We start from the raw sequence: 57671 nt of genomic DNA, 5'->3' as shown, positions 1-57671 counted from the left end.
CGGCGAAGGCCCTGCCCGATCACATCGTCCTGCGGGCGACGGCGGCGGTGGTGCGGGAGTTCAACCGGCAGGCATGGCTGCGCCAGTTCGGCCGGGCCGGGGGAGCGCCCGGGACCCGGGCGACGACGCCGCGCCCGCCGGCGGCCGCGGCGCTCAGCGTGTCCGGCCGCATCCGGCGCCCGGTAGACTCGGCAGCCGTCACGCAGACGACGGCACAGCCGAAGAAGCAGACGATGTAGGAGCGCACGTGTCGGAGGAGTCCCTGGCTGCCGAGCCGGCCGTCCGCGACCTGTACACCCGGCTGCTGGACGCGTGGAACCGGCGCAGCGCCGACGACTTCGCCGCGCTGTTCGCGGGCGACGGCACCGTCATCGGGTTCGACGGCAGCGTCATGACCGGCGACGAGGTCCGCGAGCAGCTCACCGCGATCTTCGCCGACCACCCCACGGCCGGCTACCTCGCGAAGGTCCGCGAGGTCCGGCCCGTCGGCGCAACCGCCGTGCTGCTGCGCGCGATCGTCGGCATGGTGCCACCCGGCGGCACGGACCTGAATCCGGCCGTGAACGCGCACCAGACCATGGTGGCCGACCGGCACGACGGCACCTGGCGCATCGTGCTGTTCCAGAACACCCCGGCGCAGTACCACGGCCGCCCCCACCTGGTCGAGCAGCACACCGCCGAGCTCCGGCGGCTGCTGACCGGCCGGCCGGCGACGGGCTGACGACCCGCCCGTCCGGTCCGGGTCCGGCGGGCAGCGGACCGGTTGGCGCCGCCCGACGCGGGTAACTGTCCATTATGCGCATCGTCATCGTGGGAGCCAGCGGTAACGCCGGCACGGCGCTGCTGCGCCGATTACGGCATGAAACCGACCTCGACCTCGTCGGGGTGGCCCGGCGTCCACCGGAACCGGACGCCGGGCCACCGTACGACGCCGTGGACTGGCACGCCCAGGACATCGGCGCCCCGGACGCACCCACCCGGCTGGCCGGGATCTTCGCCGGCGCGGCGGCCGTCGTCCACCTGGCCTGGCAGATCCAGCCCAGCCACGACCGGCGGGTACTGCGCCGCACGAACGTCGACGGCAGTCACGCCGTGATCGACGGTGTCGTCCGGGCCGGCGTACCCGCGCTGGTGTACGCGTCGTCGGTGGGTGCCTACGCTCCGGGGCCCAAGGACCGCTTCGTCGACGAGAACTGGCCCACGACCGGCGTGCCGGAGTCGTCCTACAGCCGGGACAAGGCCGAGGTGGAGCGGATGCTGGACCGGGCCGAGGCCGACCACCCCGGCCTGCGGGTGGTGCGGCTGCGCCCGGGCCTGAACTTCCAACGCGAGGCCGGCACCGAGATCTCCCGGTACTTCCTCGGCCCGCTGGCCCCGGTCGGGCTGCTGCGCTTCGGTCGGATCCCGGTGGTACCGGGCAACGGCCGGCTGCGCCTGCAGGCGGTGCACACCGACGACGTCGCGGACGCGTACGCCCGGGCGCTGCTCGGCGACGCGCGCGGGGCGTTCAACGTGGCGGCCGACCCGGTGCTCACCCCGGAGCTGGTGGCGTCGCGGTTCCACGGCCGTACCGTGCCGGTACCGGCGGCGGTCCTGCGGAGCGCGGCCGACCTGACCTGGCGCGCGAGATTGCAGCCGGTCGACCGGGGCTGGGTCGAGCTGGCGCTGGCCGCCCCGCTGATGGCCTGCGACCGGGCCCGCGAGGAGCTGGGCTGGCAGCCGTCGGTGGACGCGCTGACCGCGCTACGCGAACTGTTCGGCGGGATGGCGGTGCGGGCGCGCACCGGCAGCCCGCCGCTGTCGGCCGCCGACTCCATGCCCGGCCGGCTCGGCGGTCTGCTACGCGGCCGGCTGCCCGGCCACGGCAACCCGTACTAGACGGCGCAGCGACCCGGGGCCGCCGGTTCGCCCGGCCCCGGCGGCCCGGCTACCGCGCCCCTACCGCGCCCGGGCGAACCGGTCGTGCTGCGACTCGACGGTGAACTGCAACTGCCCCTCCTTGGCGTCCACCTTGACGAGCTGGCCGGGGCTCAGCCGCCCGTCGAGCAGCATCTCCGACAGGACGTTGTCGACCTCGCGCTGGATCGTCCGCCGCAGCGGGCGGGCGCCGAACTGCGGCTCGTACCCGTGCTCGGCCAGCCAGTTCAACGCCTCCTGCGTGATCTCGACGATGATGCCCTGGGCGTGCAGGCGCCGCCGGGTGTGCTCCAGCAGCAGATCCGAGATCTGCCGGACCTGCTCGAGTTCGAGCCGCTGGAACACGACGATCTCGTCGATCCGGTTGACGAACTCCGGCCGCATGTGTTCGGTGAGGATCCGCATCAGCCGCTCCCGCAGCGGCTTGTCCACGTCCTCCTGGGTGAAGCCGAGCGCCCCGCGCTGCTGGAGGATCAGGTCCGAGCCGAGGTTGCTGGTCATGATGATGATGGTGTTCTTGAAGCTGACCGCGCGGCCCTGGCTGTCGGTCAGGCGGCCGTCGTCGAGGATCTGCAGGAGCAGGTTGTAGACGTCCGGATGGGCCTTCTCGATCTCGTCGAGCAGGATGACCGAGTAGGGCCGGCGGCGCACCGTCTCGGTGAGCTGGCCGGCCTCCTCGTACCCGACGTACCCGGGCGGCGCGCCGACCAGCCGGCTCACGGTGTGGCGCTCCTGGTACTCGCTCATGTCCAGGCGCACCATGCGGGTCTCGTCGCCGAACATCGCCTCCGCCAGTGCCCGGGCCAGCTCGGTCTTGCCGACGCCGGTCGGGCCGAGGAACAGGAAGCTGCCGATGGGACGGTTCGGGTCGCCCAGTCCGGCGCGGGCCCGCCGCACCGCCTGGGCGACGACGCGGACCGCCTCGTCCTGGCCCACGATGCGGCGGTGCAGCCGCTGCTCCAACTCCATGAGCCGCTGCCGCTCCTCCTCGGTGAGCTGGCGCGCGGGGATCCCGGTGATCCGGGCGACGATCTCGGCGATCTCGTCGGGGGTCACGTCGGGGACGCCGCCGCCGTTCCCCTCGGCGCCCTCGATGCGCTGGCGCAGCTGCATCATCTCGTCGCGCAGGGCGCTCGCCCGCTCGTACTGCTCGTCGGCGACGGCCTGGTCCTTGTCCCGGGTGAGCTGCTCCAGCCGGCGCTCCGCCTCCCGTACGTCCAGCGCCGGGACGTGCGCGCGCAGCTGCACTCGCGCGCCGGCCTGGTCGATGAGGTCGATCGCCTTGTCCGGCAGGAACCGGTCGGCGACGTACCGGTCGGACAGCTCGGCGGCCGCGACCAGCGCCTCGTCGGCGTACCGGACACCGTGGTGCGCCTCGTACCGGTCGCGCAGCCCGCGCAGGATCTCGATGGTGTCGTCGACGCTGGGCTCCGGGACCAGGATCGGCTGGAAGCGCCGCTCCAGGGCGGCGTCCTTCTCGATGTGCTTGCGGTACTCGTCGATCGTGGTCGCGCCGATCACGTGCAGCTCGCCGCGGGCCAGCGGCGGCTTCAGGATGTTGGACGCGTCGGTCGAGCCCTCGCCGCCCCCGGCGCCCACCACCGTGTGAATCTCGTCGATGAAGATGATCAGGTGTTCGATGTGCTCCCGGATCTCGGTGATGACGTTCTTGAGCCGCTCCTCGAAGTCGCCGCGGTAACGGGTGCCGGCCACCAGGCTGGTCAGGTCGAGCTGGACCAGCCGTTTGCCGGTCAGGGTACGCGGCACCTCGCCGTCGATGATGCGCTGCGCCAGCCCCTCCACGATCGCGGTCTTGCCGACCCCCGCCTCGCCGATGAGTACCGGGTTGTTCTTGGTGCGGCGGGCCAGAATCTCGATCATCTGCTCGAGTTCCTGCTCCCGGCCCACCACCGGGTCGACCTTCTCCTCGCTGGCCAGGGCAGTGAGGTCGCGGCCGTACCGGTCGAGCGTGGGCGTTTCGTGGTTGGCCGGCTGCGCGGCCGCGGCGGGTGCCGCCCGCTCGCCGGCCGCGCGCTGCAGCGACTCGGGGTTGACGTGCCGCTCGTTGAGCAGGCGGCCGCCCTCGGACTCGGGGTTGAGCGACAGCGCCAGCAGGATGTGCGCCGGGCCCAGGTAGGACGCGCCGAGCGCGCGGGAGATCTGGTGCGACTGCAACAGGGCGCGCTTGGCCGCCGGCGTCAACGCCGGTACGACGTTGCGCGGCGCGTCCCGGCGACCGCGCCGTTCGATCTCCTGGGCGATCTCGTCGGGGTCGGCGCCCGCGCGCTGGAGCATCTGGCGCAGCGGCTCGCGGTGCGCCGCCGCCCACAGCAGGTGCTCGGTGTCGAGGTCGGAGCTGCCCAGGTCGGCCGCCTTGGCCGCGGCGGTGGCGAGCAGCTCACGCGCCTCCTGGCTCATCATCCGGGTGATGTCCACCCGCTGCATCGGCTGGGGTACCTGGCCGCCGCCGCTGAGGAAGCGCGCGAGGAAGTCGTCGAACTGGCCGGACCCGACGTCTCCCGGTCCCCACATTCCTCCGGTCACGATCGTCCTCTCCGACGCGCACGGTGCTGCGCCTGTTAATCGGTTGGGATCGGCGTCGGCGTCGGTGCGGGAGCCCACCCGCGGGCCGGTACCCTGCTGGCCGGCCCGGCGACCGCCTGTCGTACCGGTGTGGGTACGACGAACACGGCGGTCCCGTACGCACAGATCTCCGACCAGTGGGTGCTCAGGTCGCGATGGTCGAAGCGCATGCACACGATCGCGTTGGCGCCCCGGACGAAAGCGCGCTGGGTCATCTGGGCGACCGCCTCGTCGCGCCACCGGCTCAGCGCGGTGCTCATCCGTGGGTTCGACCCGCCCGAGAGCAGCTTGATGCCCTCGTTGTAGACGTTGCGCGATCGGGCGGTGATGCCGTGCACCTCGCCCAGCACGTCACGGATGTCGTACCCGGGCACCCAGTCCGTGGTCACAACCAACATCGAGGCCATCCTGCCTGCGGCGACATGGAAGTCGGACGTGAAGGTCGGGGCGTCCTCCGCCCCCGAACCGGCGCGACCCCCATCAGATGCGCCTACTTCCCGGTCGGGCAGTGGTCAAACCAACCGCCGTGGTGACCGCGTCGGCGGCACGGGACGATCCGACCGGCGATGGTGGCAGCGCCGGTGCTGGCGTTCGAGCCCGGTCAGGCGGCCACCGTGGCGGCCCGGTCCACGGCCTCCACCAGCTCCGGCAGCGAGTACCCGCCGTCGTGGCGCAGTCCGTTGATGAAGAACGTGGGTGTGCCGTTCACCCCGCTGCGGGCGCCGCTGACGAAGTCGCGGCGGATGCGGTCCAGGTAGATGTGGTCGTTGACCTCCTGGACCACCTCGTCGACGGGGAGGCCGACCTCCTCGACGCCGACGGCGAGGTGCACCGGGTCGAACTGGTCCTGGTGTTCGTACAGCCAGTCGTGCATCTGCCAGAACCGCTGGCGCGCGCCGGCCGCCTCGGCGGTCTCGGCGGCCACCTCGGCGAACGGGTGCACGTTCGTCAGCGGGAAGTGCCGGAACACGAAGCGGGCCAGGTTCGGCCGCTCCCGCAGCAACTCGCTCGTGATTGGATGGGCCATGCCGCAGTACGGGCACTGGTAGTCGCCGTACTCGACGAGCGTGACCGGCGCCGAGGCCGGGCCGCGGATGTGGTCGTCGTCGGTGACCGGCGCGGCGAGCCGGCCGGTCGTCACGCGGAACGGGGTCGTCATGTGACCACCTCCCGTTGGTAGGTGAGGGCCTCGAGCGCGTCGAGGATGCCGTCCGCGCCCGGGTTGACGTCAGGTGATGACACCTGGCTCCAGGCCACGTAGCCGTGGCGGTCCAGCACGTACAGCGCGCGCTCGGCGACCCCTTCGGATAGCCGGTAGGCGTGGTACCTGCGGGCGACTTCACCCTTGGGTTCGAAGTCCGACAGCAGCGGGAAGCCGATGCCGCGGTCGGCCGCGAACGCCCGGTGGCACCACACCCCGTCGACGGAGATGCCCAGCAGGGTCGCGCCGTAGCGGCTGAGCTCGGGCAGGACCGCCTGGTACAGCGCCAGTTGGTCGCCGCACACCGGGCTCCAGTCGGCGGGGTAGAACGCGAGGACGACCGGCGCGCCGCGCAGCTGCGACAGGCTCAGCTCGCGACCGGGGCCCGACGGAAGGCGGAACTCGGGGGCGCGCTGGCCCAGCAGCGGGCGGGCGACGTCGGCCATAGGACGATCATCGAAGTGTGCGGGGTGAGTCAACGTCACCTCGATCGGATGGTTGCCCGGCGCCGCGGGGAGTGGCGGGTGACCGGTACTCCCCGCGGCGGGTGGGATCAGGCGCCCGCGGGTGCCATCCGGCCGCGCGCGCCGGTCTGCAGCCGGTACAGTCGCCAGGCCTCGATCAGCATGAGCACCCCGGCCGCGATGGCGAACCAGCCGATGGTGAGCGCGACGGCGACGACGCCGACGGCCGGCCGGGCGAGGATCAGGACTCCGGCGATCATCGACAACACGCCGACCAGCAGGGGCAGCCACTGGCCGTGCGCGCGGGTCGCGGCACCGATGGCCACGGCACCGCTGACCAGCGCCCACGCGCCCAGGAGCAGGACCAGCAGCAGCAGCGTGATGCCTGGCCACAGCAGCGCGACGAGGCCGGCGCCGATCGCCAGCAGCCCTTCGACGACGTGTGCGGTCCGCTGGGCGGCGTCCTCGTGGTGACTGAACGCGCTGATGATCGTCACCACGCCGATGAACAGGGCGAACCCGGCGAACAGGAGGTCGAGCGCGAGCACCGTGATGCCCGGGAAGAGCACGACCCAGATACCGAAGACGAGCGCGATCACGCCCCGCAGGGCCAGGAGTCCCGTGTGGTTCCTGTTGACCGTCGCTGCGTTCATCACTTCACCTCCAGAGGAGTCAGGCACCTGCCTTGACGGCTTCTGCGGGCTGCCTCCAGGTGACGGCCAGCTCGCCGGCCTCCAGGTCGACGACGATCGTGCTACCGGCCTGGACGTCACCGGAGAGCAGTGCCCGCCCGATCCGGGTTTCCAGTTCGCGCTGCAGGAACCGGCGCAGCGGCCGGGCACCGTACACCGGGTCGAACCCGGTGCTCGCGATGTGCCGGCGCGCCGGCTCGGTGACCTCGAGCTTCAGGCCGCGGTCGGCCAGCCGGCGGCGCAGGTCACCGAGCATCAGGTCGACGATCCGTTCCAGCTCGGGCAGGGACAGCGGCTTGAACAGCACCGTCTCGTCGACCCGGTTGAGGAACTCGGGCCGGAAGAACCGCCGCAGTTCGAGCATCACCGACTCGTGCGCCGCGTCGGTGATCTGGCCGTCCGGCGTGACGCCGTCCAGCAGGAACTGTGAGCCGAGGTTGCTGGTCATGATGATGACCGCGTTGCGGAAGTCCACCGTGCGGCCCTGCGCGTCGGTGAGCCGGCCGTCGTCGAGGACCTGCAGCAGGATGTTGAACACGTCGGTGTGCGCCTTCTCGACCTCGTCGAGCAGGATCACCGAGTACGGCTTGCGCCGCACCGCCTCGGTGAGCTGGCCGCCCTCCTCGAAACCGACATACCCGGGCGGCGCGCCGACCAGGCGGCTGACCGTGTGCCGCTCCTGGTACTCGCTCATGTCGAGCCGGATCATGTTCTCCTCGGTGTCGAACAGCGCCTCGGCGAGCGCGCGGGCCAGTTCGGTCTTGCCGACGCCGGTCGGACCGAGGAAGAGGAACGACCCGATCGGCCGGCGGGGATCCTTGATGCCGGACCGGGCGCGGATGATGGCGTCGGCCACCACCTGCACGGCCTCGTCCTGGCCGACCACCCGCTGGTGCAGGACCTCGTCGAGGTGCAGCAGCTTCTCGCGTTCGCTCTCGGTCAGCCGGCTGACCGGGATGCCGGTCCAGCGCGAGACGATCTCGGCGATCTCCTCGGCGGTGACCACCTCGACCAGCATCCGGTGCCCGCCCTGCTTGGACTCCAGCCGCTCCTCCTCGGCGCGCAGCTTCCGCTCCAGCTCGGGGATCCGGCCGTGGCGCAGCTCGGCGGCCCGGTTGAGGTCGTAGGAGCGCTCGGCCGCCTCGGTCTCCCGGCGTACCCGTTCCAGTTCCTCGCGCAGCGCCTGGATCTTGTGGATGGCGTTGCGTTCGGCCTCCCACTGTGCGCGCATGGCGTCCGCCTCGGCGCGCAGGTCGGCCAGCTCCTTGCCGATCTGGTCCTGCCGGGCCTTGCTGGCCGGGTCCTCCTCTTTGGACAGCGCGGCCTCCTCGATCTCCAGCCGGCGCACCCGCCGGGTGATCTCGTCCAGCTCGGCGGGCTGGGAGTCGATCTCGGTGCGCAGCTTGGCGCACGCCTCGTCGACGAGGTCGATCGCCTTGTCCGGCAGGAAGCGGTCGGTGATGTAGCGGTGCGACAGCGTCGCGGCCGCGACGAGCGCGCCGTCGGAGATGCGCACGCCGTGGTAGACCTCGAAGCGTTCGCGCAGTCCCCGCAGGATCGAGATGGTGTCGTCGACGGTCGGCTCGTCGACCATGATCGGTTGCATCCGGCGCTCGAACGCGGGGTCGGACTCGATGTGCTTGCGGTACTCGTCGAGCGTGGTGGCGCCGATCATGTGCAGCTCGCCGCGGGCCAGCGGTGGTTTGAGCATGTTGCCGGCGTCCATGGCGCCCTCGGCGCCGCCGCCGGCGCCGATCACGGTGTGCAGTTCGTCGATGAACAGCAGGATGCGGCCCTGGGCCGCGAGGACCTCGCTGATGACCGCCTTGAGCCGTTCTTCGAACTCGCCGCGGTACTTCGCGCCGGCCACCAGGGAGCCCATGTCCAGCGCGAACACGATCTTGTCGCGCAGGCCCTCGGGTACGTCGTCGTTGACGATCCGCTGGGCCAACCCCTCCACGATGGCGGTCTTGCCGACGCCGGGGTCGCCGATGAGGACCGGGTTGTTCTTGGTCTTGCGGGACAGGATCTGCACCACCCGCCGGATCTCGGCGTCCCGACCGATGACCGGGTCCATCTTGCCGATCCGGGCCTCGGCGACCAGGTCGCGGCCGTACTTCTCCAGCGCCTCGTACGTCACCTCGGGCATCGCCGAGGTGACCCGCTGGTGTCCGCGCACGCTGGTCAGCTCGGACAGGAACCGTTCCCGGGTGAGTCCGTGGCCGTGCAGGATCCGCCCGGCCGGGCTCGCGGAGCCCTCGTCGATCAGGGCGAGCAGGAGGTGCTCGACCGAGACGTACTCGTCCTTGAGCCGGTTCGCCTCGCGCTCGGCGGTGTCCAGCAGGCGGGCCAGCCGCTGGGTGATGAACACCTGGCCGGGCTGCGCGCCCGGCCCGGTGACACTCGGCCGGCGACTCAGGTCCCGTTCGACGTCGGCGCGGACCTGGGCGACGTCCACCCCGGCCGCGACGAGCAGCCGTGGTACGAGGCCTTCGGGCTGGTCGATCAGGGCGAGCAGCAGGTGCTCGCCGTCGACCTCGGTGTGCCCGAAGCGCAGCGCCTTGGTCTGCGCGTCGTGCATCGCCTCCTGGGACTTCTGGGTCAGCTTGTTCACGTCCATGAGGGGCTCCTCGGGGCGGGCCGGCGGCCGGACCGCAGCGCCGCCTCCAGCTCGTCGATGCGAGCCAGCAGGTCGAGTACCACGCCGAGCGCGGCGTAGTTGAGGCCCAGGCCGTCGTGCAGCCGGCGGGCCCGGGCCAGCGTGGAGAGCTGGGTGGGGGAGAACCAGAACTGGCCCGCGGCGTCCACGTACGGTTCGATCAGGCCCAGGCTCACCAGCCGGCGCAGCAGTTCGGGATGGATGTCGGCGTCGGCGGCGAAGGCGTCCAGGGTCAGCCGAGCCTGCCGCGTCGATCGGGTCAGCGTGTACGCCATCAGGTTTCCCCTCGCGGGTTGAACGTAGACGTCTTGGCCAGCCGCTCGAACAGCTCGCGCTCCTCCGGCGACAGGCTCGGGGGCACCATGATCCGTACCTCGGCGTAGAAGTCGCCGGGCCGTCCGCGCGGGTGGGGCAGCCCGCGGCCGCGCAGCCGAAGCCGGCGCCCGCAGGAGCTGCCGGCCGGGACCGTCACGTGTACGGTGCCGCCGGGTGTGGTGACCGGGACCTTGGCCCCGAGCGTGGCCTCCCACGGCGCGACCGGCAGCGGGGCGGTGATGTCGCGGCCGTCGACCCGGTACCGCGGGTGCGGCGCGATCCGGACCACCAGGTAGAGGTCACCCGGCGGGCCGCCGCCCGCGCCGCCGCCGCCCTGCCCGGCCAGCCGGATGCGCTGCCCGTCCACCACCCCGGGCGGGATGTTGACGTCGAGCGTGCGCTGGCCTTCGGCGGTCTGCAGCGTGACCCGGTGGTGGCCGCCGTGGTAGGCCTCCTCGACGGTCAGCGGGAGCTCGGCCTCGCTGTCGGCGCCGGCCACCGGGCCGCGGCCGAACCCGCCGTGGGCGTACCCGCCGAACCCGCCGCCGCGGCCGCCGAAGATGCTGCCGAACAGGTCCTCGATGTCGATGCTGTCGGTGTCGAACCCCTCGGTGTCGACGCGTACCCCGCCGCCCCACGGGCCGCCGCCGCGGGCACCCGCGCCGGCCCGTTGCCGGAACCCCGCGCCCGCGGTCTCGAAGTCCGGCGGTACCTGCCGCCACTGCGCGCCGAACCGGTCGTAGCGCTTGCGCTTGTCCGGGTCGGACAGCACGTCGTACGCCTCGGTGATGTCCTTGAACCGCTCCTCGGCGCCGGGTTCCTTGTTCACGTCCGGGTGGTGACGCCGGGCCAGCTGGCGGTAGGCCCGCTGGATGTCCTGCGGGCCGGCGTCGCGAGGGACGCCGAGGATGTCGTAGTAGTCCCGATCGCCCCTCGCCATGTCACTCCCGCTTTCCGGCCACCGCCACCGCCGCCGGGCGCAGCAGGATGTCGACGGCCGCGTATCCGGGCCGGAGCACTTCGACCACGGTCCCCGGCACCGCGTCGGGCGCCGCCACGGCGCGGACAGCCTCGTGGCGGCTCGGGTCGAACGGGACCCCCACCTCGTCGAGGCGGGTGAAGCCGAGGCGCTGCAGGACGTCGAGGGCCTGCTCGCGGATCGCCTCGACGCCCCGCGCGACCGACTCCGGGTCCGCGTCGGCGTGGCTGAGCGCCCGCTCCAAGTTGTCGACCACCGGCAGCCACTCGGAGGCCACCTTGGCCCGCTCGGCCCGCCAGTCGTCGGCGCGCTGGCGCTCGTACCGTTTCCGGGTGTTCTCCACCTCGGCCTGGGCCCGTTGCCAGCGGTCGCGCATCTCGGCCAGGGCCTGTTCGGCGGTGGCCGTCTCCTCGGTGGGCGTGATCGGCCCGGGGCGCGGCTCCCCGGCCGGCTGTTCACCGGCCGACGGCCGACCGGTGGCCTGTTCGGGCGGCGCGCCGGTCGCGGTCTCGTCGAGCGGCCGTTCGGCCGTGGTGGTGGCGGTCTGCTCCAGTCGGCCGGTCGGCCGGTCTGTCGGGCGGTTCCGCTGTGATTCACTCATGATCAACCTGCCGTGAAGTCGGCGTCGATGACCTCGTCGGTCCCGGTGGCGCCGGCCCGGGTACCGGCCGTGGCCCCGCCGGGCTGGCCGGCCTGCGCCCCGGCACCCGGTGCGCCCGCTCCCGCCGCCACGGCGCTGCGCAACGACTGGAGGATCTGCTGAAGGTCGGAGGTGAGGGTGCGGACCCGGTCGAGTGGGGCGTTCTCCTTGACCGCCTGGCGGGCCTCGTCGACGAGCATCCGGGCGCGCGCCATCTCGTTGGACGGGGCCCGGTCGCCGACCTCGCCCAGGGTCCGTTCCACCTGGTAGGCGTAGCTGTCGAGTTCGTTGCGGGCGTCGATCTCCTGGCGCATCCGCTGGTCTTCGGTCCGGTTGCGCTCCGCCTCGGCGATCATCCGCTGGACCTCGGACTCGTCGAGGGTGCCGCTCTCGGTGATGGTGATGTTCTGCTCGGCGCCGGTGTCGCGGTCGCGCGCCGACACGTTGAGGATGCCGTTGGCGTCGACGTCGAACGTCACCTCGATCTGCGGTACGCCGCGGGGCGCCGGGCGGATGTTCTCCAGCCGCATCCGGCCCAGTACCCGGTTGTCCGCGGCCCGCTCCCGCTCGCCCTGCAGGGCGACCACGTCGACGGCCGGCTGATTGTCCTCGGCGGTGGAGAACGTCTCGGCCCGGCGGGTCGGGATCGTGGTGTTGCGCTCGATCAGCCTGGTCATCAGCCCGCCCAGGGTCTCCAGGCCCAGCGACAGCGGCGTCACGTCGAGCAGGACGACGTCGGAGACCTCGCCTTGGAGCACGGCGGCCTGGATCGCGGCGCCGACCGCCACCACCTCGTCGGGGTTGACCGACATGTTGGGCTCTTTGCCCCGGGTCAGGCGCTTCACCAGGGCCTGCACGGCGGGGATCCGGGTGGTGCCGCCGACCAGGATGACCTCGTCGATGTCGTCGGCGGTGACCCGGGCGTCGGACATCGCCTGCCGCACCGGGCCGTTGGTGCGCTCCACCAGGTCGTGGGTGAGCTCCTCGAAAGTGGCGCGGGTGACGGTCATCGTCAGGTGCTTGGGCCCGGACGCGTCCGCGGTGATGAACGGCAGGTTGACCTGCGTCTGGGTGACCGATGACAGCTCGATCTTCGCCCGTTCCGCCGCCTCCAGCAGCCGCTGCAGGGCCTGCGGGTCCTTGCGCAGGTCGATACCGGTGTCCCGCTTGAACTGGTCGGCGATGTAGTCGACCAGGCGGCGGTCGAAGTCGTCGCCGCCGAGGTGGCTGTCGCCGGCCGTGGCCCGGACCTCGATCACGCCGTCGCCGACGTCGAGGATGCTCACGTCGAACGTGCCGCCGCCGAAGTCGTACACCAGGACGGTCTCGTGTCCCTTCTTGTCCAACCCGTACGCGAGCGCCGCGGCGGTCGGCTCGTTGATGATGCGCAGCACGTTGAGCCCCGCGATGCGGCCGGCGTCCTTGGTGGCCTGCCGCTGCGCGTCGTTGAAGTACGCCGGCACGGTGACCACCGCTTCGGTGACCCGCTCGCCCAGTTGCTTGCCGGCGTCATCGGCCAGCTTGCGCAGGACCGCGGCGGACACCTCCTCCGGTGAGATCAGCTTGCCGTGCACGTTGAACCGGACCGCGTCGTCCGGGCCCGGTACGACGTCGAACGAGACGATCTTCGCCTCTTCGGTGACCTCGTCGTACTTGCGGCCGATGAACCGCTTGGCGGAGTAGATCGTGCCCTTCGGGTTCAGCACCGCCTGCCGTCTGGCCATCTGGCCGACGAGACGTTCGCCGGTCTCGGTGAACGCGACCACCGAGGGCGTCGTCCGGCTGCCCTCCGCGTTCGGGATCACCTGGGCCTGGCCGTCGATGTACGCGGCGATGACCGAGTTCGTGGTACCGAGGTCGATGCCTACGGCTTTGGCCATGAGTCTTTCGTCCTTTCAAAGGCCCGTCCGCAGCCGGTCCGGCCGCGGACGGAAGTGGAACGGACCGGGCGGCCCGCCGACGGGGCGTCCCCGGACCGCCGGGGTGGCGCTACCTCGGGCCCGCCGTCACGTGTCCCCAGGTGACACGCGGGTCTGGCTCTCCCGGCCTTGCCGGGGGCTGGTCGCCGCGCCACCGGTGGCGGCGCCGGTGGCCGCCTGGCCCGTCGTCCCGGCCGTCGACTTTCCCTTCACCTCGATCCGGCGGGCCTGACCGGCCCGGGCCTTGCCCAAGCGGACCACCAGCACGCCCTCTTCGAGGCTGGCGTCGATGTTCTCGGCGTCCACGTCGCCGGGCAGGATCACGTCGTACTCGAACTGGCCGCCGCGGCGGCTCTGCCGCCGCATCATGCCGGTGCGTTCCCGTTCGCTGTACTGGCCGGTGACCCGGAGTTCGTTGTTGTCACGCAGTTCGAGGTTGAGGTTTTCGGCTTTGACGCCCGGCAGGTCCATCTCCAGGATGTAGGAGTCATCGGTCTCCTCGATGTCCACCGGAGGCACCCAGACGGGTACGGCGGGCGCGGCGGTGATGGCCTGGAACGGGTCGGCGAAGAAGCTCTGGATGAGGTTGCCCATCCGGTCCTCGAGCTCTGCCAAGGGGTCGCCGTGGCGGCCCTGCGCAGCGAGCTGCCGACCACGCCGTGGGGCGAGAGAGGTCATGATCTAACACTTCCTTTCGCGGACCGTGATCTGGGGCATGCACGACTGGTGCGTACCGCGACGGCGTCACCGGGCCAGCCGCGTACGACCGTCCGGCCGCCGCTCGCGTACCGCGAGTCCCACCTCAAGACCATGTTTTGAGCGCCGGGGGTGAGGGTGCCTCACTCTCGGCGGACGATTCCGCGAGATCAACGCCGGCCTCGGCGGCCAACCTTCTGGGGCGTACGAGGTTTACGGCGCCCGGTCGCGGCTATCGAGCGGACGTGCCCGCCGGGGATCAGGATGCGCGGTGATCGGGTGTTCGCTGGTGCGAACGATCAGAGGTACGCGACGGTGCCGGCTGGCCCGACCGACGCGTCGGCGACCGTGCCGCTGCTGACGTCCAAACTGGCCGTCCCGGTGCTGCCGGACGGTCTGGTGACCCGTCGTCGTCTCGTCGAGGCGCTGGACGTCGGCGTACGCGGACCGTTGACGGTGCTGGCCGCCCCGGCCGGGTGGGGCAAGACCGCCTTGCTGAATGCCTGGGTACGGGCCGGCGGTCCGGTCCAGCCGGTCACCTGGTTGACCATGGAGGCCGAGGACGAGGGCGACCGATTCTGGTCATATCTGCACTTCGCGTTGACCTCGTCCGGGGTGACCAAGGGTGAGGACCAGCAGAGCGTGCCGGCGCCCGGGTTCGTGGCACACAACGTGTACCTCGCCGAGCTCGCGAACGCGCTGGCCCGGCTGCCCGGCCCGGTGGTGGTCGTCCTGGACGACTTCCACCAGGTCAGCGACCGTTCGGTACCCGCCGGCCTGGAGTTCCTGCTGCGACACAGCGCCGGCCGGCTGCGGCTGGTCGTCGCCACCCGGGTCGACCCCGGCCTGCCGCTGCACCGGTGGCGACTGTCGGGCGAGCTGACCGAGCTGGGGGCGCGGGAGCTGGCGTTCACCGTCGGCGAGACGGCGGAGCTGCTCGCCCGCCACGGCGTCGAACTGCCCGAGGGGCACCTGGCCGCGCTGCACGAACACACCGAGGGGTGGCCCGCCGGGCTGCGGCTGGCGGCGCTGGCCATGCGCGACCACCCGGACCCGCCGCGCTTCGTCGACCAGTTCTCCGGCGAGCAGCCCGACATCGCCGAGTACCTCACCGGCGAGGTGCTCGCCGACCAGCCGCCCGAGGTCCGGTACGCGCTGCTGGCCACCTCGGTGCTGGAACGGGTGTGCGGCGGACTGATGGACGCGCTGACCGGGCGCGGCGACGGTGCGCCCATCCTCGCCGAGCTCGAGCGTCGCAACGCCTTCACCGTCGCCGTGCCGGGCCAGTACCCGTGGTACCGCTACCACCGGCTCTTCGGCGAGCTGCTGCGCGCCGAGCTGGGCCGGCGGATGCCGGGTGACGTGCCGCGGCTGCACCGGGCCGCCGCGTCCTGGTACGCCGCTCACGGCCTGCCCGCCGACGCGCTGCGGCACGCCTTCGCGGCGCGGGACTGGCGGTACGCCACCGCGCTGCTGGTCGAGCACTGGCCGGTCCTCGCGCTGTGCCGGAGCAACGGCGCGCTGCGCACGCTGGTGCCGGACCCGCCACCCGACGACACCGCCCGGACCGACCCGGAGCTGGCGCTGGCCTACGCGGCCGACCGGCTCGACCTGGGCGACCTCGACGGGGCCGACGGGTACCTGCGGCTGGCCGACGCCCACCGGGAGCGGCTGGCCGCCGGCCGCCGGGACCGGTTCACCCTGATCGCCACCGCCTTCGCGCTGGCCCGGGCGCAGCTCGTCGGGGACACGGCGACGATCCTGTCGCTGGCCGCGCGGCTGCTCGCGTCGGCACCCCCGGCGGAACCGGCCGCGGAGCCGTCCCGCGAACAGGCCAGCGTGGCGACGATCGCGTACACCGCCCGCGGATCGGCCCACCTCAACGACGGCGACCTGGCCGCCGCGGCCGAGGCGCTCGACGCCGGGCTGGCCGCCGCCGAGACCGCCGGCCTGTCCTGCGCCCGGCTGCTGTGCGCCGGCACGCTCGCCCTGCTGCGGGCGCTGCGCGGCGAGCTGCGGGCGGCCGACTCGGCGGCCCGCGCGGCGCTGGCACTGCCACCGTGCACCGGCCGGTGCCGCCTCACCGGTAGCGCCTACGCCTACCTGGCGCTCGCGTTGGTGCGGTACGAGTGGGACCGCCTCGACGACGCGGAGCGGTACCTCGACCTGGCGTCGGCCGCGGCCGCACACGGCGGCGAGCCGATCCTCACCACCGTCACGGCCACCACCCGGGCCGGGGTGCTGCGGACCCGCGGTGAGCTGGCGGCCGGGTACGAGGTGCTCGCCGCCGCCCGTCGCGACCTGGGCGCGGACCCGTCCCGGTACCTGCGGGAGTGGCTCACCACCGCCGAGGCGGACCTGCGCAGCCAGTACGGGGACACCGACACCGCGCGGGAGGTGCTCGCCCCGCTGCTGGACGACCGGCGGCGACCCTCACCGGCCGTCGCGGTGGCGCTGGCCCGCACGTACCTGCGCGACGACGACCCGGCCACCGCCGCCCGGGTCCTGCCGGCCTGGGCCGAGGACCACCGCGACGGCCCGCCGTTGCCGGTGCGCCTGGAGGGCGGGCTGCTGGCCGCGGTGACCTCTCGGCTGGTCGGTGACGACCACCGGGCGTCCGTGCTGCTGGAACGGGTGTTGCAGCTCGCCGAGCCGGAGGGCTTCCGGCGCCTGTTAACCCAGGGCGGGCCACGGCTGCGCGAGCTGCTCGTCGACCAGCTCGACTCCGGCACCGCGTACTGGTCGACGATCAGTGAGGCGCTCAAGGCGACCGCGGTACCGCCCACCGAGGGGACCCTGCCGGCGGCGTCGCTGGTCGAGCCGTTGAGCGAGCGGGAGATGACGGTCCTGCGGTACCTGCAGGGCGCGCTGTCCAACCACGAGATCGCCTCCGACTTGTCGCTGTCGGTCAACACCGTCAAGACCCACGTGCGCAGCATCTACCGCAAGTTGCACGCCGCCCACCGCCGGGAGGCGGTGCTCAAGGCGCGTCAGCTGCGGCTGCTGTAGCCGCACCCGGGTGACTCACGGGCGCCGGTGGCTCATGAGTGGAGATGGCTCACGGGCGCCGGTGGGTCACGGTTGGAGGTCGGCGAGCACGCCCCGGTCGGCGGGGCCACACCCGCTCAGCCTGTCACGCCGGTCGCGCCGTCGGTCTGCTCGCGAAGGATGTCGGCGTGGCCGGCGTGCCGGGCGGTCTCCTCGACGACATGGACCATGATCCAGCGCAGCGACACCGGCCCCACCTGCGGGTGGTGCACCACGTGGTCCAGGGGGAAGCCGGCGGCCACCTCCCGCGACACCGCGCACGCCCGGTCGTACGCGGCGATGAGATCCTCGATCGACTCGTGCGGGCCGACCTCGAAGCCGGTCACCTCCTCGCCGCCGTCCCCGGCCTCCTGGCCGAATGCCGCCCCGGTGAGCAGGTGCGGAAACCAGGACCGCTCCACGACGGTCAGGTGCTTGACGAGCCCGGCGAGCGTCGTCTGCGAACCGACCAGCCGACGGCGGGCGTCCTCGTCGGACACGCCGCTGGCCTTGCTGCGGACCACCCCGCGGTGGAAGTCGAGAAACGCGTCCAGCACGGCTCGCTCGTCGCCGGTGGTCACCAGGAGGGGCGCGGGAACCGACCGGTCGGTCTGTGACGATGTCATACGCGCCACGCTAGCCGGGACGGCCGCATCGTTTCGGTCCCGTTCGCCGTTAGGCGAATGGGTAGCGGTGGCGACGAAGGGTGGTCGGTGATGGCGCTGGTGATGGTGGCCGATGACAACGAGCGGATCCGCGAGGTCGTCACCCGTGTCCTGCAGCGCGCCGGACACACGGTGGTCGCCGAGCCCGATGGCGAGGCGGCCTGGCAGCGCATCCACGAGTGCCGGCCCGACCTGGTCCTGCTCGACGGTGTCATGCCGGGTACCAGCGGCAACGAGATCTGCGAACGCATCCACGGCGACCCGGCGACGGCCCACATCCCGGTGATCCTGGTCAGCGGGTGGCTGCCCACCGACGCGCAGGCGTCGTGCGCGACGGCGATGCTGGCCAAGCCGTTCATGCCACACGAACTGCTGGAGCGGGTCGAGCAGGTGCTGGCGATGGAGCGGGCGCTGCCGCCGAGCTGAGCCGGTACCCGGGGCGGTCGGCTCGCCCGTACCGGTCCGGGCCGCGGGCGGTCAGGAGTGGACGAACGCGTGGGCGGCCGACGCGCCGGCCTGGTGTGCGGCGGCGTTGTCGCCGATGACATCGGGTGCCTGGCCGGGGAAGACGATGTACGTGACGCCGGAGCTGGCCCCGCCGAGGGCGGGGTCGGGATTGATCCCGAGGGCCTTGGCGGCCGCGTACGACGCCTCGCCGATACGCGCTTCGGGACCGACGTCGGCGAACACCGCGTACACCACCTTCTTGCCGTAGACGACGGCGCCGACGTCGCCGGGCCTGATCCCGGCGGCGCGATAGTCGAACCGCGCGCTCGGCATTGGGATCACCAGATAGTACGTCTCCTCCGCGGTGAGGTACCGGCAGTCGGGCGGCACGCAGAGGGTCTGGCTCTGGTAGCTCGGGTCGGTGCGCGCGTTGCAGCTCGTGGTGGCCGGCCCGTCGCAGTCGATGCCCATGCCGGCCTTCCAGAAGTACGCCGAGCCGGCCTTGCAGACGGGTACGTCGGCCAGGGTGCCGTCGTACGTCGTGTAGCCGCCCACCGAGGCGGGAGTGCAGGTCCGGGTCCGGCCGAGGAGATCGTCGGCGGTCACGTGGGCGACCCTGACCGGTTCGACGAGGACCGGCGGAAGCGACATGACGGCCAGTACCACCAGCACCAGGTGCAGTAATCGCACAGCGTGACCCTCCAGATGCGAACGACGGGTAACCGGCTCACTCGTTCCACGCGGGCCGCAGCTACCCATCCCGGCCGGTTTATTCCTCCGCTTCATCCGTCGGCCCCGCCGGCCGGGCCCGCGCCGGCCGGCGCGGGCCCGGCGTCCGGCTATTTCCTCTCGACCGCTCACCTGTTTCCCGCACCGGTTGTCGATCGCTTGGATCGTGACGACGATCGCGTTGCCGGCGGCGGCTCCGACCTCCGAATGAAAGGACCGGCGGGCAGAATCGGTCCTGTCCGTGGCATCCTGGCGCGGACGTGGAGAGGAGGGCCGGTGTCCCGGCGCGGTTGGATCCTGTTCGCGGCGATGTGCCTTATCTGGGGCGTGCCGTACCTGCTCATCAAGGTCGCTGTGGGTGCGTTCCCGCCGGCGTCGCTCGTGTTCCTGCGTACCGGGATCGCGGCCGCCGTGCTGCTGCCGGTGGCCGCGGCACGAGGTCAGCTCCGGGTACTCCTGCCGCGGTGGAAGCCCCTGCTCGCGTACACCGTCGGCGAACTGGCCGTGCCGTGGCTGCTGCTGTCGAGCGCCGAGCGGCGCATCAGCAGTTCGCTGGCGGGGCTGCTGGTCGCCGGGGTGCCGCTGGTGGGCGCGGTACTGGCGCGCGTCGCCGGGAACCACGAACCGCTCGGCGTCCGTCGGCTCACCGGCCTGCTCGTGGGCCTCGCCGGGGTCGCCGCGCTGGTCGGTGTGGACCTGGGGAGCGGTAACGGGGTCGCATACGTCGAGATGGCGGTCGTCGTCGTCGGATACGCGCTGGGGCCGTTCATCCTCGCCCGCAGTCTGTCCGACCTGCCGGCGCTCGGTGTGGTCGCGGCGTCGCTGGCGCTCACCGCCATCGGGTACGCCCCGGTCGGTATCGCCCAGTTGCCGGCCCGCCTGCCATCGCCGACGGTCGTCGCGGCGGTACTGGTGCTGGCGCTCCTGTGCACCGCGATCGCGTTCCTGATCTTCTTCGCGCTGATCAACGAGGTCGGGCCGGTCCGGACCACTGTGATCACGTATGTCAATCCGGCCGTCGCCGTCGCGCTCGGCGTCGCGTTCCTGGACGAGCCCCTCACGGTCGGCATCATGGCCGGGTTCGCGCTGATCCTCGGCGGTTCGGTACTGGCCACCGGCAGATCACGGGGCGCCACGGCTGCCGGGACTCCCGACGTACGGGTGACCGCCGCCGTCGCCGAGCCCTGAGCCGCCCCGCCCCGCCCGGGCCTGAGCCGCCCGCCCCGCCCGGGCCTGAGCCGCCCCGGGCCTGACCGTGCTGACCAAGATCCGCGCAACGTCGCAAACATTGTTGCTATCTCGCCGATCGAAGCAGCAATGTCGGCGACATTGCGCGGATCTTGGTTTCGGGCGGAGCGCCCACCCGGCTCGGTTACCGGTCGAGCAGGCCGGGTTACCGGTCGAGCAGGCCGGCGCGCCGCAGTGCGTCGGCGAGCGCGGTGTCGGCCGGTGCGCCGCGGCCCTGCCGCTGCTGTCCCTGCCGGCCCTGGCCGCCCTGCCGCTGCTGTCCCTGCTGGCCGCCGCCCTGGCGCTGCTGGCCGCCGCCCTGGCGACCGCCGCCCGGTCCGGCCCGGCGTGCGTCGTCGCGGCGGGCCTCGGACGGGCCGCGCCGGTCGCCGCGGCTGTCCACCTCGTCGTCGAGCCGCAGCGTGAGCGAGATCCGCTTGCGCGGGATGTCCACGTCGAGTACCCGCGCCCGGACGATGTCGCCGGGCTTCACCACGTCGCGCGGGTCCTTGACGAACGTCTTCGACAGGGCCGAGACGTGGACGAGTCCGTCCTGGTGGACACCGATGTCGACGAAGGCGCCGAACGCGGCGACGTTGGTCACCACGCCCTCGAGGACCATGCCGGGCTGGAGATCGGCGAGGGTCTCCACGCCCTCGGTGAAGGTGGCCGTCTTGAACTCCGGGCGCGGGTCACGGCCGGGCTTCTCCAGCTCGCCGAGGATGTCGGTGACGGTGGGTACACCGAACGTCTCGTCGACGAACTGCTCGGGCTTGAGCGTCCGCAGGGTACGGGCGTTGCCGATCAGTCCCTTGAGGTCGGAGCCGGTCGCCTCGATGATCCGGCGCACCACCGGGTAGGCCTCCGGGTGGACGCTGGACGAGTCGAGCGGGTCGTCGCCGCCGGGGATGCGCAGGAAGCCCGCGCACTGCTCGAACGCCTTGGGGCCGAGCCGCGGGACGTCCTTGATCGCCCGCCGGTTCCGGAACGGGCCGTTGGCGTCGCGGTGCGCCACGATGCTGCGCGCCAGGCTCTCGCCGATGCCGGACACCCGGGTCAGCAGCGGCACCGACGCGGTGTTGACGTCGACCCCGACGCCGTTGACACAGTCCTCCACGACCGCGTCGAGCGAGCGAGACAGCTTCGTCTCGGCCAGGTCGTGCTGGTACTGACCGACACCGATCGACTTCGGATCGATCTTGACCAGTTCGGCGAGCGGGTCCTGGAGCCGGCGCGCGATGGAGACCGCGCCGCGCAGCGACACGTCGAGGTCGGGCAGCTCCTGGGAGGCGTACGCCGAGGCCGAGTACACCGAGGCGCCCGCCTCCGACACCACGACCTTGGTGAGGTTGAGCTCCGGGTGCCGCTTGAGCAGGTCCCCGGCGAGCTTGTCGGTCTCGCGGGAGGCGGTGCCGTTGCCGATCGCGATCAGTTCCACCTTGCACGCCGCCGCGAGCCGGGCGAGGGTGGCGATCGACTCGTCCCAGCGCCGCCGGGGTTCGTGCGGGTAGATCGTGTCGGTGGCGACCACCTTGCCGGTGCCGTCGACCACGGCGACCTTCACACCGGTCCGCAGGCCGGGGTCGAGGCCCATGGTCGGGCGGGTGCCGGCCGGCGCCGCGAGCAGCAGGTCGCGCAGGTTGGCGGCGAACACCCGCACGGCCTCGTCCTCGGCGGCCTGCCACAGCCGGGTACGAAGGTCGATGCCCAGGTGTACCAGGATCCGGGTACGCCAGGCCCAGCGCACGGTGTCGAGCAGCCAGCGGTCGGCCGGCCGGCCACGGTCGGCGATGCCGAAGCGCTCGGCGATCCGCACCTCGTACGTGCTGGGGCCGACCGGTACCTCGTCGGCGATCTCCTCCGGTTCGAGGACGAGGTCGAGCACGTCCTCCTTCTCGCCCCGGAACATGGCGAGGATCCGGTGCGAGGGGAGCTTGGTGAACGGCTCGGCGAAGTCGAAGTAGTCGGCGAACTTCGCGCCGGCCTCCTGCTTGCCGTCGCGTACCTTCGCGACCAGGCGGCCCCGCGCCCACATCTGCTCGCGCAGCGTGCCGATCAGGTCCGCGTCCTCGCCGAAGCGCTCGATCAGGATCGCCCGGGCGCCGTCCAGCGCCGCCGCGGCGTCCGCGACGCCCTTGTCGGCGTCGACGTACGCACCGGCGGTGGCCTGCGGATCGCGCGTCGGGTCGGCGAGCAGTTGGTCGGCCAGCGGCTCCAGCCCGGCCTCGCGGGCGATCTGGGCCTTGGTGCGCCGCTTGGGCTTGTACGGCAGGTAGATGTCCTCGAGTCGGGCCTTGGAGTCGGCCGCCATGATCTGCGCTTCGAGCGCGTCGTCGAGCTTGCCCTGGCTGCGGATCGACTCGAGGATGGCGGTCCGCCGCTCCTCCATCTCGCGCAGGTAGCGCAGCCGTTCCTCGAGCGTGCGCAGTTGCGCGTCGTCGAGCATCTCGGTGGCTTCCTTGCGGTAGCGGGCGATGAAGGGCACGGTGGCCCCGCCGTCGAGCAGTTCGACGGCGGCCTTCACCTGCCGCTCACGTACGCCGAGCTCGTCGGCGATCCGCTGGTACACAGACGTAGTCACGATCTTGATCCGCCTTCGTGGTGGGTTCGGGGTGCATTGTGCCGGTAGCCGCCCCCTGTTGTCGCGCCACCCGCCCGGCGGTGTCGGAGATCGCTGCGTCAAGATCGTCACGTCGACGGTCGCGGATGAGGTGACGATCCCGTGCGCTAGCGGCCCGGCGCCGCACCCCTCGCGTCCACGACCTGCCGCTCACGGTGGTGTACGGCAGTGGCCTGGTGGCCCATCACTGGCCTGCCGTCGCGGGTGATCAGCGTGTCGACCACCACCGCGCCGAGCGCGATCGCGCCGGGTCGGTGTGGTCCGGATCCGTCATCGTCCGTACGGTGGAGCCGCTGCCGGACGCGGGGATCTTGATTCCAGATCTATTTTGTGCTATATTGTCCGATGTAGCTGTCTAGCATTGCGGCGACCTTTCCCCTCCGAGAGGAGCCGCCCATGTGCTACGACGCCGACGCCGTACCGCCCCGCCACGGCGCGCCCGTCACCGCCGCCACCGGTGAACCGCTGATCCTGACCTCGGCCGACGGCGCCCGGTTCGACGCGTACCTCGCCCGGCCCGAGCGCGCATCCGGGGCCGGTCTGCTGGTCCTGCCCGACAACCGTGGCCTGTCCGGCTTCTACGAGCAGTTGACCCTCCGGCTGGCCGAGCAGGGCCACGCGGCGCTGGCCATCGACTACTACGGGCGTACCGCGGGTACCGGCTGGCGCGACCGCGGACCGGGCTTCGGGAACATGGACCACCTGATGCCGCACCTGGCCGGGCTGACCAGCGACGGACTGTACGCCGACGTCGACGCCGCGGTCGGCCACCTGCACCGGGTCGCGGGCTGCCGCACCGTCCTGTCGCTGGGATTCTGTCTGGGCGGCCGGTTCGCGTTCCAGACCGCCGCGCCGCGGTTCGGCCTCGCCGGGGTCGTCGGGCTGTACGGGATGCCCGGCACGCTCCTGGGCAAGCCCGGGCCGACGCAGCTCGCACCCGGGCTGCGGGCGCCGATCCTCGGCCTGTTCGGTGGGGCCGACGAGAACATACCGGCGTCCGCGGTGGCCGAGTTCGACGCGGCGCTCGCCGAGGCCGGCGTACCACACGAGATCGTGACCTATCCCGGTGCGCCGCACGGCTTCTTCGAGTCGCAGCTGGGGGAGTACGCCGAGGCTCAGGCCGACGCCTGGAGCCGCATCCTCGGGTTCGTGGCCGCGCGTCATCGGCCGACCGGCTGATGTACACCACGACATTCGATTGGTAGACCAGACGACGGACAATAAGCGCGATCCATGACCGAGCACTTCCAAGATCGACAAAAGGGAGCCGGTGTCCGGGCGGATCACTGCGGTGTACGGAACGCTGATGGCCGTGCTCGGCATCGGCGTGTTCGCCCTCCCCGGGCAGGGCGCCGTCACCTGGGCGGCGATCGGCCTCACCAGTGCCGGTGCGATCGTGCTCGGTGCCCGGCGGCACGCGCCGCGCCGGAGAGCGCCGTGGTGGCTGCTGGCCGCCGCGATCGCCGTGATGGCGACCGGCGACGCGATCTTCGACGCCACCGTCCGGCGGCCCGGAGACCCGGTGCCGGTCCTCGTCGACGCCTGCTACTTCGGAATGTTCCCCCTGGTGGCCGCCGGCCTGCTGCACCTGACCCGGAGCAGCGTGGTGTTCCGCGACCGCGCCCGCCTGCTGGATCTGCTGACGTTCACCGCCGCCGGCGCGCTCCTGCTGTGGCTGCTCGTGGTCGAGCCCGGGCTGCGCGCCGGCACGCTGGACAACGCCGGCAAGTCGACCCTGGCGGCGTACGCGATGGGCGACCTGATGCTGCTGGTCACGTCGATGCGGCTGGTCGTCGCGGCCCGGCGCAGCGCCGCGGTCGCCCTGCTGGCGATCGGCACCTGGGGCCTGGTCGTCTCCGACGTGGTCTACTGGTCGGCGGAGTTGGCCGGCGGCTGGCGGGCCGGCGGTCCGGGGGAGTTCGGATACCTGGTCTTCTACGCGGCCTGGGGCGCGGCCGCGCTGCAACCGTCGATGACCCGGCTGACCCTGCCGGTCAGCCCCGGACCGGCGCGACTGCCCCGATGGTGGGCGGCGCTGCTCGGGCTGTCGCTGGCGATCCCGGCCGTGGCGCTGCTGGCCGAGTCGATGGCCGGCCGGACCCGTGACGGGGCGGTCATCGCGGCCGCCGCGATACTGATGTCCGCCTCGGTCATGACCCGCCTGTTCGACGCGGTGACCAAGCACCGGCGGGGCCTCGACCGGGAACGCAACCTGCGCGAGGCGTGCGCCGCGCTGGTGTCGGCCACCGGGCCGGCGCAGGTCGGTGCGGCCCTGCGGGCCGCGATCGGCAGACTCGTGCCGCCCACGGTCGCGCACCGGGTCGTCGTCACCACCGGTGACACCTCCGGCCCCGGCGACGGCGCGGAGGGCGGTTCGCGCGACCGGTACGCGGTACCCGCGCCGGCGGCCGACCGCCGTACCCGGCTGCTGCCGACCCGGATGCTGCATCCCGCCCTGCGCGACCAGCTCACCGCCTTCGACACCGCCCTGGTCTGCCCGCTGTACCTGGAGCCGCCCACCACCGGGCCGGCGGGTGCGTTGTTCGTCGCGGCCGAGGACCAGGCGCTCGACGCGATGCGCGACTCCCTGGAGGTGCTGGCGGCGCAGGCGGCGCTGGCCCTGGAGCGGATCGCGTTGACCGAGGCGATCAACCGCCGCGACGGCGACCAGTACGTGCGGACCGTCGTGCAGAACACCGCCGACGTGGTGGTCGTGCTCGACGACGACGAGCGGATCCGGTACGCGAGCCCGTCGCTGACCCGGGTTCTCGGTGTCGACCTGCCCGCGTTCCCGACGCTGCGCGACGTCATCCACCCCGACGACCACGAACAGGTCGACCGCACCCTGCGGCGGTCCCAGTCGACCACAGAGAGCGACGCCCGCGACTGCTGGAGCCTGCGCCGCCGGGACGGCAGCCGGGCACTGGTCGAGGTGAGCTGTCGGGACCTGCGCACCGACCGGCTGGTACGCGGGCTGGTGATCACCATGCGCGACGTGACCGCGCAGCGCCGGCAGGAGCGCGAACTCATCCGGCAGGCACTGAACGACTCCCCGGCGGGCTTCAACCGCCGCAGCTCCGCCAGCAAGTACCGCTGACCCGGGGGGCACGGTAGGCTCACGCGATGTGATCGACGCCCGTGCCGCCGGTACCGTCCACCTCGCCGACCGCGACGTCCCCCGCTTCGGGTACGGCGCGATGCGGCTGCCCGGGCCGGGGGTGTGGGGCCCGCCGGCCGACCGCGACGAGGCCCTCGCCGTCCTGCGCCGCGCGGTCGAGCTGGGTGTCCGGGTGATCGACACGGCGTGGTACTACGGGCTCGACGTCGCCAACGAGCTGATCGCCGCGGCACTGCACCCGTACCCGGAGGATCTGGTGCTGGTCACCAAGTTGGGTGGCGGCCGCCGGGACGACGGCTCCTGGTACCCGGCGCTCACCGACGCCGAGCTGCGCGCCGGCTGCGAGCGCGACCTGCGGGTCCTGCGGTTGGACGCGATCCCGGTGGTGCATCTGCGCTGGATGGACCAGAGCGAGGTGAGCTTCGCCGACGCCCTCGGCACGATGCTCGACCTGCGCGCCGAGGGCAGGATCCAGCGGATCGGCCTGTCGAACGTGACGCTCGATCAGCTCGAGCAGGCGCTCGCGGTGACCGACGTCGCGACGGTCTCCAACCAGTACGGCCCGACGCGGCGCGACGACCAGCCGGTCCTCGACCGGTGCGCGGACGCGGGCATCCCGTACCTGCCGTTCTTCCCGCTCGTGTCGGGCGGCGGGATCGGCGCCGACGACCGGCTCGCGACGGTCGCCGGCCGGCACGACGCCAGCCCGGCCCAGGTCGCCCTGGCGTGGCTGCTCCAGCGCTCGCCGGTGATCCTGCCCATCCCGGGTACCGGCCGGGTCGCGCACCTGGAGGAGAACCTCGCCGCCGCCGGGCTGCGGCTCACCGGGGACGACCTGGCGCTCCTCGACTCCTGAACAGGCTCACGTGCCGGTCGGCACCTCGGCCCGGACCGCCGTGCCCCGGCCCGGCGCGGACACGACGTCCAGCCGCCCACCGACCGACTCAGCCCGCTCGCGCATCGACCGGATGCCGAACCGCCCACGCAGGTCGCCGCCCGGCGTGAAGCCCTGGCCGTCGTCGACGACCTCCAGCACCACGTGCGAGTCGTCGGTGTACAGCCGCAGCGTCACCTGCCCGGCCCGGGCGTGCTTGGCGGCGTTGGCGATCGCTTCCTGGGCGATGCGGTACAGTGCCCGCCGGGCCTCCGGGCCGACGGCCGGTTCCGCGCCCAGTTCCGCGCTGGTACGGCAGCCGTGCAGCGTATGCAGCGTCTCCAGCAGCCGGCCGAGCGCGGCGGTCAGCCCGTTGTCGGCCAGCGCCTCCGGCCGCAGGCGTTGGATGAGCCCGTGCATCTCGGCCAGCCCGGCCACGGCCGTCTCGTGGATCCACTCCACCGACTGCCGCGCCTGCGTGGTGTCGGTGCGCAGCAGCTCACCGGCGGCGCCGGCGCCGAGGCTGATGCCGTACAGCGTCTGCACCACCGAGTCGTGCAGTTCCCGGGCGAGCCACTCCCGCTCGCGGGTGGCGGCCTGCTCCTCCTCCTGGGCCTGGCGGCGGCCGCTGTCGACCAGGTTCGCGGCCTCCATGGCGGCCAGGTTGACCAGCATGCGCTCGGCCGGGTCGGGCTGCGCGCCGTCGGGCCACCGGGCGCACACCGCACCGAGCACCGCACCGCCGACCGGCACCGGTACGCACAGCGCCAACCCGCCGGCCAGGTGCCACAGGGTGGTCGGGCGCCGCTGGGCGAGCAGGCGGGACACGGTCGCCGGCTCGACCGGCGCGCCGTCCGGCTGGTCGGTGGCCACCGCGACGGCGGTCAGGGACCGGCCACCGTTCGGTACGTACACCGCGCAGTCGGTGCTACCGGTCAGCGCGACCACCCGGTCCACCAACTCCTGCAGGCGGTCACCGGCCCGGCCCGGGTCCCGGATGGTGATCCCGGCGAGCCCGCCGGGGTCGTCCGGTGACCGGTCCGGCGGTACCAGGCCGGCGATCGTGGCCAGCGGCTCCAGCAGGCGCAGTTCGCGGGCGGTCACCCCGGCGGCGCGCCGGTAGCCCAGACCGAGCACGCCGGTCACCGCGCCGAACCCGGGTATCGGCAGGTAGAGCACCCGGCGCAGGCCGGCGGCGGCGAGGGCCTGCTCGTGGCGGTGACGGGGCCGGCGCAGCCCGGCGGCCAGCGGCCCGCGCTCCCGCAGGGCGGTACCGGCGAGCGTGTCGCCCAGGGGCACCCGTACCCCGCGCAGCCAGACCGCGACCGGCCGGGCCACGGCGCGGACCACCAGGACGCCGTCGGAGTCCGCGGTCATCACGGTCGCGCTGGCGGCCGCGGCGAAGGTACGCGCGTGCGAGCAGATGCGTTCGAGTACCCGCGCCTGGTCGGCGCCGTCCCGGACCGCGGCGTTGAGCTCGGCCAACGCGCGGCCCAGGTGGGCGTATCGGTCGGTCGGGCGGGCCTGTCGCCGTGCAGTGACCACGTGGTCGGCCTCCGGCTCAGCTGGGCGCCGATTCGTTGACGGGTACCAGTCCCACCCGCATCGCGTACAGCGCGGCCTGCGTCCGGCTCTGCGAGTTGAGCTTGGCGAGGATGTTGCTGACGTGCGTCTTCACCGTCTGCGGGGCGATGTGCAGCTCGCGGGCGATCTGGCCGTTGGCCTTTCCCCGGGCCAGCAGGACCAGCACCTGCTCCTCGCGCCGGGTCAGCTGCGGTGGGCCGCCGGGCAGATGGACCTCGCGGACCAGCCGGGCGGCCACGGCCGGCGACAGTTGCACCTGCCCGGCGGCGGCGGCCCGGACGGCACGCTGCAACTCCTCGGCGTCGGTGTCCTTGAGCAGGTACCCGACGGCGCCGGCGTGCAGGGCGTCGGCGATGAGGTGGTCCTCGAGGTACCCGGTGAGCGCGAGCACCTCCACGGCGGGCAGTTCGCGCCGGATCTCGGCGATCGCGCTGACCCCGTCCAGGCCGGGCATGAGCAGGTCCATCAGGACCAGGTCAGGCTCGAGCTGGTGGGCCATCTCGACGGCCTGCCGCCCCTCGACGGCCTCGCCGACGACATCCAGGTCCGGGCTGAGGCTCAGGAACGTCCGCAGGCCCTGACGCACCATCGCGTGGTCGTCGGCGACCAGGATGCGGATGGTCAACTGACCCACCTCTCCTCAGGTGCCTCGTGGGGTCGGTAGCTGCCTGACGGTTTCGGTAAGGCCGGACGCGGGATGGGCGCGGCGGCGCCGGTCGGCACCGGGTGCGGTGGCGCCCGCTGCGCGCCGATATCTACGGTGCTGGGATCTACCCGGTAGCACGGTCAGAAAACCGGCCCGGACCGATGGCGCGGCGACCGGCTCCGGGGAGCCGGGGGAGAGCGGCGCGGACAGCCGACTCCGGAGGACCAGGGAGCATCGGTCGGCCGGGGGAGGCCGAAGGAGGGGACCGCAGCGCCTCCCCAGCGGGAGGCGGCACGCGAGGCCGGCTCGGCAGGGTGGAACGGAGAGAATCCCGCTCCTACCGGAAAGCACGCGGCGACGCGGGCCGTCATGGCAGGCATCTGACGCCACGGCAGCGACGCCCGTGCTCACGACTACGCATCGTGAAGGGCCGATTATGCCGCCGGTCAGTGATCACCCCTGGCATCCCCCCGGCTGGCGTGCCGTGCCGCCAGCCGGTGTCCCGGTTCCGGTCAGGCGCGGGGCGGCGCACTGGCGGTCGAGGGCCGCGCGGGCGTTGCCCCGGCTGAGCCGGTTCTCGGCCGTGGGTGCGGCCGGCGTCCTGGTCAACAACCTGGTACTGGCGTTGCTGCACGGCCTGCTGGGTTGGGCGCTGCTCCCGGCCACGATCGCCGCGGTCGAGGTGGCGATCCTGCACAACTACCTGCTCCATGAGCTGTGGACCTTTCGGGGCGGCCGGCCCTGCGCGCGGAGGTTCGCCGGCTTCAGCGTGGTCGCGGTGACCGCCCTGCTGGTGAACGTGACCATCGTCCAGGTACTCGCCGGCCTCGGCGTCTTCTACCTGATGGCGAACCTGGTCGGGATAGCCGCCGTGTTCGCCGTCAACTTCGCGGTCAGCTCGACGTGGATATGGAGTGAGCGCACCGATGGAGCAGATCCTGCTGGCCGCCCTAGCCCTGGTCTCCCTGCTGCTGACGGTGCAGGCGGCGCACACGCTCTACTTGATGATCTACACCTGGGACCAGCCGGAAGCCGAGGATCTGGCCCGGGCGCCCGACGTGCGCGCCGCCCCGCATCTGTCCTTCACCGCCATCGTTCCGGCGCGCCACGAGGAGGAGGTCATCCAGCAGACCATCGACCGCGTCGCACGCACTGACTACCCGGCGCGTCTCGTGCAGATCATCGTGGTCTGCTCGGCCGACGACACCGGCACCATCGAGCGGGCCGCCACCACCATCCGCCGGTTGAACGCGGCGGGCCGGGACAACGTCCAGCTCGTGGTCTTCGACGACCAGCCGATCAACAAACCGCACGGGCTCAACGCGGCGCTGACGCAGTCGTACGGCGACGTCGTCACGATCTTCGACGCCGAGGACGAGATCCAACCGGAGATCTTCAGCATCGTGAACACGATCATGGTGACCGAGCGGGTGCACGTCGTGCAGGCCGGCGTGCAGCTGATGAACTACGAGTCGAACTGGTACTCGACCTTCAACGTCCTGGAGTATTTCTTCTGGTTTCGTAGCCGCCTGCACTACCAGGCCAAGGCCGGCGCCATCCCGCTCGGCGGCAACACCGTCTTCTTCACCCGCGACCTGCTGGAGCGCATCGGGGGATGGGACGAGACGTGCCTGACCGAGGACGCCGAGATCGGCCTGCGGGTGTGCGTGATGGGCGAGCGGGTGCGGGTGGTCTACGACCACCGGTACGTCACCAAGGAGGAGACCCCGCCGACGTTGCAGCACTTCATCAAGCAGCGCACCCGGTGGAGCCAGGGATTCATGCAGACGCTGAAGAAGGGCACCTGGAAGGAGCTGCCCACCCGCAAGCAGCGCCTGCTGGCCTGGTACACGCTGATGTTCCCGTACGCGCAGGCGCTGCTCGGGCTGTACCTGCCGGTCGCGGTGCTCACCGCGTTCGTGCTGCGGGTGCCGGCGTCCATCGCGCTGCTGTCGTGGTTGCCGGTGCTGCTGCTGGCCGCGCACTTCGTCACCGCCGTGGTCGGGCTGTACGAGTTCACCGAGGCGCACGGGCTCCGGGCGACCCCCCGCACGGTCGTGACCATGGCGGTCGGCTGGATGCCCTACCAGATGGTGCTGGCGTACGCGGCGATGCGGGCCCTGAAGCGCCAGCTCAGCGGCGTCGGTGACTGGGAGAAGACGGCGCACGTGGGTGCGCACCGGACCGCGGAGGCGGAGGAGGTGACCGACCGTGCCGCGTGAGCCGGAGACCGCACTGCTCGACCCGGAGCAGGCGCCCACGCGTCCCGACCAGGTGCCGGGCGGCCGGGCGGCGGCGTCCGGCGGTCCGGGCGGCGACCGGCTGGGCCGCAGCGGCGTGGCCCTGCTGGTGTTCGCCATGCTCCTGGGCCTGGTGACCCACTCGTGGAACATCTTCAAGTACCCGCTGTACCTGTCCGACGAGGGCATCTACATGGAGCAGGCGTGGTCGGTGCTACGCGAGGGGAAGCTCTCGCCGTACACCTACTTCTACGACCACGCGCCGCTGGGGTGGATGACGATCGCCGGCTGGGTGTCGCTCGTCCCCGGCCAGTTCAACTCCCTCGGCTTCCCGGTCAACATCGGCCGGGTACTGATGGTGATCGTCCACGTCGGCTGTGTCTTTCTGATGTTCGAGGTGGTCCGGCGGTACTCGGGCAGCAAGGCGGCCGCGTTCCTGGCGACGTTCCTGTTCAACGTCTCGCCGCTGGCCGTGTACTTCCAGCGCATGGTGCTGCTGGACAACCTGATGGTCTTCTGGGTGCTGGTCGGGCTGTACATCCTGGCCCGCAAGGACGGCCGGGTGGTCACCGCGATGGGCGCCGGGCTGGCATTCGGCTGCGCCCTCGTCACCAAGGAGAACGCGCTCTTCCTGCTGCCCGGCTTCGGGTACCTGCTGCATCGCAGCATCGTCGAGCAGGGCAACCGGCGGTTCTCCGCGAGCTTCTGGTGGTTCGCGGCGGGGTCGCCGGTCGCCCTGTACATGCTGTACGCGGAGATCAAGAACGAGCTGCTGCCGGCAAACCTGGACTTCAACCTGTCCTCGCCGCCGGCCGACCACGTGTCACTGCTCTACACGATCTGGTGGCAGCTCAACCGCACCGCGTCCGGTGGCCAGGGCACCATGTTCAGCTCGCTACTGCACGACAGCTGGATGTGGAAGGACAGGTACATCCTGTATGCCGGCACGGCGGCGACGCTGGGCAACCTCGTGCTGTCACTGAACTCCCGCCGGCGCGAGGTGCCGATGCTCGGTGCGGCGCTGCTGGCGATCGGGTACGGCTTCTACCTCACCCGCAGCGTCCTCCTGGACTTCTACGTGGCGCCGCTGGTACCGCTGCTGGCGCTCAACATCGGCCTGCTGTACGGCCGGATCACCCGGTACGGCCGGCCGGCGGCGGTGGCGCTGTTGACCGCCATGCTGTGCGGGCTGCCGCTGTCGACCCCGCACGGGTACCTGGTGGCGTGGAACTCCGACGGAACGCGGCTGCTGCTGGCCGACCAGTACCGGTTGCCGCAGACCAACATGCAGAACCTGCAGGTGAAGTGGATCCGCCAGAACATTCCGCCGGACGCCCATCTGATCATCGACGACGATGTCTGGGTGGCGCTGCGGGACGGCACCCCGAAGTACCCCAATGCGCAGTCGCACTTCAAGGCCGCATCCGACCCGGACATCCGCGACAAGGTCTTCCATCGGGACTGGCACAACGTCGACTACGTCGTGATGTCGAACAAGATGCGCGACGCGCTCGAGCGCAACAACGAGTACTGGATCCTCGAGGCCATCGACCAGCACGGCGAGCAGGTCTGGCGGATCGACCGGGGCGACGTGCACCTGGAAGTCATCAAGATCAACAAAGACTCCGGCTAGCGCCGGCCTCGTGCACAGCAGAGGAGGGCAGAGATGGCAAACGCGGTGCGCACCAGGTCGGCGCAGTCTGCGGAGCAGGTACGCGTCCGGGCCCGGCAGAACTGGAAGCGGTTGCTGATCCTGGTGGTGGGCCTGTTCGTGGTGGCCAACCTGGCCCGGTCGGTCCTGCCGTCGCTGGGCGTCAAGAACCCGCTCGGCACCAGGCCGACCGCCGGCCCCACCACCGAGGCGACGACGCAGCCGCCCACCGCCGACGTCAACGGGGTGAAGGTCCTCGGCAGTGGCGCGCCGATCGTCACGGTCGACCCGGGAGTCGTGCGTCCCGACGTCCCGGTGACGATCGTCGGTTCCGGGTTCGACCCCGGGGCGAAGATCGACGTGGTCCTGACGACCGGCAGCGGCAAGAAGGCCAAGACCACGCCGCTGGCCACGGCGACCGGCGACCGGTACGGGTCGTTCTACACCACGATCAAGTTCCCGTCGCTGGGGCCCAGCGCCGACACGTCGTCCCGCGATATCACCGCGCAGCAGCGCGGTGGCAAGAAGGTGGCCAAGACGCAGGCCCAACTGGCCGCGGGCGCCGCCGGCGTGGCCAAGCTCTCGGCGGTCGTGGGCAAGCCGGGCGACACCGTCACACTGTCGGTGACCGGCTTCTCGCCGGGCGAGGACCTCAACATCTACTGGGGCCGCATCAGCGGCACCCCGAACGCCGTGCTGCACACCGACGCCCACGGCGCGGTGACCAAGGTCCCGATCAAGGTCGGTCTCTCCGCCATCGGTACCACCAGCCTGGTGATCGTGGGGCAGAAGAGCGGCGCGGCGGCCAGCCTGCCGTTCCAGGTGCTCAAGCTGTACCCGTCGATCGCACTCAAGCCGTACGCGGTCCGGGCGATGAACCCGGTCGGCTTCACCGGCAAGGGGTTCATGCCCGGCGAGCGGGTGCTGGTGCGGCTGAACTCGGCCGGTGGCGCGCCGATCCTGGCGGTGCCGACCGACGGCGCCGGCACCTTCAGAAGCGGCGGCTTCATCGTGCCGTACCAGCTCAAGGGCGCCCAGCGGCTGGTGTTCAAGGGTGAGCTCAGCGGCGCGACGAGCGTCTCCAGCTTCACCGTGCTGCCGTACATGCCGATGGTGCGGACCAGTACCTACGGCGGTTCGCCGGGGACGATCATCAGCTTCTACGCCAGTGGGTTCGGTGCGAACGAGGCGGTGCACGTCTACGCGGCCAAGGGCAAGGGCGCCAAGAAGGAACTGGTCGGCGCGTTCCGGGTGGACGCCACCGGAAGCGCGCGGGCGGCCGGCAAGTACACGATCCCGGGCGATGCCGGGGACGCCGTGCTGTTTACGCTGGTGGGACAGCGTAGCGGCGGCTCGGCGAACATCACCTTCAAGGTCGACAACTCGGCTGGACCGGTCGACGTCGCACCTCAGCCGCCGTACGTTCTGCCCCCGGACCTGAAGTACTAGTTCCCCGGGAGGCGCCGATGGCCGGGCAGGTCGGGTACGAGGCGGCGTTCCGGGCCGCGCCGGAGGCACTGCTCGTCATCGACGGCGCCGGGGTGATCCGGCTGGTGAGCCTCGCGGCGGAGCGGCTGCTCCGCCGCGGCGGCGACGAACTGGTGGGGCAGCGGCTGGACAGGGTGCTCGTGGGTGACCCGACCCGGCCGCTGCGCACCGGCGCGGCTGTTCCGCCGGCTCAGGCGCCGGCGGAGCCGGCGGACAACGCGGCTCAGTCGCCGGCGGAGGTCGCGGCCGGGGCGGTGGCCGAGTCGGCGATACCGGTGCTGACCACGTCGGCGCTGCGGCTGCCCGGCGGCCGTCAGGTGCCCATCGACGTCCGGATGGCCGCCGCCGGCCCGACCGATCCCGCGACCACCACCGGCCGGCCCGTGGTGGTCGCCATCGACGTACCGGACGACCCGGCCCGGTCACGTGCCGCCCTCGAAGCCGGGTTGCGCCGCCTCGCCGAGGCCGAGCGGGAACAGGAACGCCTGCTCGCCGACCTGATCCGCAGCCAGGAGCGGGAACGGGCGCGGATCGCCGCCGGGGTGCACGACGACAGCCTCCAGGTGATCACGGCGGCGATGCTGCGCCTGCAGCAGTTGCGCCACCGGTTGGACGACCCCGCTGCGCTGGAGGTCCTCGGCCGGCTGGAGGAGACGCTCGCGCTGGCCGCGGACCGGCTGCGCCGGCTGATCTTCGACTTCCGGCCGCCGGCTCTGGAGCGGCTCGGGCTGCCCGCGGCGATCCGGGACGTGCTGTCGCGCATGCGCGACGACACCGGCATCACGGTGGTCCTGGACAACCGGCTGACCGCCGAGCCGCCGCTGCCGGCCAGGGTCCTGCTGTACCGCATCCTCCAGGAGGCGCTGGTGAACGTCGGGCAGCACGCCGCCGCCGACCGGGTCGAGGTCACCCTCGACCACGCCGACGGCGGCTACTTCGCGCGGGTCCGCGACAACGGGGTCGGCCTTCCTGCCGGTGACTCCGACGGACCGGCGGGCAAGCCCGGACACCTCGGGATGGTCCTGATGCGGGAGCGGGCCACATTCGCCGGTGGCTGGCTGCGGTTCTCCGGTACGCCCGGTGCGGGCACCACCGTCTCGGTCTGGATCCCGCGCGGCGCGGACCTGGAGTCGACGCCCCGGCCACCCGCGCTGCGCGGCGGCTGGCCACACGACGCGATGAGCAGTCGATGACCGGCCCGCCGTACCGAGTCTTGATCATCGAGGATCACCAGGTGGTCGCCGAGGGGCTGGCGGTTCTCCTGGGTGAGCATCCCCAGTTGGAGGTCGTCGGCGTCGCCGGCAGCGTGGCCGAGGTGCAGCGCATGTCCGGCAGCGAGCCGGTGGACGTCGCGGTGGCCGACTACTGGCTGCCCGACGGCACCGGCGTGGATGCGACGGCGGCGCTGCGCGAGTTCTGGCCGGAGGTCGCCGTGGTGTTTCTCAGCGCTGACGACAGCGACGAGTCGATGCTGGCGGCGCTGGAGGCGGGTGCGTCCGGATACCTGGTCAAGAGCGCGGGCGGGGCGGACGTGGCGGAGGCGGTGCGCCGGTCGGCCGAGGGCGAGATCCTGGTGCCGGCTCGCCAGCTGGCGTCCCTCCTGGCGCGGCGGCGCGAGCAGGCGCAGCGGCAGGCGGAGCGGTCCCGCCAATTGGAGAGCCTGACCCCGCGGGAGCGGCAGATCCTGGGCCTGATGGCCGAGGGTATGGACAACCGTGACATCGCCCGGCAGCTCGGGGTGAGCTACACGACAGTGCGTAGCCACGTCCGGCACCTGTTGAGCAAAATGAGCGCGCACTCCAAATTGGAGGCGGTCGTCAAGGCCGCCGAGTGGGGCCTGCCCGAGTGCCTGACCTGATACGGCGGTGCCGGTCCCTGATACGGCGGTGCCGGTTCTGACGTCGGGGCGGGATCCCGACGCCGGGGTGCCCGATGTGATCTCCGCGCGTCGTTGCCGCGGGGGCGGCCGCCTCGTCCGATTGGCGGAGCGGCGCCTCGTCCCGTTGAAGTAGGCCGATCGGAGTGGGTGGGACCGAGCGAATCGCGCGCGCAAAGTCCATTCATCGGTACGGTTTGCTGGTCGAAGGCCCTTCCGTAGCGTGTACCCGTGACCGAGAGGTTGAGTGCATGGTCCTGATGTTCAGGACTGTGCGCTGACCCGCCTCGGCAGGTGAACACACGCCGGCCGTGGTGGTCGGATTCGGTGTCGATTGGCTGACGCGCGACGTCAGCGGGTCGACCGCGTCCTCAACCGCCCACATTGCTCCGACGACCGCGCTGCTCACGGCATCTCCGACCACCGGTGTGCCAGCGCAGCACGTGACGTCGCCCGACCGTTAGGACAGAGCCACGTATGGGACCTTCCTGGCTCCCCAACACGATCGACAGGCTGACCTCCCGTATCCGCGGACGCAAGCCGATGCTCTACACCAGCGTCCTGGCGACTCTGCTCGCCATTGCGGCTGCATTCTCCATTCCCTCGCTGACGGCCGGCAAACCTGCCGACGGTGGCAGCGGTGAGACTGCGACGAAGGCCACGGGCGTACAGACTCCGTTGCATGCCGAGGGCGGAAAGATCGTCGACGCGAACGGCAAAGAGGTCGTTCTCACCGGTGTGAACTGGTTCGGCCTGGAGACTGGCAACTTCGCTCCGCACGGCATCTGGCAGCGCAACTGGCAGGAGATGCTCGACCAGATGGTCGCCCAGGGCTTCAACACCCTGCGGCTGCCCTACAGCAACGAGGCTCTCAAGAGCACGCCGACCCAGGGCATCGACTACAAGATGAACCCGGACCTGGTCGGCCTCAACGGCGAGCAGATCATGGACAAGATCGTCAACGGCGCCACCGCCCGCGGCATGATGGTCTTCCTTGACCGGCACCGCCCGGACCAGTACGGCCAGAGCGCTCTCTGGTACACCGAGAAGGTCTCCGAGAAGACCTGGATCGACGACTGGGTCCGCCTGGCGGCGAAGTACAAGAACAACCCGCTGGTCATCGGTGCCGACCTGCACAACGAGCCGCGCGGCGAGGCCACCTGGGGCGACGGCAACGAGAAGACCGACTGGAAGGCGGCCGCCGAGCGTGCCGGTAACGCCATCCTCAAGGCCAACCCGAACATGCTGATCATCGTCGAGGGCATCGAGACCTACGGCAAGGACGGCAAGGGCTACTGGTGGGGCGGTAACCTCCAGGGCGCCAAGGAGCACCCGGTGAAGCTGTCGGACCAGTCCAAGCTGGTCTACTCCGCGCACGACTACAGCCCGAAGGTGTGGGGCCAGTCCTGGTTCAGCGACCCGACCTTCCCCAAGAACATGCCGGCCCTGTGGGACCAGCAGTGGGGTTACCTGGTCAAGAGCAACACCGCTCCGGTGATCCTCGGTGAGTTCGGTGGCCGCTCGGTCGACATGAAGGACGCTGAGGGTGTCTGGCAGCACGCGCTGATCGACTACCTGAAGCAGAACAAGATCAGCTACACCTACTGGTCGTGGAACCCGAACTCGGGTGACACCGGCGGCATCCTGGCCGACGACTGGGAGACGATCAACAAGGACAAGATGGACCTGTTGAAGAGCTACCAGGGTCCGATGGCCAACAAGCCGTCCAACGGCAAGGCCTGATTCCTCCCCCCGGCAGCCCCGGGGACCACCGCCACGGTGGTCCCCGGGGTTTCCCGTTTCCGGGCCGTCCGCTGACGGCTCGGCCGTGGCGGGGTGCGGCAGCAGCGTCCGGTCGACGACGGATCGGGGTGAGGGGTGCGGCGCCCGGTCGACGCCGTCCGCGGCGCGGTGCCGCCGAGGACGCCCGGTCGACGCCGTCCGTGGCCGGTACGACGGGCGTGGCGATTGACAGCGACGAGTCCGGGGTATGTGGATGGCACTGAGGCAGTCCGACTCGAGACCCTGGAGCCCGCGATGTTGATCTTAGGCGTCATCCTTCTGTTGCTGGGCATATTCCTCAAGATTTCTATCTTGACGACCATCGGCGTGATCCTGCTCGTGGTCGGCGCCATCCTGTTCGTTCTCGGGTCGGTCGGCCGGCCCGTCGGCGGTAGGCGCCACTATTGGTAGCGCCGGGCTACCGGTATCGCCCGTAGTGCTCCGGCCTTCAGGCCGGGGGTGAAGCGGACCGGTAGCGCCCGTTCACCAGTAGCGCCGGCGTACCCGATCCGATCGCGCGCCGGGGGTGGTTCCCCCGGCGCGCGATCGGCTTTTCCGGGTCCGGGCCGTCGCCGCCGGGACTGCCGGAATCACCGCCGACATCACGTCGGGCCCATCGAGTGTCGGGTCCATCGAGTGAGGTGCCGGAGGCAGGTGAGATCTAGGCTGGGTACCGGTGGTCACCGCGTCAGTGCCCGAATCGGAGGATCCATGCTCGACGACCTGCCGCGCGACGGGGAGTTCGTCCAGTCGCTCGGGCGTGGGCTCGCGGTGATCCGCGCCTTCGACGCCGAACACCCGGAGTTGACGCTCAGCGAGGTCGCCAAGGTGACCGGCCTGACCCGGGCTGCCGCCCGCCGATTCCTGCACACCCTGGTCAGCCTCGGCTACATGCGCACCGACGGCCGCCGGTTCGCGCTCCGGCCGAAGATCCTCGAACTCGGGTACGCGTACCTGGCCAGCCAGTCACTGCCCGAGGTCGCCGCGCCGCACCTGGAGCAGCTCGTCGAGCGGGTGCACGAGTCCTCGTCGGTGTCAGTGCTCGACGGCGACGAGGTGGTCTACGTCGCCCGGGTCCCGACCAAGCGGATCATGACGGTGGCCATCAGCGTCGGTACCCGGTTTCCCGCGTTCGCCACGTCCATGGGGCGGGTACTGCTGGCCGGCCAGTCCGACGACTGGATCGACGGCTATCTGCTGTCGGCCACGCTCCGGGCACTGACCCCACGGACCATCTCCGACCCCGCCCGCCTGCGGGCCGAATTGCTGCGCATCCGACGGGACGGCTGGGCCCTGGTGGATCAGGAACTGGAGGAGGGGCTGCGGTCGATCGCCGTCCCGATCCACGACGCGGACGGCGGGATCGTGGCGGCCGTGAACGTGTCCGCGCACGCCAGCCGCCGCAGCGTCGACGCCATCCGCGACGAACTGCTGCCGCCGCTGCGGGAGACAGCCCGGCGCATCGAGGAGGACCTGCGCGCGGCGACCGCTGCCGGCGGTGCCCGTCCGGCGATGTGACGCGCGGCAGCGGCACCGGTGGGGTGTGCCCGCCCCGCCGCCGTTGCGGGTCCCGGCACCCGCCGGCGATTCATCCGACCGATGAATGTCAATTCCGGCGGGTAGCCGGTACGGTAATGACCCCGTGGGGACCGGGCTCGAAGCGACCGACGTCAGGCGCGTCAACGGTGCGACCGTCGTGCTGCCCGCCGTCGTCGCGCTCGCCGCCCTGGCCACCGTCTGGTTCGCGCTCAGTCAGCGCGGGTCTCCGGGGCCGGCGGTGCTCGGCTGGGTCCCGGCGCCGGCGGCGCTGACGCTGGCGGCGATGGCCCTGCGCCGCACGGCGACGACCACCGGTCCGCCCGCCGCCCATCGCTTCTACACTCGGCTCACCGTGGCCTGCGCGGCCTGCGCCGCGGGTTCGTTCATCCAGGCCGGCTACGCCGTCCTCGGCGACGACCCGGAGGCCACCCGGGTACCGCCGGAGGCCGCGGTCTGTTTCGTCGGCGCGCTGCTGTACATGCTGTGGGCCCTGCTGCGCCTGCCGCTGGCCCGCCGTACCCGGACGGAGTCGGTGCGGCTGTCGCTGGACTGCGCGACCGTGATGCTCGGCGGGGCCGTCCTCCTGTGGTACGTCGGGGCCGGGCCGTCGCTGGCTGCCGGTGGCGTGCGGGCCACCTGGGCACTGCTGGCGGTCGGGGGCGTCTGCCTCGCCGGGGTCGCCTCCGTCTGCAAGCTGGCGTTGGCCGACGGCGGACCGGTGGACCCGGGCGCGCTCCGCCTGCTCGCGTTCGGACTGCTCATCGGCGGGGTGAGCGCCGGCGCCGCGATGCTGCTGGGGCACCACGCGCACCTGATCCCCGGACAGGTCTCGGTGCCCTACATCGCGGTGTTCCTCGTGCTCGCCGCGGAGCGGCAGCAGCGGGTGCCCGGCCTCGCCGCGGAGCGGCAGCAGCGGGTGCCCGGCCTCGCCGCGGAGCGGCAGCAGCGGGTGCCCGGCGCCGAGCAGTACCGGTGGACCGCGGCGGAGGAGCCGCTCGGCAATCCCCGGCCGGGGCGGCTGTCCGACCCGCTGCCGGGCGCGGCCTACCTCGCCGTCGCCGCCACCGAGGCGTTGCTGCTCCTGGTCACCGTGGGCGGAACCGACGAGCGGCGGTACGTGGTGGTCGGCGGCTCGATCGTCATCACCGCCCTGGTCGTGGTGCGCCAGGTGGTCGCGCTCCGCGACAACGCCCGCCTGGCCGGCCGGCTGCGGCAGCAGGAGGACCGGCTGCGCCGGCAGGCGTCCCACGACCCGCTCACCCGGTTGGCCAACCGTACCGACTTCGGTGACCGGCTCGACGCCGCGCTCGCGGCCGGGGCGGTCACCGTCCTACTGATCGACCTCGATGATTTCAAGACGGTCAATGACACCCTGGGCCACGGCGTGGGCGACCGGCTCCTGGCCCTGGTCGCCGAGCGGGTGCGCGGCTGCGTGAGGAGCGGGGACACGGTGGCCCGGCTCGGCGGTGACGAGTTCGCGGTGCTGCTGCGGCAGGCGTGGCCGGCGACCGTGGACGCCGTTGCCGACGCCATCCTGACCGGGCTGCGCCAGCCGGTCGTGGTCGACGGGCACGAGCTGCTGGTCCAGGCCAGCATCGGGGTGGCCGAGGCCGTCCCGGGCGACGATCCGGAGGCGTTGCTCCGCAAGGCCGACATCGCGATGTACGCGGCGAAGGAGAGCGGCAAGGACGGCTTCGCCCGGTATGTGCCGGGGATGGGCGCGGACATCGTCGAGCACGCCCAGCTCGGGGCGCAGCTCCGTCAGGCGCTCGACGGCGGCCAGCTCCGGCTGCTGTACCAGCCGGTGGTGCGGATCGCCGATGGTCGGATCATCGGCATGGAGGCGTTGGCGCGGTGGCACCATCCGGGCCGCGGTGAGGTTCCGCCGGGGGAGTTCATCCCGATCGCGGAGCGGACCGGCCTGATCGTGCCGCTCGGCCGCTGGGTGCTGCGGGAGGCGTGCCGGCAGAAGGCGGCGTGGCGGGCGGCGTACGGTGACCTGTCGCCGGCGACCGTCGGGGTCAACGTGTCCGGCCGGCAGTTGCAGGAGCCGGGCTTCGCCGACGAGGTCGCCGACGCGGTCCACGAAGCCGGCCTGCAGCCGCACAACCTGGTGCTCGAGGTGACCGAGACGGCCGTGCTCACCGGCGGCCAGGCGCTCGAGACGCTGCGGGCGCTGCGCGCGTTCGGGGTGAGCCTGGCGCTGGACGACTTCGGTACCGGCCAGTCCTCGCTCGGCCTGATCCGCACCTGCCCGGTACACATTCTCAAGCTCGACAAGTCGTTCGTCATCGGCGGCCCGGACGGCGATGCCGAGGCCCGGGCGCAGCAGCAGGCGGTCGCGGCGGCGGTGGTACACATGGCGGACGCTCTGGGCCTGGACGCCGTGGCCGAGGGCATCGAGAACGCCGAGCAGGCCGAGCGGCTGGCCGCGCTGGGCTACCGGCTGGGCCAGGGCTACCACCTGGTCCGCCCGCTCCCGGCCGACGAGATCACCCGGCTGCTGGCGCTGGATCGGGTGGCGAACTGACGCCGGAGCCGCGGCGGCGGTGGCTCCGGGCGGATGCCGACGGTGCGCCGCCCGGAGCCGAGGTGGGTGACCGTGGACCGGTCAGGCCAACCGGATGAACGTGAACTTCTCGGTCAGGCCGATGCTGGTCGACCTGGCGACCAGGTCGGCGCCGCCGGTTCCCAGGTTGGCAAGGTCGACGTAGAGGCCGTTGTTGAGGCACAGCAGGCTGACGGTGCCGTCGACGTTGTTGACGAACCGGAAGGTGACGCTGGTACCTACCCCGCCGTGGAGCAGTTCGATACCGCCACCGGGCACGACCTGGCCGACGATCGGGTTACCGTCGGCGTCGCTCAACGTCACCGTCCCCTGGCCGGTGAACGTGAACTTCAGCGCGGTCGCCCCGGTCACCTGCGTGCCGCTGACGAGCATCCGCCGGTCCGGGGGTACGCGGGTGACGAATCCGCCGTTGGCGTTCGACCTCAGGCTGGCGACCTGGGTCTGCGGGAAGCCGGTCAGGGTGAACCGCTGCGGTGAACTGCCGAAGGGCGCGTTGACGTTGCTGTTGGCGATCAGCGGGCCGGTGTAGGTGGGGCTGGGGGTGGTCACGTACTGGTTGTTGACGACGGCGCGCAGGCTGATGCTGCCGTCGTTGTTGGTGACGAGGTCGAACAGCTCCCATGGGCCGATCGTGGAACGGTTGGCCACCAGTGGGGAGGAGCCCGCGTCCTCGGCGCTGACGAAGAACTTGGTGCTCGCGGCGCGCAGGGCGTACCGGCCGTCGCCGGCGTCGAACAGGGCGAACTGCTCCGCCAGGGTGGTGTGCGTGCCTCCGGTGGCGGACAGCCGGCTGGTGGTGGGCGCAACGGTGACGTGCTCGCCGGTCGACCGTGCGGTGAGCGTGGACGTCACCGGCAGCGCGGTCTTGTAGAACCTCGTGGTGCTGCTGCTGGTGTCGTCGCTGTCGGCGATCAGGGTGCCGGTGCCGCTGATGAAGGCGACGTACTTGTCGTTCGCCTTCGACCTGAGGGTGAAGGTACCGGGGTCGTCCGGGACGGCGGCCAGGTCGAACTTCTCCGACTGGCCGATCGCATCCTGGCTGGGGATCAGCGGCGAGCTGCCGTCTTTCCCCGCGGTGACGAACTTGCGGGCGACCTTGGACTGGAAGCTGACGGTGCCGTCGGCGTTGGTGATGAGCTTGAACAGTTCGCCCTCGCCGACCTGACTACTGGTGGCGACCAGCGGGACCGTCCCGGTGCTCTCCGAGGTGACGAAGCCGCTGCTGGCCTTGGACAGGAAGCTGAACGGCCGGGTCGCGAAACGGTCGTCAACCTCGCTCGCCGCGTTCCTGGCGGGTCCGGCGAGCGCCGGGCCGGCGGGCCCGGCGAGCGCCGGACCACCGGTGGCGGTGCCCAGCGCCGCGACCATGATGGTGGTCGCGACGCCGATCGCCGCCAACGTTCTGGGCCCACGGTTGGCAATCAACGTTCCCCCAAACAAGTGAGTTTCAACGTTCCCCCAAAACAAGTGAGTCTCATGTGTTCCGCGAGGCGAAGGTGACGCGGGCACCTCCGTGTCCGGACCGGACGGATCCGCCGGGCGGGTGGGAGTCGCCGCCGGTCAGCGCGCCGACTCCCACCGGTAGAACTCCGTCGCCATGGCGTCCGCCGGGCCGCGCCAGGTCGCCGGGTCGTACGGGTCGATGTGCGCCGACAGTTCCTCGTTGACCCGGCGGAACAGCGCGTCGTCCCGTACCCGGTCGACCGCCGGGCCGACGGGGGAGTCGGCCTCGATGAGATGCATGTAGAGATCGTGGAAGCGGAACAGTGTGCGCGACCGGACACCGACCAGGCGGGGCAGGTCGGTGCGGTCGGAACGGGCGAAGATCTCCGCGACGGCGCCCTCGGACTCGGGCTTCATCCGGGCGACGATCAGCGTCCGGTGCGTGCCGGCGGGCCCGGTCCCGGGCAACGGCGCGCTCATGTGGCTCCGCCACGTGGTGCCGCGGCGAGCGCCTCCGCCTCCGCCTCCAGCTTCTGTTTGATGAGGTTCAGCTGTACCGCGCTGTTGGCGTTGATGCGGGTCACCATGCCGGCGTCGTCCACGGGCGCGTCCGGCCGCATCGCGAAGTCCTGGAACCAGCACATCAGCACCCCGTCGTCGGTCTGCTCGTACGTCCAGCGGATCCGCATGTACTCGAACGGGCCCGGCTCGACCCGCCGGGCCTCGACCGTGCGGGTCTCCGGGTCGACGACCCGCTCGGAGACCCACGACCACACGCGCTGCTGCTCGTCGGGGTGCATCGTCAACCGGAAGCGCACCCGGTTGCCGTCCTCCTCCAGGATCTCGGCCGTGGCGTACTCGTCGAACAGGGTGGGCCAGGCCCGGACGTCGTTCGTGCGCCGCCACACCAGGTCCATCGGGGCGGCGATCACAATGCTGTTCTCCGTGTGTCCCGGCATGTCAGGCCGCCGCGAGGAGTTGGTCGTTGACGGACCGGAGGAACTCGCCGACCGAGGTCGAACCTCCGGCATCCATCGACAGCTTTACCTGGTGGCGGCGCTCGATCTCGGCGGTCAGGCCGAGCAGCGCGAGCGAGTCGATGCCCAGGGTCGCGAGTTGGGTGTCCGGCGTGAGACTGGCGGCCGGTATCTTCAGGCCGGCGCCGGCGTCGAGGAGGGCGGCGAGATCCTGGGTGGTTATCTGAACCGTCATTGATCAACTCCTTTCGGGAGATATCGGTGCCCCGGGGCGGGGTGCACCGGTGGCGGAATGGTGGTGCGGTGCGCAGCCGGGTCTACCGGTCGGTGCTCCCCGCCCGGCTCAGCACCAGGGCGGAGGCGAACCCGCCGAAGCCGCGGGCGAGGACGAGCACGTGCTCCAGCGGAAGCCGCCGGGCCGAGCCGATGACCAGATCGAGGTCAACGTCGACATCGGCCGGGGCGAGCGACGGGGTCGGCGGGAGTACGCCCTCGCGGATCGCCAGGGCGGCGGTCGCCACGTCCAGGGCGGCGCCGCCCGAGTACAGGCGGCCCACCCCGGCCTTCGGTGCGGTCACCGGGACCTCGGCGGCCCGCTCGCCGAGCGCCATCCGCAGCGCCTCCGCTTCCGCCCGGTCGGCCGCCGGGACGCCGACGGCGTCCGCGACGACCGCATCGACGTCCGATGGGGACAGTTCCGCGTCGGCGAGCGCGCCGCGGATGGCGGCCGCCAGCGCGGACGACGTCAGCGACCAGCCACCGGCATCGGTCGTGCCGTCCGAGGGGCGGGCGAAGGCGGAGGCGTACCCGGTGACCTCGGCGAGGACCGGGGCGTCCCGGCCCCGGGCGCTCTCCGCGTCCTCCAGGACCATCATCGCCCCGCCTTCTCCCGGTACGTGTCCCGCGGCGTCCCGCGCGAACGGCCGGTAGGCGCGCTCGGGCTCACCCCCGGTGAAGAGGGTGCCCGCGGGCATCTGGCAGGTCAGGGCGTACGGGCTGATCGGCGCCTCGGTGCCGCCGGTGAGCACCGCGCGGGTACCCCGCCGGATGACCCGCCGCGCGTGGCCGAGCGCGTCCAGCCCACCCGCGCCTTCGGTGCAGATCACCCCACACGGGCCGCGGAACTGGTGCGCGATCGACAGCTGTCCCGTCGACGCCGCGTAGAACCACGCGATGGACTGGTAAGGGCCGACGAACGGCGCTCCCTTGGACCACAGCGCCTGGATCTCCCGCTGGCCGAACGCGTTTCCTCCGGACGAGGCCGCGGTGGTCACGCCGATCGAGAAGCCGCCGTCATCGGGGGCCGGCAGCAGTGACGCGGCGAGTGCCTGCTGCGCGGCGACCAGGGCCAGGTGCGTCCAGTGATCGGTCTGCGCGAGGATGCGCTGCTCGACGGAGGCCGCGGGGTCGAAGCCGCGGATCTCGGCGGCCAACCGGACCGGATAGGCGGACGCGTCGAACCGGGTGATCGGGCCGATGGCGCTGCGGCCGGCGAGCGTCGCCTCCCAGTACGTGTCGGTGTCACCGCCGGTCGGTGCCACCACGCCCAGCCCGGTGAGAACACAGCGGCGGGTCATCGTGCCCTCCGGCCGCAGGTGTCGAGCACGACCGCGGACTGGAAGCCGCCGAATCCGCTACCGACGCTGACGACCAGGTCCAGCCTGGCCGGACGGGCCCGCCGCGGCACGTAGTCGAGGTCGCACTCGGGATCGGGGGTCTCGTAGTTCGCGGTCGGCGGGATCACGCCGTGCTCCATCGCCAGGACGCACGCGGCCAGTTCGATGCTGCCGATCGCGCCGAGCGAGTGGCCGACCATCGACTTGATCGAGCTCATCGGCGTGCGGTAGGCGTGCGGGCCGAGGCTGCGCTTCACGGCCGCCGTCTCGTGGCGGTCATTCTGCCGGGTACTCGAACCGTGCGCGTTGACGTAGTCGACCTCCTCCGGGTTGGCCCGGGCCTGGTCCAGCGCCGCGGTGATGGCGGCGGCCATCTCGACGCCCTCGGTCGTCAGCCCGGTCATGTGGTACGCGTTGCCGAAGGTGGCGAAGCCGCCCACCTCGCAGTACACGTGTGCGCCGCGGCGGCGGGCGTGCGTGAGCTCCTCCAGGACGAGTACCGCCGCGCCCTCGCCGAGCACGAAACCGTCCCGGTCGGCGTCGAACGGACGGGACGCGTGCGCGGGATCGTCGTTACGCGTACTCGTGGCGTGGATCGCGTCGAAGCAGGCGACCGTGATGGGGGAGATGGGTGCGTCGGCCGCACCCGCGATCACGACGTCCGCCTGGCCGTCCTCGATCAGCTGGAACGCGTAGCCGACCGAGTCCAGCCCGGAGGTGCAGCCGTTGGAGACGGTCATCACCGGGCCGTGCGCCCCGCGGTCGCCGGCCGTCTCGGCGGCGAGCGTACTGGGGACGAGCGCCTGGTACAGGAAGGGGTGCGGGTCGCTGGCGTCGACCACCCACGTGCGCCCCGCGTCCGAGACGACGACGTACTCGTCCTCCAGCCGGGTGGTCGACCCGACCGCCGTGCCCATCACGACGCCGGTCCGCCAGCCGTCGGCCGTGTCCGCGGTGAGGCCGGCGTCCTCGACCGCCTCCCGGGCGGCCACCAGTCCGAACTGGATGTGCCGGTCGAGCCGGTACACCTCGGCGTCCGTGAGCCCCTCGGCCGCCGGGTCGAAGTCACACTCGGCCGCGATCCGGGACCGGAACTGCGCCGGGTCGAACAGGGAGATGCGGCGGGTGGCGGTACGGCCCTCGGTCAGCAGCTCCCAGAAGGCCTTGGTCCCGATCCCACCCGGGGCGACCACTCCGACGCCGGTCACGGCGACCCGCCGGGTCACCGGGCACTTCCCGAGTCGTCGTCGGTCTCGGTGTCGACGTGGCCGAGGTCCGGCCGGGGGGCGAGCGGCCCGAGGTGGAACACGCACCGGACCGGCACCGAACCGGTGTTGCGCAGCCGGTGCCGCGTGCCGGGGGGAATCAGCAGCGCGTCACCCGGCCGCAGCGGCTGCGGTTCGCCGTCCAGGTCGACGACGAGCTCGCCCTCCATCAGGTACAGGAACTCCTCGGAGTACGGGTGGTAGTGCTCGGCGATGCGCTCGCCCGGTGCCAGGTCCGCCCGGCCGAGGAACCCCGAGGTGGACCCCACCGTCTTCGGACTCAGCAGGGTGCGGATTTCGCCGCCGCGCCGGACGTCGGCGGGCACGTCGCCGGCCGACACCAGCCCGATCGGCCGATCGGGCTGCCGGGCGTGTACCGGGGCCGGACCCGGCGGAACAAGGGTGGTTCGGTCCATCGTCAGACCTCCCGGGTTGTCAGCGATGACGAGTGCTGGAGCGTCACTCACGACCATCGGCGGCGGCTCCCCGAGCACCACGAACCGGGGGAGTCGAGCGGCGTTGTCGCGTCGGATCTGCTGCGTTGCGCGTGCGTCGGCACGTGGGTAACGGGTCAACGGATCGCGGGTGGATGCCGGCGAGACACGGATGTGCTCCGCCCATGGGGCACGGCCGTGCCTGGGGCGTCTCGCGACCGAAGGAGCGCCGAGATGTGCACGGCGAGCGACGGAGTTCGGAGGGAACTTGGTGCTTGGTCCCAGATGTTAGCCAGTCAGGTGTCCGGCCGCGCGGCGAACGAAAGCGGTTGAACCGGTCCGAACGTCCATATGGGCGCCGCTGCGTGCGCGCCGGCGGGCTCACGGGTTCCGGCGGTTGGGGCCGGTTTAGAGCGGTGAGATGCCGGGAAGCTCCACGTCTCGCCGGATATCCCACCCGAGAAGCAGGTGAGTCATGAAGCGGACCACGATGAGCGCCGTCGCCGGGGCGGTGGTCGCCGGAATCGTCGTCGGCCGGGTCCTGTCCGCGCGCCGGCGCGACCCCTGGTCGATGGCCGGCATCGCCCAGGACCGGCGGAGGCCGCGCTGGCACGTCGTCACGATCAACCGCCCGCCCGACCAGGTCGCTCCGGGTGGTCGGCTGCCGGAGCCGATCGCGCAGCTCGGCGACGACGTCGAGGTCCAGGTCAACCGCGCCGTCGGCGATCGCGGTACGGCACTGGCCGCGCGGTTGCGCCGCGAGCCGGCGGGCATCACCGCGCGGTTCGCCGGCACCGACCCGGTCTACGCGGTTCGCAGGGCCCTGCGGGAGTCGAAGATGCTCGTCGAGACCGGCGAGATTCTCCAGCCGGACAAGCCAGGCGCGACGAAACGGACGCTCACCGGCCGGCCGCTGGACATGGCGATCAGCCGGGCACGAGGGGAGGGGCGGCTGTGAAGGCACTGTGCTGGGAAGGCGTCAACGAGCTTGCGGTCGAGGAGGTCCCCGACCCGCAGATCCTCAACCGGCAGGACATGATCATAAAGGTGCGGCTCAGCTCGGTCTGCGGCTCCGACCTGCACCTGGTCGACGGGTACATCCCGACCATGCGGGCCGGGGACGTGATCGGCCACGAGTTCCTCGGCGAGGTCGTCGAGACCGGCCCGGAGGTCCGCCGGCACAACGTCGGCGACCGGGTGGTGATCTGCTCGGTGATCGCCTGCGGTCGGTGCTGGTACTGCGAGCAGGGCCTGTACTCCTGCTGCGACAACGGCAACACCAACCCCGGCATCCCGGAGCTCATGTGGGGCCAGAGCCCCGCCGGCATCTTCGGGTACTCGCACGCGATGGGCGGGTTCAAGGGCAGCCACGCCGAGTACGTCCGGGTGCCGTACGCCGACCGGGTCGCCTTCCGGGTACCCGACGGCGTCGACGACGCGGACGCCCTGTTCGCGTCCGACGCGGCGCCGACCGGCTACATGGGTGCCGACCTCGGCGAGGTCAAGCAGGGTGACGTGGTGGCGGTCTGGGGCGCCGGGGGCGTGGGCCAGATGGCCGCCCAGTCGGCGATGCTGCTCGGCGCGTCCCGGGTCATCGTCATCGACCGGTTCGACTACCGGCTCGACATGGCCGCCCACCATCTCGGTGTCGAGACCCTCAACTACGAGCAGACCGACATCGACGGCGAACTGCGCGAGCGCACCGACGGCCGGGGCCCGGACGTCTGTATCGAGGCGGTCGGGATGGAGGCGCACAGCCCGCACCCGGTGGCGTACCGGTGGGAGCAGCTCAAGCAGCAGACCCGGGTGCTGGAGACCGACCGGCCGCACGCCCTACGGCAGGCGATCATGTCCTGCCGCAAGGGCGGCATGGTGTACGTCCTGGGTGTCTTCGCCGGCTGGATCGACAAGTTCCCGATGGGTGCCCTGATGAACAAGGGCCTGACCATGCGCTCGGCACAGCAGCACGGGGAGCGCTACATCCCGATGCTGCTCGACCGGATGGCCCGCGGCGAGTTCAAGGCCGCCCACCTCATGACGCACCCGATGCGGCTGGAGGAGGGCGCCCGCGGCTACGACCTGTTCAAGAACAAGAAGGACGGCTGCGTACGCGCGGTGTTCACGCCCAACGGAGGGGACGGCCGGTTCCCGCCGCGGTGAGCGAACACCGCTCACCACAGGATGAGCGAGCGGACGAAGATGCCCGCGACGTCGTCGGAGGTCGCCGGCCTCGGCGCGGTCGCCAGCAGCCGCTGCTGTTTCATCGCCCCGGCGACCAGGCTGTCCACGTCGGACTCGGCGTACCCGACGGCGCCGATGCCGTTCGGAATCCCGATGTCGCGCATCAGTGCGATCAGCGCGGCCGGTAGCCGCTCGGCCGGCTCACCGGTCGCGCTGCCCGGCGCGAGCAGTTCGGCGGCCCGGACGTGGCGGTCGGGGCAGGCGCCGAAGGTGAACCGGAACGCCTCCGGCGCGGTGAGCGACACCGCCATTCCGTGCGGCACCAGCGGCTCGGCGTCCGGGTAGCCCGCCGGGTGGTAGTCGCGCACCCCGCCCGCGATCGGGTACGCGTTGGCGTGCGGGAGGTGTACCCCCGCGTTGCCGAAGCCCATTCCGGCGAACGTCGCCGCCAGCGCCATGTCGGTGCGCGCGGCGAGGTCGTCGCCATCGGCCACCGCGGTCCGGAACGACCGGGCGAGCAGTTCCAGCGCCTTCTCCGACCACATGTCGGACACCGGGTTCGCGCCGCAGTACGGCACCCGCTCCTCCGGCGCCTTGCGCGCGAACGACGTGTACGGCTTCGCCGTGTAGCTCTCCAGGGCGTGGCAGAGGATGTCCATGCCGCTCGCGGCCGTGACACCGGCCGGCTGGGACATCGTCAGCAGCGGATCCACCACCGCCAGCGTGGGGCGCAGTCGGGCATGGCTGATGCCGGTCTTGACCTTCAGGTCCAGGACGTCGAGCACGCAGATCGTGGTGCTCTCGGAGCCGGTACCGGTGGTGGTCGGGACCGCGACCAGCGGCTTGAGCGGATTCGACGGCGCCCGCCCGCCGCCGACCGGCGCGTTGACGTAGTCCATCAGGTCGCCCGGGTTGGTGGTGAGCAGGTTGACCGCCTTCGCGGTGTCGATGCTCGATCCGCCGCCGACGGCCACGAAGGCGTCCCACGGCCCCGTCGCGCGCGCCGTCTCGATGGCCTGCCGCAGGGACGCGTCGGTCGGTTCGACGTGCGCCGAGGCGCTGACCTCCACCTCGATGCCGTAGCGGCGGATCGCGTCGGCCACCCGCTGCGGCGCGCCGGTGGCCGCGACCCCGGGGTCGGTGACGACGAGGACGCGGCGCACACCGTACCGGGTGAGGTCAAAGCCGATCTCGTCGGCGGCGCCGGCGCCGACCTTCAGCTCCGGCGTGCCGTACGTGAACACCGTCTCCGTGGTCATGCCACGTCCTCCAGAGCCTTGCGGATCTCGTCGGGCACCGGCACCGGGCGGCGCGTGGCCGCATCGACGTACACGTGCACGAAGCGCCCGACGGCGGCCGGCTCCTCGGCGCCCGGCCCGAACAGCGCCAGCCGGTAGACCACGCTGGAGGTGCCCAGCCGCTCCAGGCCGATACCGGCGGTCACCACGTCGGGGAAGCGCAACTCGGCGAAGTACCGGCAGGAGGTCTCGACCACCAGGCCGATGGCCGGCAGTCGGCGGATGTCGGTCCCGGTGGCCTCGATCAGCCAGCCGTTGACCGCCGTGTCGAACATCAGGTAGTGGACCACGTTGTTGACGTGGCCGTAGACGTCCTCGTCCGACCACCGGGTGGGCTGGTCGCGCAGGACCGGGAAGTCCTCGCGGCGCAGTCGGCGCGGGTCGTCGTCACGCTGGTCCATTACCGCAGCGTATCCCCAGCCATGATCGCCGAGGGAGCGGGCGCGCGGTCGGTGACCCGACCGCGGCCGGCCCACCCTCATGTCCACGGTGGACGGCCATGACGTCGCTGACTGTTTTGTTCGTCCGGGTCCGGGCACCCATCGGCCGACCTACAGCACGTCGACGACGCCGCGCACGGCGGCATAAGGCGGACGAACATGCTCAGACGAAGGCACCTTCTCATCGCCGGGACCGTCGGGGCCGCCGCCCTGCTGGTCCCGCACGACACCCGACGAGCCTCGGCCGACATACCGGCAAGCACCCCGCTCGACCCCACGACAATCCCCAAATACGTCACCGCCCTGGCGATCCCGGCGGTCATGCCGCCGGTCGACGGTTCCGCGACCCGGCCCGTGGACCGGTACGTCATCGGCGTCCGGCAGTTCCGGCAGCGGATTCTGCCTCCGCGCCTGCCGGCAACGACCGTGTGGGGGTACGGCGTGCACGGGCGTCCCGACACGTACCGGTACCCGTCGTTCACCATCGAGGCCACAGTCGACCGTCCAGTGGGCGTCACCTGGGTCAACGACCTCGTCGACGCCCGCGGCAGGTACCTGCCGCACCTGGTGCCGGTCGACCCGACGCTGCACTGGGCGAACCCACCGGGCGGGACGGCCGGGCGCGACTCCATGCCCACGTTCACCGAGACCCCGGGCCCGTACACCGGGCCGGTACCGTTCGTCACCCACCTGCACGGCGCGCACACCAGCGACGACAGCGACGGCTATCCCGAGGCGTGGTACCTGCCGAAGGCGACGAACATACCCGCCGGCTACGCCACCGTCGGCTCGTACTACGAACGGTTCCGCGACCAGTTCGCCGCGCGGCACGGCGCACAGTGGGAGCCGGGCACGGCGACCTTCCAGTACCCCAACCACCAGCAGGCGACGGCCCTGTGGTTCCACGACCACACGTTGGGAATGACCCGGGCCAACATCTATGCCGGGCCGGCCGGGTTCTACCTGCTGCGCGGCGGTTCGTCGGACCTGCCGCCCGGGGTGCTGCCCGGTCCCGCGCCGGCCCTGGGCGACCCGCCGGGCACGCGGTACCACGAGATCCCGCTGCTGATCCAGGACCGCTCGTTCAATACGGACGGCTCGATGTTCTACCCCAACAACCGGGTGGCCCCCAACGGGTCCCCGGTGCCGGTGATCCCGCACAGTGACGTACCACCCATGTGGAATCCCGGCTTCTTCGGCAGGACCATGACGGTCAACGGCCGTACCTGGCCGGTACTGGCGGTCGAGCCGCGCCGCTACCGGCTGCGCCTGCTCAACGCGTGCGACTCCCGGTTCCTGCTGCTGAAGATCGCCGCGACCCCCGACGAGACGCGGCCGGCGAGGGCGGCCCTGCCGATCTGGCAGATCGGTGGTGACGGCGGGTTCCTGCCCGCGCCGGTCCGCCTGGAGCGGTTGGTGCTCGCCCCCGCGGAACGGGCCGACATCATCGTGGACTTCACCGGGCTGTCCGAGCGCACCGCGCTGTACCTTATCAACGAGGGCGCCGACGGGCCGAGCCGGCGCGGCGAGCCGACCCCGTTGGCGGACCCGGCCACGACCGGGCAGGTGATGAAGTTCGTCGTTCGCCCCCTGGTGGGCGCCGACACCAGTGTGCCGCCGGACCGGCTCGAACTGCCCGCGTTCACCCCGCTCGGCGCCGCGACCGTCACCCGCCGGCTGGCGATGAAGGACTTCCTGAAGGACGGCCTGGGGCCGATCAAACACCAGCTCGGCACGGTGGACGCGGCGGGTAACCCGGTGCCGATGGGCTGGCACGACCCCGTCACCGAGAAGCCCGAGGTGGGCGCGACCGAGATCTGGGAGTTCCACAACAGCAACCGGGACGCGCACCCCATCCACATCCACGCCGTCCAGTTCCAGGTGGTCGGCCGCGGGCCCGACGGCACCCGGCCACCGGACCCGGGCGAGGAGGGCTTCAAGGACACGGTCATCGCCTACCCGAACGAGCTGACCCGGGTGAAGGGGCGCTTCGAGCTGCCCGGCCGGTACGTGTGGCACTGCCACATGGCGTCGCACGAGGACAACGACATGATGCGGCCGTACCAGGTCGGCCCCGACGGCGGGGACCACGGCGGCCACGGCGTGACCCCCGCCGGTCAGGGGGTGACCCGGACCGGGGACGGGGGGACCGCCGGTACGGGGCCGACGCCCGCCGTGGCCGGAGCGGGCGCACTGGCGGCGGCCGCCGTGGGCGGCGCCGTCCTGGCCAGACGCCGTGCGGCTGGCGGGCCGCGGTCGGCGGGGTGGACCGGGAGCGACCCGGCCACCGTCAGCGAGGGAGGGAGGGCGTGATGGCGCTGCGGGTGCTGCTCCAGATCGACGTGCAGCCGGGCCGGGAACGGGAGTTCGAGCGGTTGTGGCGCGAGCATTCGAGCCGGATCCGGGAGCTGCCGGACAACCACGGCCAGTGGCTGCTGCGGCGTACCGACGATCCGTCGCGGTACGTGGTCCTCACCGACTGGACCGACGAGGAGAGCTTCCGCGCGTTCGAGCGCAGTGAGGCGCAGCAGGAGTACCTGAGGAGACTACGGCCGCTCCGGGCCGGCGGCGGGATGACGCTGCTGACCCTGGTGGACGAGCAACCCCCGGTGACGGCGGGTACGTCGTAGGCGACGCGACCGGCGGCGCCGGGCCACCCGGTGTGGCCCGGCGCCGCCGCGTGTCGGCCCGCGCTATCCGGCGGGGCTGGTGGTGGGGGTGGGGCCGGACTGTCCGGCGATCCTGGCAACGGCGACACCGAGCGGATGGCTGAAGCCGTTGATGGTGGTGACGGCGTGGGTACGGGCGTCGACCACGGACAGGGCGCCGCTGTCGGGGTTGGTGACGTAGGCGCGGGCGCCGTCCGGTGCGACCGTCACCCCGACCGGGTCGTGGAAACCGTCGGCCGTGGTGACGGCGTTGGTGCGGGTGTCGATGACCGACACGGTGCCGCCGTCGCGGTTGGTGACGTAGGCGCGGGTACCGCGCGGGTTGAGCGCCACGTTGTACGGGTCGTGGAAGCCGGTGAGGGCGGTGGCGGTGTCGGTGCGGGTGTCGATGACCGACACGGTGTTGTCACCGCGGTTGGTGACGTAGGCGCGGCGGCCGTCCGGGGTGACCGCGACGCTGTACGGTTCGTGGAAGCCGGTGATCGTGGTGACGGCGTCGGTGCGGGTGTCGATGACCGACACCGTGTCGCCGAGGCGGTTGGCGACGTAGGCGCGGGTGCCGCGCGGGCTGAGCGCCACACTGTACGGGTCCTGGAAACCGGTGATCGTGGTGACGGCGTCGGTGCGGGTGTCGATCGTCGACACAGTGCTGTCCGCACGGTTGGTGACGTAGACGCGTCGGCCGTCAGGGGTGACCGCCGCGGCCCAGGGGTCGTGGAAGCCGGTGATCGTGGTGACGGCGTTGGTACGGGTGTTGATGACCTTCACGGTGTTGTCGCCGCGGTTGGTGACGTAGGCACGGCGGCCGTCGGGAGTGACCGCGACGCTGACCGGGTAGTTGAAGCCGTTGATCGTGTCGGCGGCGCCGGTGTGGGTGTCGACCACCGAAACGGTGCCGCTGCGCAGGTTGGCCACATAGGCGACCTCTCTGCGCGTGGCGGCGGTGGCCGGGGACGCCGTGGCCACACCCGCCAGCGCCGCGAGCGCCGCCGACACGGCGACGACGGCGCCCGCGCCGGACCGCCCGGTCCGGCGCGACCGCCGCGATGTGACGGATGGTCCCGTTCTCGTGCGTTTCTTCCTCGGGAAATACCCAGGCATGACGGCGTAGTCCTCTCCTCTCGAAAACCTCCGGAATTCCACCCGCGGTTGATCGAACGCGGCCGGCGCTACGCCGCCCGGCACGGTCGTGGATCACCCGAGCGTGGGCGGCGGGCGGGTCCGGGTGCCGTGCCAGCCCATGGCCGACCGGCCTCGTCGGGGACCCCGGTACGCGGTGACCCGATGCGGACCCCGACGAGCCACTCCTGGCGGTAGGCGCGTCCAGTCGAACGGGTCACGGACGTGACGTCAGGCCGGCGCTGCTACGTGACGGTGAGCGGCCTCCTGCCGCGTGCCGCTGCCCGCTGCCGATGATCGTGGACGGTCACCGCGGACGGTTGAAGATGACGACACCTTCGGGACGGACGCCGAGGGGAATCGTCTTCATGACCTTGTTGGTACGGGTGTCGATCACTGCCACGGTGCCGTTGTTCTGGGTGTCGCTGTACCAGCTGGTGACGAAGGCGCGGGCACCGCCGCGGGCGAATGCCACGTTGACCGGGCTGTCGGAGACGGGGATGGTGATCCCGGTGGCGGTGTTGGTACGGGTGTCGATCACGGAAACGGTGTCGTCGAGGACGTTGGTGACGTAGGCACGGTCACCGCGCGGGGAGATCGTCACGCCGACCGGCTTGGTGCCGGTGGGGATGGCGGCGACGACGGTGTTGGTGGTGGTGTCGATCACCGAGACCTTGTTGTCGAGCAGGCTGGTGACGTAGGCATGGTCGCCGCGCCGCGTCACCGCCAGGCCGACCGGCATTCTGCCGACGGCGACGGTGTCGACCGCGTTGGTGCGGGTGTTGATGACCGACACGGAGTTGCCGAAGAGGTTGGTGGTGTAGACGCGGGAACCGTCCGGAGTGATCATCACCTCGACCGGGTGGTTGCCGACCGGGATGGTGGTGGTGACGGTGTTGGTGCGGGTGTCGATCACCGACACCTTGTTGTCGTTGAAGGTGGCGACGTAGGCGCGGGTGCCGTCCGGGCTGATCGCTACGCCCTGCGGCTTTCCGCTGACCGGGATGGTCTTGATGATCTTGTTCGTGGCGGTGTCGAGTACCGACACGTTCCCCGGGTCGACGGCTCGATCGGTGACGTACTGGTCGGTGATGTACATGCGGGCGTGGTTCGGGGTGAGCGCCATGCGGAACGGGCCCTTGCCGACCGGAATGTTCTCGATGATCTCGTTGGTGCGGGTCCCGATCACTGACACGGTGCCGGAGTCTCCGTTGGCGACGTAGGCGACCTCCCTGGAGAATAGGTCAGCACTGGCTTGGGCCGGCACGGCCGCGCCGGTCAGCACCGTGAGGCCCATCGATGCGGCCACGAGCGCCGCGCCCCTCGTCCACCGGCTCCGCAGCTTCCGTTGGTGTACTGCCGGCTGATCGCATTGCGGTGAAGCGCATCGATACTTGAATAGCGCCATGTATCCTCCTTTCTGCCCTTATAGGACTCTCGTACTTCAACACCCGATTTGAGTGATCGCAACCGGGGGCGGGGTGGGCCGCGCCGCCCCGTGCCGCAGCCGCGCCGAGGACCGTCGCGCCGGTCGATCAGGCGACCGTCCGCCGCGCCGTGCGGCGTGCCATGGTCCGCACGCGTGCCGGGCCGTGTGACGGTCGCCGGTGCGCCATGTTCCTGACGCGTGCCGGACCGCGCGACGGTCGCCGGCATGTCCGATTCGCCCGTACCCGGCATGTCCACCTTGGAGGCAGCGTGGTGAGCGCAGCGACCACCGCACCATCCGACACCGGACCGATGAGTCACCGCGAGATCATGGAGGCGCTCAGCGGCCTGCTGCTGGTGCTGTTCGTCGCGATGATCAGTGTCACGGTGATGGCCACCGCCCTGCCCCAGATCATCGGCGTGCTGGGCGGCACCCAGACCCAGTACACCTGGGTGGTGACCGCGGCCCTGCTCACGTCGACGGCCGCGACCCCGATCTGGGGCAAGCTGGCCGACCTGTTCAGCAAGAAGACGCTGATCCAGGTGGCCATCGTCGGCTACGTGCTGAGTTCGGTGAGCTGCGGGCTCGCCCAGAACGCAGGGCAGCTCATCGCCGCCCGTGCGTTCCACGGCATGGGCATCGGCGGCCTGCAG

At 71.7% G+C, this 57671-nt stretch carries 50 protein-coding genes and 1 pseudogene (2 of these 51 cut by a window edge); 24 read left to right on the top strand and 27 right to left on the bottom strand.

Going from position 1 to position 57671, the window contains the following annotated elements; all coding sequences use genetic code 11:
• From ACNTMW_RS17965 to ACNTMW_RS17955, 3 genes are all read left to right on the top strand, one after another.
• Positions 1-239: the end of a hypothetical protein gene (locus ACNTMW_RS17965; RefSeq protein WP_426634803.1), read on the top strand. It extends 565 nt beyond the left edge of the window; only the last 239 of its 804 coding nucleotides appear in the window; its start codon lies beyond the left edge, outside the window; its stop codon occupies positions 237-239.
• A gap of 8 nt (positions 240-247) precedes the next feature.
• A complete protein-coding gene (locus ACNTMW_RS17960; protein WP_426634802.1) occupies positions 248-721 on the top strand; it encodes an SgcJ/EcaC family oxidoreductase in 474 nt (157 codons plus the stop codon).
• Positions 722-795: 74 nt separating this feature from the next.
• Positions 796-1878 (top strand): NAD-dependent epimerase/dehydratase family protein, encoded by a 1083-nt coding sequence (locus ACNTMW_RS17955; RefSeq protein ID WP_426634801.1) that lies wholly within the window; start codon positions 796-798, stop codon positions 1876-1878.
• A gap of 60 nt (positions 1879-1938) precedes the next feature.
• Here ACNTMW_RS17955 and ACNTMW_RS17950 read toward each other — a convergent pair whose 3' ends face one another.
• The 11 genes from ACNTMW_RS17950 to ACNTMW_RS17900 form a co-directional block, all read right to left on the bottom strand.
• Positions 1939-4449: an ATP-dependent Clp protease ATP-binding subunit gene (locus ACNTMW_RS17950; protein ID WP_426634831.1), complete on the bottom strand. Its 2511-nt coding sequence runs from the start codon at positions 4447-4449 to the stop codon at positions 1939-1941.
• Between the two features lie 47 nt (positions 4450-4496).
• Positions 4497-4898 (bottom strand): YbjQ family protein, encoded by a 402-nt coding sequence (locus ACNTMW_RS17945; protein ID WP_426634800.1) that lies wholly within the window; start codon positions 4896-4898, stop codon positions 4497-4499.
• Between the two features lie 203 nt (positions 4899-5101).
• Complete coding sequence (locus ACNTMW_RS17940; RefSeq protein ID WP_426634799.1) at positions 5102-5659, bottom strand: DsbA family protein; 558 nt, start codon at positions 5657-5659, stop codon at positions 5102-5104.
• Positions 5656-6147, bottom strand: a complete 492-nt coding sequence (locus ACNTMW_RS17935) for a redoxin domain-containing protein (protein WP_426634798.1) — start codon at positions 6145-6147, stop codon at positions 5656-5658. Before ACNTMW_RS17935 ends, ACNTMW_RS17940 begins: the two co-directional genes overlap by 4 nt.
• A gap of 107 nt (positions 6148-6254) precedes the next feature.
• Complete coding sequence (locus ACNTMW_RS17930; protein ID WP_426634796.1) at positions 6255-6818, bottom strand: HdeD family acid-resistance protein; 564 nt, start codon at positions 6816-6818, stop codon at positions 6255-6257.
• A gap of 19 nt (positions 6819-6837) precedes the next feature.
• A complete protein-coding gene (gene clpB, locus ACNTMW_RS17925; protein WP_426634795.1) occupies positions 6838-9477 on the bottom strand; it encodes an ATP-dependent chaperone ClpB in 2640 nt (879 codons plus the stop codon).
• Entirely contained in the window at positions 9468-9791 is a 324-nt protein-coding gene (locus ACNTMW_RS17920) for a chaperone modulator CbpM (RefSeq protein ID WP_426634794.1), read from the bottom strand. The genes clpB and ACNTMW_RS17920 overlap by 10 nt, the downstream gene beginning before the upstream one ends.
• Entirely contained in the window at positions 9791-10771 is a 981-nt protein-coding gene (locus tag ACNTMW_RS17915) for a DnaJ C-terminal domain-containing protein (RefSeq protein WP_426634793.1), read from the bottom strand. The genes ACNTMW_RS17920 and ACNTMW_RS17915 overlap by 1 nt, the downstream gene beginning before the upstream one ends.
• Before the next feature lies 1 nt (position 10772).
• Positions 10773-11411, bottom strand: coding sequence for a nucleotide exchange factor GrpE (locus ACNTMW_RS17910; RefSeq protein ID WP_426634792.1), 639 nt, complete (start codon positions 11409-11411; stop codon positions 10773-10775).
• A 2-nt stretch (positions 11412-11413) separates the two neighbouring features.
• Positions 11414-13330, bottom strand: coding sequence for a molecular chaperone DnaK (dnaK, locus tag ACNTMW_RS17905; protein ID WP_426634791.1), 1917 nt, complete (start codon positions 13328-13330; stop codon positions 11414-11416).
• A 126-nt stretch (positions 13331-13456) separates the two neighbouring features.
• On the bottom strand, positions 13457-13984 hold the full coding sequence (locus tag ACNTMW_RS17900; protein ID WP_426634790.1) for an Hsp20/alpha crystallin family protein: 528 nt from the start codon (positions 13982-13984) through the stop codon (positions 13457-13459).
• A 396-nt stretch (positions 13985-14380) separates the two neighbouring features.
• Here ACNTMW_RS17900 and ACNTMW_RS17895 point away from each other — a divergent pair, with 396 nt between their 5' ends.
• Positions 14381-17074, top strand: coding sequence for a winged helix-turn-helix domain-containing protein (locus ACNTMW_RS17895; RefSeq protein WP_426634789.1), 2694 nt, complete (start codon positions 14381-14383; stop codon positions 17072-17074).
• Positions 17075-17190: 116 nt separating this feature from the next.
• Here the strand turns inward: ACNTMW_RS17895 and ACNTMW_RS17890 are convergent, their stop codons facing one another.
• Positions 17191-17718, bottom strand: coding sequence for a DinB family protein (locus tag ACNTMW_RS17890; RefSeq protein WP_426634788.1), 528 nt, complete (start codon positions 17716-17718; stop codon positions 17191-17193).
• 90 nt (positions 17719-17808) lie between these two features.
• Between ACNTMW_RS17890 and ACNTMW_RS17885 the strand changes: the two genes are divergently transcribed.
• A complete protein-coding gene (locus ACNTMW_RS17885) occupies positions 17809-18183 on the top strand; it encodes a response regulator (protein ID WP_426634787.1) in 375 nt (124 codons plus the stop codon).
• A gap of 51 nt (positions 18184-18234) precedes the next feature.
• Here ACNTMW_RS17885 and ACNTMW_RS17880 read toward each other — a convergent pair whose 3' ends face one another.
• Entirely contained in the window at positions 18235-18894 is a 660-nt protein-coding gene (locus ACNTMW_RS17880) for a glycoside hydrolase family 75 protein (RefSeq protein WP_426634786.1), read from the bottom strand.
• A 315-nt stretch (positions 18895-19209) separates the two neighbouring features.
• Between ACNTMW_RS17880 and ACNTMW_RS17875 the strand changes: the two genes are divergently transcribed.
• Complete coding sequence (locus ACNTMW_RS17875) at positions 19210-20121, top strand: DMT family transporter (RefSeq protein WP_426634785.1); 912 nt, start codon at positions 19210-19212, stop codon at positions 20119-20121.
• A gap of 205 nt (positions 20122-20326) precedes the next feature.
• On the opposite strand, the gene ACNTMW_RS17870 is transcribed toward ACNTMW_RS17875, so the two are convergent.
• Positions 20327-22741 (bottom strand): Tex family protein, encoded by a 2415-nt coding sequence (locus ACNTMW_RS17870; protein WP_426634784.1) that lies wholly within the window; start codon positions 22739-22741, stop codon positions 20327-20329.
• 435 nt (positions 22742-23176) lie between these two features.
• Here ACNTMW_RS17870 and ACNTMW_RS17865 point away from each other — a divergent pair, with 435 nt between their 5' ends.
• From ACNTMW_RS17865 to ACNTMW_RS17855, 3 genes are all read left to right on the top strand, one after another.
• Positions 23177-23959, top strand: a complete 783-nt coding sequence (locus ACNTMW_RS17865) for a dienelactone hydrolase family protein (RefSeq protein ID WP_426634783.1) — start codon at positions 23177-23179, stop codon at positions 23957-23959.
• A 112-nt stretch (positions 23960-24071) separates the two neighbouring features.
• Positions 24072-25877, top strand: coding sequence for a PAS domain S-box protein (locus tag ACNTMW_RS17860; protein ID WP_426634782.1), 1806 nt, complete (start codon positions 24072-24074; stop codon positions 25875-25877).
• Positions 25878-25905: 28 nt separating this feature from the next.
• The gene (locus ACNTMW_RS17855; RefSeq protein WP_426634781.1) at positions 25906-26754 is read left to right on the top strand and encodes an aldo/keto reductase; all 849 of its coding nucleotides are present in this window, start codon (positions 25906-25908) and stop codon (positions 26752-26754) included.
• Positions 26755-26760: 6 nt separating this feature from the next.
• Here ACNTMW_RS17855 and ACNTMW_RS17850 read toward each other — a convergent pair whose 3' ends face one another.
• Positions 26761-28317, bottom strand: a complete 1557-nt coding sequence (locus ACNTMW_RS17850) for a GAF domain-containing sensor histidine kinase (RefSeq protein ID WP_426634780.1) — start codon at positions 28315-28317, stop codon at positions 26761-26763.
• 16 nt (positions 28318-28333) lie between these two features.
• Positions 28334-28981, bottom strand: coding sequence for a response regulator (locus ACNTMW_RS17845; protein ID WP_426634779.1), 648 nt, complete (start codon positions 28979-28981; stop codon positions 28334-28336).
• Between the two features lie 457 nt (positions 28982-29438).
• Between ACNTMW_RS17845 and ACNTMW_RS17840 the strand changes: the two are divergent.
• The 10 genes and pseudogenes from ACNTMW_RS17840 to ACNTMW_RS17795 all read left to right on the top strand — a co-directional run.
• Positions 29439-29903 (top strand): annotated as a pseudogene (locus ACNTMW_RS17840) (GtrA family protein); the annotation flags it as partial.
• Between the two features lie 13 nt (positions 29904-29916).
• Positions 29917-31224, top strand: coding sequence for a glycosyltransferase (locus ACNTMW_RS17835; protein WP_426634778.1), 1308 nt, complete (start codon positions 29917-29919; stop codon positions 31222-31224).
• A complete protein-coding gene (locus tag ACNTMW_RS17830) occupies positions 31214-32875 on the top strand; it encodes an ArnT family glycosyltransferase (protein ID WP_426634777.1) in 1662 nt (553 codons plus the stop codon). The genes ACNTMW_RS17835 and ACNTMW_RS17830 overlap by 11 nt, the downstream gene beginning before the upstream one ends.
• Positions 32876-32908: 33 nt before the next feature.
• Positions 32909-34342, top strand: a complete 1434-nt coding sequence (locus ACNTMW_RS17825) for a hypothetical protein (RefSeq protein ID WP_426634776.1) — start codon at positions 32909-32911, stop codon at positions 34340-34342.
• A gap of 17 nt (positions 34343-34359) precedes the next feature.
• Positions 34360-35574 carry a sensor histidine kinase gene (locus tag ACNTMW_RS17820; RefSeq protein ID WP_426634775.1) on the top strand — a complete coding sequence of 405 codons (1215 nt, stop codon included), beginning with the start codon at positions 34360-34362 and terminating at the stop codon, positions 35572-35574.
• Entirely contained in the window at positions 35571-36239 is a 669-nt protein-coding gene (locus ACNTMW_RS17815) for a response regulator (protein ID WP_426634774.1), read from the top strand. Before ACNTMW_RS17820 ends, ACNTMW_RS17815 begins: the two co-directional genes overlap by 4 nt.
• 495 nt (positions 36240-36734) lie before the next feature.
• Positions 36735-38000, top strand: coding sequence for a glycoside hydrolase family 5 protein (locus ACNTMW_RS17810; protein WP_426634773.1), 1266 nt, complete (start codon positions 36735-36737; stop codon positions 37998-38000).
• Between the two features lie 294 nt (positions 38001-38294).
• Entirely contained in the window at positions 38295-38450 is a 156-nt protein-coding gene (locus ACNTMW_RS17805) for a DUF6131 family protein (RefSeq protein ID WP_426634772.1), read from the top strand.
• Between the two features lie 300 nt (positions 38451-38750).
• Positions 38751-39557: an IclR family transcriptional regulator gene (locus tag ACNTMW_RS17800; protein ID WP_426634771.1), complete on the top strand. Its 807-nt coding sequence runs from the start codon at positions 38751-38753 to the stop codon at positions 39555-39557.
• A 124-nt stretch (positions 39558-39681) separates the two neighbouring features.
• Positions 39682-42108, top strand: a complete 2427-nt coding sequence (locus ACNTMW_RS17795) for a putative bifunctional diguanylate cyclase/phosphodiesterase (RefSeq protein ID WP_426634770.1) — start codon at positions 39682-39684, stop codon at positions 42106-42108.
• Between the two features lie 81 nt (positions 42109-42189).
• Here ACNTMW_RS17795 and ACNTMW_RS17790 read toward each other — a convergent pair whose 3' ends face one another.
• The 7 genes from ACNTMW_RS17790 to ACNTMW_RS17760 form a co-directional block, all read right to left on the bottom strand.
• On the bottom strand, positions 42190-43545 hold the full coding sequence (locus ACNTMW_RS17790) for a fascin domain-containing protein (protein ID WP_426634769.1): 1356 nt from the start codon (positions 43543-43545) through the stop codon (positions 42190-42192).
• A 162-nt stretch (positions 43546-43707) separates the two neighbouring features.
• Complete coding sequence (locus ACNTMW_RS17785) at positions 43708-44070, bottom strand: TcmI family type II polyketide cyclase (RefSeq protein WP_426634768.1); 363 nt, start codon at positions 44068-44070, stop codon at positions 43708-43710.
• A complete protein-coding gene (locus ACNTMW_RS17780) occupies positions 44067-44549 on the bottom strand; it encodes an SRPBCC family protein (RefSeq protein WP_426634767.1) in 483 nt (160 codons plus the stop codon). Before ACNTMW_RS17780 ends, ACNTMW_RS17785 begins: the two co-directional genes overlap by 4 nt.
• A 1-nt stretch (position 44550) precedes the next feature.
• On the bottom strand, positions 44551-44802 hold the full coding sequence (locus ACNTMW_RS17775) for an acyl carrier protein (RefSeq protein WP_426634766.1): 252 nt from the start codon (positions 44800-44802) through the stop codon (positions 44551-44553).
• Between the two features lie 82 nt (positions 44803-44884).
• A complete protein-coding gene (locus ACNTMW_RS17770) occupies positions 44885-46144 on the bottom strand; it encodes a beta-ketoacyl synthase N-terminal-like domain-containing protein (RefSeq protein WP_426634765.1) in 1260 nt (419 codons plus the stop codon).
• Positions 46141-47409, bottom strand: a complete 1269-nt coding sequence (locus ACNTMW_RS17765; RefSeq protein WP_426634764.1) for a beta-ketoacyl-[acyl-carrier-protein] synthase family protein — start codon at positions 47407-47409, stop codon at positions 46141-46143. The genes ACNTMW_RS17770 and ACNTMW_RS17765 overlap by 4 nt, the downstream gene beginning before the upstream one ends.
• Positions 47406-47864 carry a cupin domain-containing protein gene (locus ACNTMW_RS17760; RefSeq protein WP_426634763.1) on the bottom strand — a complete coding sequence of 153 codons (459 nt, stop codon included), beginning with the start codon at positions 47862-47864 and terminating at the stop codon, positions 47406-47408. The genes ACNTMW_RS17765 and ACNTMW_RS17760 overlap by 4 nt, the downstream gene beginning before the upstream one ends.
• Before the next feature lie 493 nt (positions 47865-48357).
• On the opposite strand from ACNTMW_RS17760, the gene ACNTMW_RS17755 reads away from it, so the two are divergent.
• Positions 48358-48840 (top strand): hypothetical protein, encoded by a 483-nt coding sequence (locus ACNTMW_RS17755; RefSeq protein WP_426634762.1) that lies wholly within the window; start codon positions 48358-48360, stop codon positions 48838-48840.
• Positions 48837-50042 carry a zinc-dependent alcohol dehydrogenase gene (locus ACNTMW_RS17750; protein ID WP_426634761.1) on the top strand — a complete coding sequence of 402 codons (1206 nt, stop codon included), beginning with the start codon at positions 48837-48839 and terminating at the stop codon, positions 50040-50042. Before ACNTMW_RS17755 ends, ACNTMW_RS17750 begins: the two co-directional genes overlap by 4 nt.
• 11 nt (positions 50043-50053) lie before the next feature.
• Here ACNTMW_RS17750 and ACNTMW_RS17745 read toward each other — a convergent pair whose 3' ends face one another.
• Together ACNTMW_RS17745 and ACNTMW_RS17740 are read right to left on the bottom strand one after the other, a co-directional pair.
• The gene (locus ACNTMW_RS17745; protein ID WP_426634760.1) at positions 50054-51322 is read right to left on the bottom strand and encodes a hydroxyacid-oxoacid transhydrogenase; all 1269 of its coding nucleotides are present in this window, start codon (positions 51320-51322) and stop codon (positions 50054-50056) included.
• Positions 51319-51762, bottom strand: coding sequence for an acyl-CoA thioesterase (locus tag ACNTMW_RS17740; RefSeq protein ID WP_426634759.1), 444 nt, complete (start codon positions 51760-51762; stop codon positions 51319-51321). Before ACNTMW_RS17740 ends, ACNTMW_RS17745 begins: the two co-directional genes overlap by 4 nt.
• 198 nt (positions 51763-51960) lie before the next feature.
• Here ACNTMW_RS17740 and ACNTMW_RS17735 point away from each other — a divergent pair, with 198 nt between their 5' ends.
• On the top strand, positions 51961-54114 hold the full coding sequence (locus ACNTMW_RS17735) for a multicopper oxidase family protein (protein ID WP_426634758.1): 2154 nt from the start codon (positions 51961-51963) through the stop codon (positions 54112-54114).
• The gene (locus ACNTMW_RS17730) at positions 54114-54431 is read left to right on the top strand and encodes an antibiotic biosynthesis monooxygenase family protein (protein ID WP_426634757.1); all 318 of its coding nucleotides are present in this window, start codon (positions 54114-54116) and stop codon (positions 54429-54431) included. Before ACNTMW_RS17735 ends, ACNTMW_RS17730 begins: the two co-directional genes overlap by 1 nt.
• A gap of 63 nt (positions 54432-54494) precedes the next feature.
• On the opposite strand, the gene ACNTMW_RS17725 is transcribed toward ACNTMW_RS17730, so the two are convergent.
• Both ACNTMW_RS17725 and ACNTMW_RS17720 read right to left on the bottom strand, forming a co-directional pair.
• Entirely contained in the window at positions 54495-55466 is a 972-nt protein-coding gene (locus ACNTMW_RS17725) for a YVTN family beta-propeller repeat protein (protein WP_426634756.1), read from the bottom strand.
• Positions 55467-55896: 430 nt separating this feature from the next.
• A complete protein-coding gene (locus ACNTMW_RS17720) occupies positions 55897-56898 on the bottom strand; it encodes a cytochrome D1 domain-containing protein (protein WP_426634755.1) in 1002 nt (333 codons plus the stop codon).
• Between the two features lie 431 nt (positions 56899-57329).
• On the opposite strand from ACNTMW_RS17720, the gene ACNTMW_RS17715 reads away from it, so the two are divergent.
• Positions 57330-57671, top strand: partial view of an MDR family MFS transporter gene (locus tag ACNTMW_RS17715; protein WP_426634830.1) — the beginning only. Its footprint extends 1266 nt past the window's final position; 342 of the gene's 1608 nt are visible here — the first part of the coding sequence; it begins with the start codon at positions 57330-57332; the stop codon falls past the right edge of the window.

Origin of the sequence: Planosporangium spinosum, from assembly GCF_049999945.1 — a bacterium.
GTDB lineage: Bacteria > Actinomycetota > Actinomycetes > Mycobacteriales > Micromonosporaceae > Planosporangium > Planosporangium spinosum.
The sequence above is the reverse complement of the archived record's forward strand: the minus strand, read 5'-3'. Positions and strand labels throughout refer to the sequence as shown.

Bases quoted from the DNA above. Each gene is read 5' to 3' on its own strand.
- ACNTMW_RS17890 (WP_426634788.1), bottom strand. From the start codon at position 17,718: ATGACATCGTCACAGACCGACCGGTCGGTTCCCGCGCCCCTCCTGGTG.
- ACNTMW_RS17825 (WP_426634776.1), top strand. From the start codon at position 32,909: ATGGCAAACGCGGTGCGCACCAGGTCGGCGCAGTCTGCGGAGCAGGTA.
- ACNTMW_RS17940 (WP_426634799.1), bottom strand. From the start codon at position 5,659: ATGACGACCCCGTTCCGCGTGACGACCGGCCGGCTCGCCGCGCCGGTC.
- ACNTMW_RS17770 (WP_426634765.1), bottom strand. From the start codon at position 46,144: ATGACCCGCCGCTGTGTTCTCACCGGGCTGGGCGTGGTGGCACCGACC.
- ACNTMW_RS17735 (WP_426634758.1), top strand. From the start codon at position 51,961: ATGCTCAGACGAAGGCACCTTCTCATCGCCGGGACCGTCGGGGCCGCC.
- ACNTMW_RS17935 (WP_426634798.1), bottom strand. From the start codon at position 6,147: ATGGCCGACGTCGCCCGCCCGCTGCTGGGCCAGCGCGCCCCCGAGTTC.
- ACNTMW_RS17920 (WP_426634794.1), bottom strand. From the start codon at position 9,791: ATGGCGTACACGCTGACCCGATCGACGCGGCAGGCTCGGCTGACCCTG.
- ACNTMW_RS17800 (WP_426634771.1), top strand. From the start codon at position 38,751: ATGCTCGACGACCTGCCGCGCGACGGGGAGTTCGTCCAGTCGCTCGGG.
- ACNTMW_RS17760 (WP_426634763.1), bottom strand. From the start codon at position 47,864: ATGGACCGAACCACCCTTGTTCCGCCGGGTCCGGCCCCGGTACACGCC.
- ACNTMW_RS17955 (WP_426634801.1), top strand. From the start codon at position 796: ATGCGCATCGTCATCGTGGGAGCCAGCGGTAACGCCGGCACGGCGCTG.
- ACNTMW_RS17745 (WP_426634760.1), bottom strand. From the start codon at position 51,322: ATGACCACGGAGACGGTGTTCACGTACGGCACGCCGGAGCTGAAGGTC.
- ACNTMW_RS17885 (WP_426634787.1), top strand. From the start codon at position 17,809: ATGGCGCTGGTGATGGTGGCCGATGACAACGAGCGGATCCGCGAGGTC.
- ACNTMW_RS17865 (WP_426634783.1), top strand. From the start codon at position 23,177: ATGTGCTACGACGCCGACGCCGTACCGCCCCGCCACGGCGCGCCCGTC.
- ACNTMW_RS17810 (WP_426634773.1), top strand. From the start codon at position 36,735: ATGGGACCTTCCTGGCTCCCCAACACGATCGACAGGCTGACCTCCCGT.
- ACNTMW_RS17950 (WP_426634831.1), bottom strand. From the start codon at position 4,449: ATGTGGGGACCGGGAGACGTCGGGTCCGGCCAGTTCGACGACTTCCTC.
- clpB (WP_426634795.1), bottom strand. From the start codon at position 9,477: ATGGACGTGAACAAGCTGACCCAGAAGTCCCAGGAGGCGATGCACGAC.
- ACNTMW_RS17910 (WP_426634792.1), bottom strand. From the start codon at position 11,411: ATGAGTGAATCACAGCGGAACCGCCCGACAGACCGGCCGACCGGCCGA.
- ACNTMW_RS17780 (WP_426634767.1), bottom strand. From the start codon at position 44,549: ATGCCGGGACACACGGAGAACAGCATTGTGATCGCCGCCCCGATGGAC.
- ACNTMW_RS17740 (WP_426634759.1), bottom strand. From the start codon at position 51,762: ATGGACCAGCGTGACGACGACCCGCGCCGACTGCGCCGCGAGGACTTC.
- ACNTMW_RS17805 (WP_426634772.1), top strand. From the start codon at position 38,295: ATGTTGATCTTAGGCGTCATCCTTCTGTTGCTGGGCATATTCCTCAAG.
- ACNTMW_RS17755 (WP_426634762.1), top strand. From the start codon at position 48,358: ATGAAGCGGACCACGATGAGCGCCGTCGCCGGGGCGGTGGTCGCCGGA.
- ACNTMW_RS17785 (WP_426634768.1), bottom strand. From the start codon at position 44,070: ATGAGCGCGCCGTTGCCCGGGACCGGGCCCGCCGGCACGCACCGGACG.
- ACNTMW_RS17775 (WP_426634766.1), bottom strand. From the start codon at position 44,802: ATGACGGTTCAGATAACCACCCAGGATCTCGCCGCCCTCCTCGACGCC.
- ACNTMW_RS17945 (WP_426634800.1), bottom strand. From the start codon at position 4,898: ATGTTGGTTGTGACCACGGACTGGGTGCCCGGGTACGACATCCGTGAC.
- ACNTMW_RS17915 (WP_426634793.1), bottom strand. From the start codon at position 10,771: ATGGCGAGGGGCGATCGGGACTACTACGACATCCTCGGCGTCCCTCGC.
- dnaK (WP_426634791.1), bottom strand. From the start codon at position 13,330: ATGGCCAAAGCCGTAGGCATCGACCTCGGTACCACGAACTCGGTCATC.
- ACNTMW_RS17930 (WP_426634796.1), bottom strand. From the start codon at position 6,818: ATGAACGCAGCGACGGTCAACAGGAACCACACGGGACTCCTGGCCCTG.
- ACNTMW_RS17820 (WP_426634775.1), top strand. From the start codon at position 34,360: ATGGCCGGGCAGGTCGGGTACGAGGCGGCGTTCCGGGCCGCGCCGGAG.
- ACNTMW_RS17730 (WP_426634757.1), top strand. From the start codon at position 54,114: ATGGCGCTGCGGGTGCTGCTCCAGATCGACGTGCAGCCGGGCCGGGAA.
- ACNTMW_RS17815 (WP_426634774.1), top strand. From the start codon at position 35,571: ATGACCGGCCCGCCGTACCGAGTCTTGATCATCGAGGATCACCAGGTG.